Below are 54,973 nucleotides of genomic sequence, written 5' to 3'. Positions count from 1 at the left end.
CGCACAGTGCAAGTACCGGGGCCCGTACCGGGAGGCGGTGATCCGTTCGCTGATCACGCTGAAGGCGCTCACCTTCGCCCCGACCGGCGGCATCGTGGCGGCTCCCACCACCTCGCTGCCCGAGGAGATCGGCGGCGTACGGAACTGGGACTACCGCTACTGCTGGCTGCGGGACTCCACGCTCACCCTCGGCGCCCTCGTCTCGGCCGGCTATCTGGAGGAGGCCGCCGCCTGGAGGGACTGGCTGCTGCGGGCCGTTGCCGGGGACCCGGCCGATCTGCAGATCATGTACGGCCTGGCGGGCGAGCGCCGGCTGCCCGAGTCGGAGCTCCCGTGGCTGAGCGGTTACGAGAACTCCACCCCGGTCCGGATCGGCAACGCAGCGGTCCGCCAGCGCCAACTCGATGTGTACGGCGAGGTCATCGACTCGTTGCGGCTCGCGCGCGAGGCGGGTCTGGACGAGAGGCCGCACGCCTGGAATCTGCAGCTCAGCCTGCTCGGCTTCCTGGAGTCGGCCTGGCGCGAGCCGGACGAGGGCCTGTGGGAGATCCGTGGCCAGCGCCGCCACTTCGTGCACTCCAAGGTGATGGCCTGGGTCGCCGCCGACCGTGCCGTGCGCTCCCTGGAGAAGAACCCTTCGCTGGCCGGCGACGCGGACCGGTGGCGGGCGATGCGGGACGCCGTGCACCGGGAGGTGTGCGAGAAGGGCTTCGACCCGGTACGGAACACCTTCACCCAGTCCTACGGCTCCCGGAATCTGGACGCCGCCACGCTGCTGATCGCCCGGAGCGGTTTCCTGCCGCCGGACGATCCCCGGATGATCGGGACGGTCGACGCGGTCCGGGAGGAGCTGGGCAGCGGCTGCCTGGTCCGCCGCTACAGCACGGACGGCTCCTCGATCGACGGGCTGCCCGGCAGCGAAGGAGCCTTTCTGGCCTGCTCGTTCTGGCTGGCCGACGCCCTGCTCCTGACCGGGCGCGCCGAGGAGGCCGGAGAACTCTTCGAGCAGCTCCTGACACTCCGCAACGATGTGGGTCTGCTCGCCGAGGAGTACGACATCGTCGGGCAGCGGCAGCTCGGCAACTTCCCGCAGGCGTTCAGCCATATCGGACTGGTGGGCACCGCCATGGCGCTGGCCGGGGAGGACACGCTGGAGGGCAGCACGGCAGGATAGGCCCCATGGATCTTGGACTGAAGGACCGTGTGTACATCGTCACCGGAGCGACCCGGGGGCTGGGCAACGCCACCGCTCGGGCGCTGGCCGAGGACGGCGCGAGGGTGATCATCACCGGTCGGGACGAGAAGCGCGCCGAGTCGGCCGCCGCCGACCTGGGGCCGGACGCCGTCGGCGTCGCCGCCGACAACGGCGACCCCGCCTCCGCGCAGCGCCTGGTGGACGGCGCGCACGAACGCTTCGGACGGCTCGACGGCATTCTGATCAGCGTCGGCGGGCCGGCGCCCGGCTTCGTCGCCGACAACACCGACGAGCAGTGGCAGTCTGCCTTCGAGTCGGTGTTCCTGGGCGCGGTGCGCCTGGCCAGGGCCGCGGCGGCCACGCTCGGCGAGGGCGGCGTCATCGGTTTCGTGCTCTCCGGCTCCGTGTACGAGCCGATCGCCGGGCTGACGATCTCCAACGGTCTGCGCCCCGGTCTGGCCGGATTCGCCAAGTCCCTGGCCGACGAGCTCGGCCCCCGGGGCATCCGGGTGGTGGGCGTGCTGCCGGGCCGGATCGGCACGGACCGGATGCGTGAGCTGGATGCGCTCTCGGGCGATGCGGAAGCCTCTCGTGCGGCCAATGAGGCAGGTATTCCGCTGCGGCGCTACGGCACGCCGGATGAGTTCGGCCGGACCGCTGCGTTCCTGCTCTCGCCCGCGGCGTCGTATCTGACGGGCGTCATGCTGCCGATCGACGGCGGCTCCCGGCACGGCTTCTGAACCGGGCCGCTGCGCCGATGACCGGACGGGGCACTCTCCTCGTCCCCGTCCGGTCATCGCGGACAGCCGTCGCGCGGCCGGTCAACTCACCCTTTCCGCACGGTGCTTGACCGCCCTCAACCGCACCTCGGCCGGCAGCTGCGCCAGCCCCGCGGAATCCCGTGCATGGGCCAGCGCCTCGTCGCCGAGGCGGCCGAGCGTCTCCTCCGGCGCCGCGTGCGGCTCCATCAGCAGACGGATCCTGGCGTGCGGTGAACTGCGCCGGCCGGTCAGCACGACCTGGGCTCGGGCCACGCCGTCCAGGTTTCCCGCCTCGTCGGCGAGCGCTCCTTCCAGGGCCCGGCCCCTGAGCAGCGCGCCCTCGCCGTCACCGCTGTCCACCAGCACCTCGGCGAGGCGGGCCCGGCGCGGCTGGGCCAGCAGCCACCACAGGGCGAGGACGACCACGATCGCGAGGGCCGCGATCACCGTCGGCCACCACCAGCCCTCGCCGCGCCAGCGGTCCCGGTCGGCCTCGCTGAGGAGCACATCGCTCCTGCCGTACCAGGGCCACCAGGACGGCACGGCGAGACCGAGCCCGGCGGCGAGCACCGCACCGCCGACGCAGACCAGCACCACCGCGGCCAGGCCGAGCAGTATCCGGTTGACGGTCCTGAGCAACGGGCTCACCCCTTTCTCGTGGGACGGCGGACATGCACGGACAGTCGCGGCGGCCTGGCCAGCCCCAACTCCTTGATGCCGGTCGCGAGCACGGTGTCCAGATCGGCCCGCACGTCGTCGAGCTCGCGGAAGTGCGACACCGCACGCACCACGGCCCTGGTCCGGCTCATCCGGACCCGTACCGACTGCACACCGGAGATCTCGACGGCCCGGTCGCGCAGGGCCAGAGCCGCCGCGGGCCGGTCGAGTCCCGCCCGTACTCCGGGCCGGTCGCGGCGCATCGGCAGCACGGCGCGGAGTCCTGGGGTGACGGCGAGCACCAGCAGCCACAGCCCGATCGCCACGGCGGCCGCGGCGCCGGCCAGCACCCAGACGTCGTCCAGCGGCCGGTGGGCGAGTTCGTCGGCCAGTGTGCGGCGCCATCTCATCGCGGGGCGGTCGGCCCGTACCGCCGCCACGTCGTAGAGCAGCAGACCGGTGGCGCCGAGGACCACCAGGGCGAGGACCGCCGCGGGGATGCGGCGCGCGGACCAGAAGCGGCCCGCCCTGCCGTCGCCGTCCTGCCGGACGGGCACCGGGTCGTACGCCGCGGAGGAGGCGGACTGGTCGAGTCCGAGCAGGTCCCTCTGTTCGACGGGCCGGGCGGTGGGCGGCCGTCCTGTGCCGTGTTCCGGGTCCTGGGGCTCCGTCATCGGACCCTCCCCCGTGCCGCGACACCCGCTCCCGTCGGATACAGGCGCTCGACCCGTACGGCGACCTCGGGCACCTCCATTCCGGCCAACGCCATCACCCGCTCGACGACGTGCCGACGCACCACGCCGCACTGGCGGCCGATGTCGGTGGGGTATCCGAGCTCCAGGCTCACCCGCACCCGGGCGGCGCCCCGGTGCACCGTGACCGTGGCACGCGGCGAGGCGCCCTCCTCCGGCGGTTCGTCGATCGCCTCCTTCGCCGCCTGTGCGGCGATCTTCGCGACCACCCGGTCGGCGATCCTGGTCTCCCCGCGCTCACCGGCGGCCACCCGGCCGCTCAACCCCGTCACCGCCGTCGGTCGCCGCGCTCGCGACCCCGGAAGAAGTCGCCGGGCTCCAGGTCGCCCTCCAGGAAGCGACCCACGACGAAGCCGATCGCCCCCAACGCGGCCACCAGTACAAAGGCCCCGAATCCCCCGAAGTATCCGGCGAATCCGAGTGCCATGCCGGCCACCAGGCCGACCACAGCCATGTTCATCCTGTGCTCCTCAACCGCCTCGCGTCAGAGGCCTACTGGAGACGTGGCTCGGGCTCTTCTTCTTCCTCGTCGGGCAGCTTCACATCGCTGACCGCGATATTGACCTCGACGACTTCGAGGTCCGTCATCCGCTCGACCGCCGCAACGACGTTCTCCCGTACGTCCCGGGCGACATCGCCGATCGACACTCCGTAGTCGACGACGATCTCCAGGTCGAGGGCTGTCTGCGATTCGCCGACCTCCGCCTTGACCCCCCGGGTGACGGACTTGCCTCCGCCCGGAACCCGTTCGCGCACCGCCCCGAACGTACGCGCGAAGCCGCTGCCCATCGCATGGACGCCGACCACGTCACGGGCTGCCATTCCCGCGATCTTCTCCACCACGCCGTCGGCGATGGTCGTGCGGCCACGGGTGGCGGGGTCTCCGCCGCCGCGCTTGATGAGCGGGCTCGATTCCTTGTCGGGGCTGTTGGGACGGTTCCGCTGTGGGGTCTCGGTCATCGTCACTCTTCCCTTCGGGGCAGGTAGGACTCGTTGCCCACATTAGGTGCGCTTTCCCCATCTCGCGCCGTGGATGCGGCAGGCTGGGGAAATGACGACGGCTGACAGCCCGCACGGGGTCGACGGGTGGACGGCGGCGGTTCGGCGACGGCTCGGACCGGGCCGGCTGCTTCCACTGGGCGGCCCGGCGGACGGGGCATGGATCTCGGAGCGGGCCGCGGTGGCGGTGCTGCGTGACGCGGTGGGCGGACCGGTACCCGGTCCGGTGCTCGGGGAGCTCAGGATCCGGGTGGCGGATCCGGACGGGGCCCCGGCCCCGGAGGTGGAACCGCCGCCGAGCGGGCTGCCGCCGGGGCCGCTGTGGATGGAGGCGACCATGTCGGCGATGTCCGACCGGCCGCTGCCCGCGGCGGCGTCCGCGCTGCGCTCGGCGTTGCTGACGGCGGCCGGGCAGCGGCTGGGTCTGGTGGTCGCCGGGGCCGATCTTCGGGTGACGGAACTGCTGGACACCCCGGCCCGGCCGGTGCGGGCGCCCGCACCGGCCGGGGTGCCCACGGCGAGCCCGCAGGGGCCGGCGGGGATCGCGGCCGCGGCTGTTCCCGGTGTCGTGACGCTGACCCGGGTACTGGGCGATGCCGTGCACACCGGGCCCGATCATGTGCGGGTGGAGCTGGCGACCGATCCGGACCATCGGGCGCTCGACGTGGCACGTGCGGTGCGCGGCGCGGTGGCGGCCGCGGTGGACGGGAACCCCTCGGTCGCGGTGCTGGTCACGGCGGTGGTGGGGCGGGACTGATCGCCGGACGGGCGGAGAACCGGGCCCGCCCGGCAACGGCGGTCGTCGGTGCTCAGTCGGTGATGCCCGCCAGGTCGCGCAGTCGCCGGCCCTGCGCGGCGCGTTCGGCGGTGCGCTGCTCCTCGTAGCCACGGGAGACGGCGCCGCTCAGCAGCGCCTTGGTCTCCACGACCGCGTCGCGCGGGGCGGCCAGCAGCGCGCCGGCCAGGTCGCGGGCCGCGGAGTCCAGCTCGTCGCCGGGGACCACGAGGTTGGCCAGTCCGGTGCGCTCGGCCTCCTCGGCGTGCACGAAGCGGCCCGTGGCACAGATCTCGAGCGCGCGGGCGTACCCCACCAGGTGCACCAAGGGGTGGGTGCCGGTGAGGTCGGGGACGAGACCGAGGCTGGTCTCACGCATGGCGAACTGCACGTCCTCGGCGACGATCCGCAGATCGCAGGCGAGAGCGAGCTGGAATCCGGCACCGATCGCATGCCCCTGGACGGCCGCGATCGACACGATGTCGTTGCGGCGCCACCAGGTGAACGCCTCCTGGTACTCGGCGATGGTCGCGTCGAGCTCGGACTCCGGGCCGCGCGCCATGTCGTGGAAGGACGGCTCGCCGTCGAACCCCTCGGGGGTGAACGCCTGCCGGTCGAGACCCGCGGAGAAGGACTGGCCCTCGCCACGGAGCACGACGACCCGCACACTGCCGGGCAGCGCCCGTCCGGCCTCCGTCAACGCCCGCCACAGAGCGGGGGACTGAGCGTTGCGCTTGGCCGGATTGGTGAGGGTCACCGTGGCAACCGCGTCATCGACGGTGAGTCGTACGCCGTCCTGGTCGAGCACAGAGTCGAGCGAGGTCATGGAGCCCCTCCGGTTCAGGTCGGTCAGCAGCTAAGTGACTGAACAGTAACCACCCGATCGACATCACGATCGACCGGGTGGGCACCGCCGAAACCGGTGAGCCCCGGGACGGGCCTGACGGCCCTGCCCCGATCCGCCGAGGGCCGTCAGGCCGTGGCGGCCTTCTTGCCTCGTGTCGCTCCGCCGCGTCCACGCAGCGTGACTCCGGACTCACTGAGCATCCGGTGGACGAATCCATAGGAGCGGCCGGTCTCTTCGGCCAACGCCCGGATGCTCGCACCGGAGTCGTACTTCTTCTTCAGGTCTGCCGCGAGCTTGTCGCGCGCGGCGCCGGTAACCCGGCTGCCCTTCTTCAGAGTCTCGGCCACCCGTGCCTCCTCATGGGAAGTGCGCTCTGGACTCTCATGATCACCCCTCGGGGGCTTCCTGGCCACCCATTCGGCAAGGTCCGTGCCACCGGATTACCGCCTGAGGAACGGGCCTACACGACCGGAATCCCGCATTCCGTGGGGCTGTGGAGAAGGGTGGGGACCAGCCAGGGATGAACCGCCAGGTCAGGGCCACACGGGGATCGCCGGCCCCGAACGGGTGCGCCCGGCAGCCATCTGCCGGGCGCCGCGCCGAGGTACGAGACGTACTCACGCAGATGATGGATCACGCGTAGGCCGAATGATCCATTCGGAGTGGATCAGACGGTGACCGGACGGGGATCAGGCCAGGGCGACCAGGTCCCGGTAGTCCGCACCCCACAGGTCCTCGACCCCGTCCGGCAGCAGGATGATCCGCTCCGGTTGGAGGGCCTCGACCGCCCCCTCGTCGTGCGTGACGAGGACGACGGCGCCCTTGTACGTGCGCAGCGCGCCGAGGATCTCCTCGCGGCTGGCCGGGTCGAGGTTGTTCGTCGGCTCGTCCAGGAGCAACACATTGGCGGAGGAGACCACCAGGGTCGCGAGCGCCAGACGGGTCTTCTCACCGCCGGAGAGGACTCCGGCGGGCTTGTCGACGTCGTCGCCGGAGAAGAGGAACGAGCCCAGCGTCTTGCGGACCTCGACGAGGTCCAGATCCGGCGCGGCGGAGCGCATGTTCTCAAGGACGGTGCGCTCCGGGTCGAGGGTCTCGTGCTCCTGGGCGTAGTAGCCGAGCTTGAGCCCATGGCCCTCGATGACCTCGCCGGTGTCGGGCTTCTCGGCACCGCCGAGCAGCCGGAGCAGCGTGGTCTTGCCCGCGCCGTTGAGGCCGAGGATGACGACCCGGGAGCCCTTGTCGATGGCGAGGTCCACATCGGTGAAGATTTCGAGCGAGCCGTACGACTTGGACAGACCCTCCGCCATCAGGGGGGTCTTGCCGCACGGCGAGGGCTCGGGGAAGCGGAGCTTGGCAACCTTGTCGGAGACCCGGACGGCCTCCAGGCCGGAGAGCAGCCGCTCGGCACGCTTGGCCATGTTCTGCGCGGCGACGGTCTTGGTGGCCTTGGCGCGCATCTTGTCGGCCTGCGAGTTGAGGGCCGCGGCCTTCTTCTCGGCGTTCTGCCGCTCGCGCTTGCGGCGCTTCTCGTCCGCCTCTCGCTGCTGCTGGTAGAGCTTCCAGCCCATGTTGTAGATGTCGATCTGCGAGCGGTTGGCGTCGAGGTAGAAGACCTTGTTGACGACCGTCTCGACGAGCTCGACATCGTGGGAGATCACGATGAAGCCGCCGCGGTAGGTCTTGAGGTAGTCGCGCAGCCAGACGATCGAGTCGGCGTCGAGGTGGTTGGTCGGCTCGTCGAGCAGCAGGATGTCGGCGTCCGAGAACAGGATGCGGGCCAGCTCGACGCGGCGTCGCTGACCGCCGGAGAGCGTGTGGAGCGGCTGTCCGAGCACCCGGTCGGGCAGGCTGAGCGCGGCGGCGATGGTGGCGGCCTCGGCCTCGGCGGCGTAACCGCCCTTGGTGAGGAACTCCGTCTCCAGGCGCTCGTACTTCTTCATCGCCTTCTCACGGGTGGCGCCCTTGCCGTTCGCCATCCGTTCCTCGTTCTCACGCATCTTGCGCAGGATCTCGTCGAGACCGCGGGCGGAGAGGATGCGGTCCCGGGCGAGCACGTCGAGGTCACCGGTGCGCGGGTCCTGCGGGAGATAGCCGACCTCGCCGGAGCGCGTGATGCTGCCGCCCGCGGGGCTGCCCTCGCCCGCCAGGCATTTGGTGAGAGTGGTCTTGCCCGCACCGTTGCGGCCGACGAGGCCGATCCGGTCACCCTTGGAGATACGGAAGGAGGCGGACTCGATGAGGATGCGGGCGCCGGCGCGCAGCTCGATGCCGGAAGCGGTGATCACGGTAAAACTCCAGGGCGGTGTGGACGGCGGACGGGACGATGACTGAGTTCGACTCGACGCCGCTACTCATGCACAGGGAGATTTGCCATGGGGGTCAGTCTACTGGCGGTGTGCAACTGCTTTTCTGCATGAGTCCAGGGCACTTGTCGGGACTGGCTCGGCGCTGCCGCCCCACTCCACCGCGCGACGGCCGGGCCGTTGTCGGTGGCCGATGGAAGACTGGGACCAGATCTGAGACGCGGATCACAGAATTCAGGGAAACGGTTCATGGAGTACGGGAAGAGGTGAGCGCCATGGCAGGCGCACCGACCGGCGTTCCGACGATCTATCCGACGATTCTGTACGACGACGCGAAGGCCGCGATCAAGACGCTGACGGAGGGCCTCGGCTTCACCCAGGAAGCGGTGTACGAGGGTGAGAACGGCCAGGTGCTCCACGCGGAGCTGTCCTGCGGCAACGGCAGGGTGATGCTGGGATCCAAGGGGCGTGAGGGTGTCTTCGCCAAGGCGATGCGGGACGCGGGCCCGGCCGGTGTCTACGTCGTGGTGGACGAGGTCGACGCGCATCACGCCCGTGCCGTGGAGCACGGGGTGGAGATCCTGATGCCGCCCACGGACCAGGACTACGGCTCGCGCGACTACATGGCGCGGGACGCGGAGGGCAATGTGTGGAGCTTCGGGACGTACGCACCGGGGTCGGCCGGCTGACGGCCGGACGGGCCCTGGACCGGGCCCGTCCGGCGCGGACACACCCGCGCTACGCGCCGCCCGTGTGCACCTGGAACGCGGCGCGGCGCATCGCTTTGGCCAGCGCGGGGTCCGGGTGCGCGGCGGCCAGGGCGACCAGGACCTGCACGGTGCGCGGGTGTCCGACAGCCCGTACCTCGTCCAGCAGCGCCGGGACGGTGCCCTGGACGGCCGAGTCGAGATGGCGGACCAGCAGCCCGGACTCCCCGTGGTCGGCGACGGCCGCGGCGGTGTCCACCCAGAGCCAGGTGGCCTCCTCCCGGCTGAGGACGTCCTGGGCGTCCTCGGGGTCGGTTCCCTCGTACTCGGCCAGCCACAGCAGTGCGTAGGGGCGCAGCGAGGGATCGTCGGCGACGGAGCGCACCTCGGGTTCGGCGGGGGCGCCCACGACCCGGAGCGCCTCGAAGGCGAGCCCGCGCAGCAGCGCGTCCTCGCCCCGGGCGACGGCGAGGAGTTCGGCGACGGCGCTGCCGACGGGGCGGGCGGCGAGCCAGGCGCGGTACTCGTCGCGGGCCGGGCCGGGGGTGAGCCGGGCGCAGCCGAGGAGCATGTCGGCGGCGGACTGCTCGATGTTCCCGGCCGGGCTCTGGGCCGCCACGCAGATCTGTTCCAGCTTGACCCAGACCGCCCAGTTGCCGAGCGGGGTGAGGGTGGCGTGCCCGGCGCCCAGGGTGAGCGCACCGACGGCGGCCAGCCCCTCCAGGGCCCAGTCCAGAAGAAGGGCGACCAGGGCGGCGGGGTGTGCCGCGGGGGCGGCTTCGGCCGGTCCGGGCACCGCCTCCGGTCCGTACGGCACCTCGCAGCGTTCCTCGTGGAGTTCCGCGACGCGCTGGCCGAGAAGGTCCAGGAGGGCGGGCACGGTGACCGGGCCGGCCGAGAGCTGGAGGAGGGAGAGCACCTGCGGCACGGCCTCGACGGCCTCGGCGACCGCGGTCGACTCGATGCCGTCGGGCGCGGGATGGACGAGCGACCAGGCGTCGAAGAGCGCCACCCAGCCGCGCAGCACGGCGGAGTCGTCGCGGTCCCAGGCGCGCAGCCGCCAACCGGGACGCGCGGTGCCCCCGTGCAGTTCGACGAGTCCGGCGAGGCGGGCCCGGTCCCAGCCGGAGCGCACCTGGGCCGGGGACAACTCCAGGGCCGTCGCGGCCCGTTCGAGAGCATGGGCGGCCGTCGGCGGAGCGCCGGGGATCACGCCGTCCGCCGCCCAGCGGGCGATCCGTACGGCGTCGGCGAGGGCCGTCCTGGCCTGGCGGGCCAGTTCCGCCCGGGGTGGGGTGCCCTCCGGGGGGCGCGGGGCCGGCCTGGTGCGCCGGGTGGTCACGGCCTTGCGAGCGGTGGCAAGGGGTCGCGGGCGGACAAGTCGCAGCCTGGAGTCGCGCGGAGTACGGGACGTCACGGGGAGCAGTCTTGCCCCTGACGGCCCGAAAGCCCAAACGGAACCTGAATTCGCGGGCGGAGGGGTGCCGGGCCGGCTCCGGCACCAATCGGCCGATCCCTCGCATCAGCTCACATCAGAGGTGTGAGGAAGCGGCGCAGGATCTCCTCGTAGTGGACCGGATCGGCATTCCACATCGCCGCATGCGGAGCCTGCGGTACGGCGTGCAGCGCCACGAGTTCCGGGCGACGGGCGGCGAGATCGCGGGAGGGCTGCCAGGGGGCCAGGGTGTCGTCCGGGCCGTGGAAGATCAGGGTCGGGGCACGCAGCGCCGATGCGAGGGAGCCGTCCAGGAGCCGGGCGCCGTGCAGCCCGGTCTGCCCCTGCGCGGCCCGGACGGCGAGGGGCAGCAACGCGGCGGGGACACCGCGGGCGGTGGCCAGGGCGCGCAGCGTGGCGGCCCAGTCCAGGACCGGGGAGTCGAGGACGAGACCGCCGATCCGGTCGCGCAGCGCGGAGTTGACGGCCGCGTGCAGTGCCATCGAGGCGCCGGTGGACCAGCCGTACAGGACGACCTTCTCGGCCCCGTACCGCACGGCGAAGCGGATCGCCGCGTCCAGGTCGCGCCATTCGGATTCGCCGAGATGGGCGAGGCCGTCGGGGGAACGCGGGGCCCCGGCGTCGCCGCGGTAGGCGAGATCGAGCACGGGCAGACGCAGATCGTTCAGGAACCCCATGACGTTCATGGGGTGTTCCCAGGTGGTCCCGAGTCCGTGCACGGTGATCACCCAGGTGTCGCGGGGGCCGGGCAGGAACCAGGCGGGCAGGGTGCCGAGTTCACCGGGGATCTCGACCTCCTCGTGTTCGAGGCCGAGGGCCGAGGAGGGGTCGCCGCTGTGCAGCTGCGGGGTGATCCGGACCTTGGCGCCGGGTTCCAGGCTGCCCCGGTCGACGCGTTCCAGTCTGCGGACGACGGTGTCGGGGGCGTGGTGGGCGTGTTCGATCACCGGGCCGACCACGGCGTGCAGGTCGTCGCCCACCAGTCCGTACGTACCCGGCCGCAGGGCGGCGAAGGAGCGGGTCAGAGTGATCTGCCCGGCGGCCGTGGCGTGCACGGTGAGTCTGCGGTCGGCGGGGAGCGGTCGTCCGGACGGCGCCCTGAGGGCGGCGTCGCTGGCGTACCGGCCGGCGGCGACCGCTGCCGCACCGACGCCGAGGATCGTGGTGACGGCTGCTGCCGTGACTGTTGCCGGGCGCACGGCTCCAGTGTCGTGGGGTGCTGCGCACCCTGCCAGCGGACGGGGCCGTCCGGTGGCCCGGCGGGGCGGGACAGGCCGCGTCAGCCCGGCTGTCCGTACCCCTTCAGTGCTTCCTGTACATCGCGCAGCTGGGCCGTGGAGAGGAGGTTCGGGGTCCGTCCGGGTACGGAGCTCGCGGCGAGCCAGAGCCGGCAGAGCCATTCCAGCTGGGCGGTCCGGTCGTACGCCTCTTCGAGGGTGGCTCCGTGGGTGACGGTCCCGTGGTTCTGGAGCAGGCAGCCCGTGCGGTCCCGCAGGGCGGCGAGCATGTTCTCGGCCAGCTCCTCGGTTCCGTAGCGCGCGTAGGCCGCGACCCGGACGGTGCCGCCGAGCATGGCGGCGGCGTAGTGGACCGGGGGCACCTCGGGGACCAGGGTGGAGACGGCCGTGGCGTGCACCGCGTGGGTGTGCACGACAGCGGCCGCGTCGCTGTTCCGGTACACCGCGAGATGGAGCGGGAGTTCGCTGGTCGGGGCAAGTTCGCCGAGGACCCGGTTGCCCTCCAGGTCGACGCCGATGGCATCCTCGGGGCCGAGCCTCTCGTACGGCACTCCGCTGGGGGTGACCAGGACCGTCCCGCCGACCCGGGCCGACACGTTTCCCGAGGTTCCCACGACGAGGCCGTCCGCCGCCGTCCTGCAGGCGGTGGCGACGACCGCGTCCCAGGCCCGTCCGATCGCGTCCCGCTGCTGATCGCTCATGCGGAGATCCTGTCAGCCCGGATGCCGGACGGACATGCGATCGGCCACAGAAGTCACAAACCGGTGAAGTTCACAAAAGGGGTGCCGGGGGCCGAAATCAGCCCCCTTGAGGCCCCGCCCCCGGCGCGTGCCGCACCGGGGAGGACGAACAGCGTGACCCGACTCCGCTTCGAGTCACCACAGCGCCCTTCTCAGTTCATCTTCCGTTCACCCAGGTTGCCTACGGTCCACGTGCCAATGACGTCGAACGATTGCCTGGGTAAATGGAACACATCACGCTGCTCCTCGCGATTGTGATCGTGACAGCTCTAGTGTTCGATTTCACGAACGGTTTCCACGACACCGCCAACGCGATGGCGACGACCATCTCGACCGGTGCGCTCAGACCGAAGACAGCGGTGGCCATGTCCGCCGTTCTCAACCTCGTCGGCGCGTTCCTGTCCGTGGAGGTCGCCAAGACGATCTCCGGCGGGATCATCAACGAGGACGGGTTGCGGACAGAAGTCATCTTCGCGGCACTCGTCGGCGCCATTCTCTGGAATCTGCTGACCTGGCTGGTCGGACTGCCGTCCAGCTCCTCGCACGCCCTGTTCGGTGGCCTGATCGGTGCCGCCGTGATGTCCGCGGGCTGGTCGTCGGTCAACGGCGGCACGGTCGTCACCAAGGTGCTGCTCCCCGCCGTCGCCGCCCCGATCGTCGCCGGCCTGGCCGCGCTGCTGGCCACCAGGCTGACGTACCGGATCGGCGGGAAGGTCCGCAACGACGCCCAGGAGAAGGCCACCGCCAAGGGCTACCGCGCCGGTCAGATCGCCTCGGCCGGACTGGTCTCCCTCGCCCACGGCACCAACGACGCGCAGAAGACCATGGGCATCATCACCCTGGCCCTGGTCACCGGCGGCGTCCTGCACCCCGGCGCCAACCCGCCGGTCTGGGTCATCGTCGCCGCCGGTACGGCCATCGCCCTCGGCACCTACCTGGGCGGCTGGCGCATCATCCGCACCATGGGCAGCGGCCTCACCGACCTCAGGCCGCCGCAGGGCTTCGCCGCCCAGACCAGCGCGGCCACGGTCATCCTGGCTTCCTCGCACCTCGGCTTCTCCCTCTCCACCACCCAGTCCTGCTCCGGCGCCGTGATGGGCGCGGGCCTCGGCCGTCAGGGCGGTGTGGTCCGCTGGTCCACCGCCACCCGGATGTTCGTCGCCTGGGGTCTGACCCTGCCGGCCGCGGGTCTGGTCGGCGCGGGCGCGGAACTCCTCACCAAGCAGGGCACCTGGGGTGTCGTCGTCGTCGCGGCGCTGCTGGTCGCGGGCTCCGGATCGATCTGGCTGGTGTCGCGCCGCAAGCCGGTCGGCCACGGCGATGTCGCGCCGGCGGACGGCGTGGCCGAGCCCGCGGGCGTCATCACCACGGCCATCGCCGCCGTCAGCCCGCCGCCCACCGCGGCCCAGGCGACGGCCCAGGACCTCAAGACCACCATTCCGGCCCCGGCCGGAACCCCCCAGGACCCGGCGCGACCCGCCACCGTCTAGGCCAGCCGTCTAAGGATTCAGCATGAACATCGACTGGGCAGCCCTCGGCTCCGTCTTCGGCGTCTCCCTCGTCGTCACCGTCGCGCTGGTGGGTCTCTTCACCCTGGGCATCGTCGGTCTCTCCAAGCAGCCCGAACCGGCGGCGCAGGGCGGCTCCGGCGGCTCACTGCTGCTGGCCCGCGCCGGCGCGTACATCTGCTTCGGGCTGTGCGCGGCGGCGGTCGCGTACGGGATCTATCTGATCGTCGCCTGAGCCCTCCCCCGCGCACTCCCCGACGGGCCGGACACACCTCGTGTGCCCGGCCCGTTCCGGCGTGCCCGGCCCGATGTGTGCCTCAGCACACTGCGCCGTCGCAGGTCAACGGCAAGTTGACGGGCGTTCGCGGAGCGTGGTGGACTGCCGGAGCCAATTACGGCGACAGCAGAGGAAGCCGGTGCGAATCCGGCGCGGTCCCGCCACTGTCACCGGGGAGCAGTCCCCCACACCGGAAGTCACGGCGCGCGCGAGCGGGCTGGAAGGCCGGGGGAACTGCGGATCCGGGAGCCAGGAGACTCTCGTCGCCGGTCACGTCGAACCAGGGCGCGGACCCTGAGTGAGGACATATCGCCATGCCTGGCTGCCGTGCGTCCGCTGCTGTGGCGCTCTCGTCGAGAGCCGCCTGTACGAAGGTCCTTCGAGGCGCGTCGGCCGGTTGAGCCGTGCGTGCCGACCGCATTTTCGCGTACGGCGCCACGGCCGGTCTGATCGGCGACCTGCTGCTCGGTGACCCCCGCAGGGGGCATCCGGTCGCCGTCTTCGGGCGGGCCGCGGCGGGCGTCGAACGCCGTCTGTGGCGCGACCACCGCGGGTGGGGCGCGCTGCACACCCTTGTCCTGGCCGGGGGCGCAGTGGGTGGTGCCGCGCTGATCACTCGTGCCGTGCGCGGCCGTCCCGCCGCCCGTGTCGTGCTGACCGCGGCCGCCACCTGGTCCGTCGTCGGCGGTACGTCCCTGGGGCGTGAGGCCCGGACGATCGGCGACGCCCTGGCGGCCGGTGACATCGAGTCGGCCCGCGAGCGGCTGCCGCATCTGTGCGGACGCGACCCGCACTCCCTCGACGGACCGCAGATCGCCCGCGCCGTGGTGGAGTCCGTGGCCGAGAACACCTCGGACGCGGTGGTCGGCGCCCTGGTGTGGGGCGCGCTGGGCGGGGTGCCGGGGCTCGTCGGTTTCCGGGCCGTCAACACCCTCGACGCCATGGTCGGCCACAAGTCCCCCCGCCACCGGCGCTACGGCTGGGCCTCCGCCCGCCTCGACGACGTCGCGGGCTGGCCCGGTGCCCGGCTCACAGCCCTGCTCGCCGCGGCCGCCGGGGGGCGGCCACGTGGCGCGGTACGGGCCTGGCGGGCCGACGCGGCCGAGCACCCGAGCCCCAACGCGGGCCCGGTGGAGGCCGCGTTCGCGGGCGCGCTCGGCGTGCGGCTCGGCGGGACCCTCGCGTACGGCGGGAGAGTCGAGCACCGTCCCGTCCTCAACGGGGCACAGGGCCGGGCGGTGGAGACCGAGGACATCGAACACGCGGTGCGGCTGTCGCGCCGGGTGAGCGCGCTCGCCCTGGGCGTGTGCGTGGCGGGACGGCTGGGCGCGGGCCTCGCCGCACGACGCATCGCGGGGCGCCGAACCGCGGCAACTGCTGCGGCAGGGACTCGGATCGCAGGACGGAGACATACATGAGCGGCGGACTGCTGGTCGCCGGAACCACCTCGGACGCGGGCAAGAGCGTCGTCACGGCAGGCATCTGCCGCTGGCTGGTGCGCCAGGGCGTGAAGGTGGCGCCGTTCAAGGCGCAGAACATGTCGCTGAACTCGTTCGTCACCCGCGAGGGCGCCGAGATCGGGCGCGCCCAGGCCATGCAGGCCCAGGCCGCGCGGGTGGAGCCGTCCGCGCTGATGAACCCCGTCCTGCTCAAGCCCGGCGGCGACCGTTCCAGCCAGGTCGTCCTGATGGGCCGGCCGGTCGGCGAGATGAGCGCCCGCGGCTACCACGGGGGCCGGCAGGAAACGCTCCTCTCCACGGTCGTGGACTGTCTGGAGCGGCTTCGGGGCACCTATGACGCAGTGATCTGCGAGGGGGCGGGCAGTCCGGCCGAGATCAATCTGCGGCGCACGGACATCGTGAACATGGGCATCGCGCGGGCGGCCCGCTTCCCGGTGGTGGTCGTCGGCGACATCGACCGCGGGGGCGTCTTCGCCTCCTTCTTCGGCACGACGGCGCTGCTCGACGCCGAGGACCAGTCGCTGATCGCGGGCTACCTCGTCAACAAGTTCCGCGGTGACGTCTCGTTGCTGGAACCCGGCCTGGAGATGCTGCGCGGGATCACCGGACGGCGGACGTACGGAGTGCTGCCCTTCGCCCACGGCCTCGGCATCGACGAGGAGGACGGGCTGCGGGTCTCGTTGCGCGGGACCGTGCGCGAGTCGGTCGTCGCGCCGCCGCACGGCGAGGACGTGCTGCGCGTCGCGGTGTGCGCCGTGCCACTGATGTCGAACTTCACCGATGTGGACGCGCTGGCCGCCGAACCGGGCGTCGTCGTGCGGTTCGTGGACCGCGCCGAGGAGCTGGCCGACGCCGACCTCGTCGTCGTGCCGGGCACCCGCGGCACCGTGAAGGCGCTGGCCTGGCTGCGCGAGCGGGGTCTCGCCGACGCCCTGGTCCGGCGCGCCGCCGAGGGCAGACCGGTCCTCGGCATCTGCGGCGGCTTCCAGATCCTCGGCGAACACATCGAGGACGAGGTCGAGTCGCGGGCCGGGCACGTCGACGGCCTCGGCCTGCTGCCCGTACGCGTCCGCTTCGACCGCGAGAAGACCCTCGCCCGCCCCTCGGGCGAGGCGCTCGGCGCCCCCGTCGAGGGGTACGAGATCCACCACGGCGTCGCCGACGTACGCGGCGGCGAACCGTTCCTGGACGGCTGCCGGGCCGGCGCCGTGTGGGGCACCCACTGGCACGGCTCGCTGGAGAGTGACGCATTCCGCCGCCGCTTCCTGACCGAGGTCGCGCGGGCCGCCGGCCGACGCTTCGTCCCGGCTCCCGACACCGCGTTCGCCACGCTGCGCGAGGAACAGCTCGACCGCCTCGGCGACCTCGTCGAAGAACACGCGGACACCGACGCGCTGCTCCGGCTCATCGAGTCGGGCGCGCCCTCAGGACTTCCCTTCATCGCCCCCGGAGCACCTGGAGCACGCGCATGAACGCCCCTACGAGCACCGTGCTGTTGCTGTCGACCGCCGACACGGACCTCCTCGCCGCCCGCGCCAGTGGCGCGCCGTACCGGATCGGCAACCCCACCCGCCTCGACGTCCAGGAGGAACTCCCCGCACTGATCGAGGGCGCCTCCGTCGCCGTCGTCCGCCTCCTGGGCGGCAAGCGCGCCTGGGAGGACGGGCTGGCCGTCCTCAAGGCGTCCGGTGTCCCCACCGTGCTGCTGGGCGGCGAGGCCGTGCCGGACGCGGAGCTGATGGCCGAGTCGTCCGTACCCGCCGGTGTCGTCGCCGAGGCGCTGCGCTACCTCGTGCAGGGCGGCCCCGGAAACCTCGTGGAACTGGCCCGTTTCCTCTCCGACACCGTCCTGCTGACCGGTCACGGCTTCGCCGAGCCGCAGAAGATGCCCGAGTGGGGCCTGCACGGCGGCCGCGAGTTCGTCGAGGGCCGCCCGACCGTCGGCGTGCTCTTCTACCGGGCGCACCAGCTGTCGGGGAACACGTCGTTCGTCGACGTCCTCTGCGACGCGGTCGAGGCACGCGGCGCCAACGCCCTGCCGGTGTACTGCGGTTCGCTGCGCGGCGCGGACGCCGGTCTCTACGAGCTGCTCGGCAGGGCCGACGCCCTGGTCGCCACGGTGCTCGCGGCGGGCGGCACCCGCGCGTCGGACGCCTCCGCCGGGGGCGACGACGAGGCCTGGGACATCGGCGCGCTGGCCGATCTGGACGTCCCGGTGCTGCAGGGCCTGTGTCTGACCTCCTCGCGTGCCGCGTGGGAGGCGTCGGACGCCGCGCTCTCCCCCATGGACGCCGCGATGCAGGTCGCGATCCCCGAGTTCGACGGCCGGCTGATCACCGTTCCGTTCTCCTTCAAGGAGCAGGGCCCCGACGACGTGCCGGTGTACCGCGCCGACCCCGAGCGCGCCGCGCGTGTCGCCGGTATCGCGGTGCGCCACGCCGTCCTCAAGCACAAGGCGAACGCGGAGAAGAAGCTCGCGCTCGTCTTCACCGCCTACCCGACCAAGCACTCCCGCGTCGGCAACGCCGTCGGCCTGGACACGCCCGCGTCGGCGGTACGGGTCCTGGACGCCCTGCGGGAGGCCGGTTACGCGGTCGACGGGTACCCGGACAACGGCGACGAGCTGATCCACCGTCTGATCGAGGCCGGTGGGCACGACGTCGAGTGGCTGACCGAGGATCAGCTCGCGGCCGCCCCCGCGCGGGTGCCGCTCGCCGACTACCGGGCCTGGTTCGACACGCTGGAACCGGGGCTGCGCGACTCGATGCTGGAGCACTGGGGCGAGCCGCCGGGTTCGCTGTACGTGGACGGGGACGAGATCGTCCTCGCCTCGCTGCAGTTCGGGAACGTGGTGGTGCTGATCCAGCCGCCGCGCGGCTTCGGCGAGAACCCGATCGCGATCTACCACGACCCGGACATGCCGCCGTCGCACCACTACATGGCGACGTACCGCTGGCTGGAGGCCGCAACATCGGAGGGGGGCTTCGGCGCGGATGCCGTCGTCCACATGGGCAAGCACGGAACGATGGAGTGGCTGCCGGGCAAGGGCCTCGGTCTGTCCGCCGGCTGCGGCCCCGACGCCGTACTCGGCGAACTGCCGCTGATCTACCCGTTCATCGTCAACGACCCGGGCGAGGGCACCCAGGCCAAGCGACGCGGACACGCCACGGTGGTGGACCATCTGGTGCCGCCGATGGCCCGTGCCGACACCTATGGCGACCTGGCCAAGCTGGAGCAGCTGCTCGACGAGTACGCGCTGGTCAGCGATCTCGACCCGGCCAAGGCTCCCTCGGTGCGGGCGCAGATCTGGACGCTGGTGAAGGCCGCCGAGCTGCACCACGACCTCCATGTCGACGAACAGCCGGGCGACGACGACTTCGACTCGTTCGTCATGCACATCGACGGCTACCTCTGCGAGATCAAGGACGTCCAGATCCGCGACGGCCTGCACGTCCTCGGTGGCGGTCCCGTCGACGAGGCGCGGGTCAACCTGGTGCTGGCCGTGCTGCGCGCCTCCCAGGTGTGGGGCGGCACGGCGAACGCGCTGCCGGGGCTGCGGGCCTCGATCGCCGGGCACTTCGGGCTCAGCGAGAAGGAATTGCTGGCCGAGCCCGGCGCCGCGGTCAAGGTGCCGGTCGAGCTGACCGAGCTGGTCGACGGTCCGGCGCGCACCGGATCCGACGCGATCGATCTGCTGGAGCGGCTGTGCCGCCGGCTCGCGGAGGGCATGGAGGAGCGCGGCTGGGACATCGCCGCCGCGGCGGGGCTGGTACGGGACGTACTGGGCTTCGAACTCCCGGACGCGGTGGCCGTGCTGGGCTTCGCGTGCGAGGAGGTCGTACCGCGGCTGGCGCGGACGACGGACGAGATCGACCACATCCTGCGGGCCCTGGACGGCGGCTTCGTACCGGCCGGCCCGTCCGGATCGCCGACGCGCGGGCTCGTGAATGTGCTGCCGACGGGACGCAACTTCTACTCCGTGGACCCGAAGGCGATTCCGTCGCGGCTCTCGTGGGAGGTCGGTCAGTCGCTCGCCGACTCCTTGATCGCCCGGTATCTCGCCGACACGGGCGACTACCCGAAGTCGGTCGGCCTGACCGTGTGGGGCACCTCCGCCATGCGTACGCAGGGCGACGACATCGCGGAGATCCTGGCGCTGCTCGGCTGCCGGCCGGTGTGGGACGACGCCTCGCGGCGGGTGACCGGGTTCGAGGTCGTGCCGGTGAGCGAGCTGGGGCGCCCGCGCATCGATGTGACGGTGCGGATCTCCGGGTTCTTCCGCGACGCGTTCCCGCATGTGGTGGGGCTGATCGACGACGCGGTGCGGACCGTGGCGGAGCTCGACGAGCCGGCCGACGTCAACTACGTACGGGCACACGCCGACGAGGACACGGCGGTCCACGGCGACCGGCGGCGGGCCACGGCACGCGTCTTCGGGTCCAAGCCGGGGGCGTACGGGGCGGGGCTGCTGCCGCTGATCGACGCGCGGAACTGGCGCAGCGACGCGGACCTGGCCGAGGTGTACGCGGTCTGGGGCGGCTACGCGTACGGGCGCGGGCTCGACGGGCGGGCGGCGCGCGGCGACATGGAGACGGCGTTCCGGCGGATCGCGGTGGCGGCGAAGAACGTCGACACGCGCGAGCACGACCTGGTCGACGCGGACGACTACTTCCAGTACCACGGCGGCATGGTCGCCATGGTGCGGCATCTGACCGGCGAGTCGCCGGAGGCGTACGTCGGCGACAGCGCCACGCCCGACCAGGTGAAGACGCGCACGCTGGGCGAGGAGACCCACCGGGTGTTCCGGGCGCGGGTGGTGAACCCGCGATGGATGGCCGCCATGCGCCGGCACGGCTACAAGGGCGCCTTCGAGATGGCCGCGACCGTGGACTACCTCTTCGGGTACGACGCGACGGCCGGGGTCGTCGACGACTGGATGTACGAGCGGCTTGCGTCGGAGTACGTGTTCTCGCCGGAGAACCGGGAGTTCATGCAGAAGTCCAACCCCTGGGCGCTGCGCGGGATTTCGGAGCGGCTGCTGGAGGCGGCCGAGCGCGGGCTGTGGGCGGAGCCGGACGCCGGGACGCTGGAGCGCCTGCGGGCCACCTATCTGGAACTCGAAGGCGATCTGGAGGGGGACGAGTGAGCGGGGTGCGTGCGTCCGCTGAACGGGGGCTGCGCCCCCGGCCCCCCGCTCCTCGAACGCCGGAGGGGCTGACATCACGCCGTTCACCCAAGGAGGCATCGTGAGTACGCCGTACCCCTTCACCGCCATCGTCGGGCAGGACGATCTCCGTCTCGGGCTGCTGCTCAACGCCGTCTCTCCCGCTGTCGGCGGAGTACTGGTGCGCGGCGAGAAGGGCACCGCCAAGTCCACCGCCGTGCGCGCCCTCGCCGCGCTCATGCCGGAGATTTCCGTCGTCTCCGGCTGCCGGTTCTCGTGCGACCCCTCGTCGCCCGATCCGATGTGTCCGGACGGCCCCCACGAACCCGGACCCGGCGTGTCGCGGAACGCGCGCATGGTCGAGCTTCCCGTCGGCGCGTCCGAGGACCGGCTCGTCGGCGCGCTCGACATCGAGCGGGCGCTCGCCGAGGGCGTGAAGGCGTTCGAGCCGGGGCTGCTCGCCGACGCGCATCGCGGGATCCTGTACGTCGACGAGGTCAATCTCCTCCACGACCACCTCGTGGACCTGCTGCTGGACGCCGCCGCCATGGGCGCCTCGTACGTGGAGCGCGAAGGTGTCTCCGTACGACACGCCGCACGTTTCCTGCTCGTCGGGACGATGAACCCCGAAGAGGGGGAACTGCGACCGCAGTTGCTCGACCGGTTCGGGCTGACCGTCGAGGTCGCCGCGTCCCGCGAGACCGATCAGCGGGTCGAGGTGGTGCGGCGACGCCTGGCTTACGACGACGATCCGGCGAGGTTCGCCGCCATGTGGGCCGACGAGGAGGGCGCGTTGCGCGCCCGGATCGTCGCCGCGCGGGCCCTGCTCCCCGAAGTGCGCCTCGGAGACGGGGCGTTGCGGCAGATCGCGGCCACCTGTGCGGCTTTCGAGGTCGACGGGATGCGCGCGGACATCGTGATGGCCCGGACCGCCACGGCGCTGGCCGCCTGGGCGGGACGTACGGATGTACTGGCCGAGGACGTGCGGCAGGCCGCTCTGCTCGCGCTCCCGCACCGGCGTCGGCGCAATCCCTTCGACGCGCCGGGCCTGGACGAGGACAAGCTCGACGACACGCTGGAGCAGAACAGCGGCGAGGACGACGACCCGGATCCGGACGGCCCCGGTGGCGGCGGCCGCCCTCCGCGGGGCGACGGGCCCGACACGCCGCCGCAGCCCGAGGGCGAGGCCGGCGACACGCCCGCGCAGTCCGTGCCCGAGCAGGGGCAGGGCCAGGGGCAGCAGCATTCCGGGGGCGGTGAGCAGCAGCCCGTACGCGCCGCCGAGCCGTTCCGTACGAAGATGCTGAGCGTGCCCGGTCTGGGCGAGGGTGCGGCGGGGCGGCGGTCCCGGGCGCGCACCGAGCACGGCCGTACGACCGGCGCACGGCGTCCGCAGGGCGCCCTGACCAAGCTGCATCTGGCGGCGACCGTGCAGGCCGCCGCCCCGCATCAGCGGGCACGCGGGCGGTCGGGGCGCGGACTGGTGGTCCGGCGGGACGATCTGCGGCAGGCGACCCGGGAGGGGCGCGAGGGAAATCTCGTGCTGTTCGTGGTGGACGCCTCCGGGTCGATGGCCGCCCGGCAGCGGATGAGCGCCGTGAAGGGTGCGGTCCTTTCGCTGCTGCTGGACGCGTACCAGCGGCGGGACAAGGTCGGGCTCATCACCTTCCGGGGCAAGGCCGCCGAGGTGGTACTGCCTCCGACGTCGTCGGTGGACGCGGCGGCGGCGCGGCTGGAGATGCTGCCGACCGGGGGACGCACCCCCGTGGCGGCCGGGCTGCTGAAGGCGCATGAGGTGTTGCGGGTGGAGCGGCTGCGCGATCCGTCGCGGCGGCCGTTGCTGGTCGTGGTGACCGACGGGCGGGCGACCGGGGGGCCCGAGCCGGTGGCGCTGGCGTCGCGGGCGGCGCGGCTGCACGAGGTCGAGGGCACCGCCTCCGTCGTCGTGGACTGCGAGTCGGGGCCGGTACGGCTCGGTCTCGCGGGAAGCCTCGCGCGCGATCTGGGGGGCACCGCCGTCACGCTCGACGAACTGCGGGCCGAGTCGATCGCCGGGCTCGTCAAGGACGTTCAGGGAACCGGCAGGAGGGCCGCGTAATGCCGCAGGGACAGCCGACCACCGTGCCGGACGACGGGCTCACCACCCGTCAGCGCCGCAACCGCCCGCTGCTGGTGGTGCACACCGGCATCGGGAAGGGCAAGTCGACGGCGGCCTTCGGGCTGGCACTGCGCGCCTGGAATCAGGGGTGGCCGATCGGCGTCTTCCAGTTCGTCAAGTCGGCGAAGTGGAAGGTCGGCGAGGAGAACGCGCTGAAGGTCCTCGGGGCCAGCGGCGAGGGCGGGTCCGTCGCCTGGCACAAGATGGGCGAGGGCTGGTCGTGGGTGCAGCGCGACGAGCAGTTCGACAACGAGGAGGCGGCGCGCGAGGGCTGGGAGCAGGTCAAGCGCGACCTGGCCGCCGAGACGTACCGGCTCTACGTCCTCGACGAGTTCGCGTACCCGATGCACTGGGGCTGGGTCGACACCGACGAGGTGATCGAGGTGCTGCGCGGCCGTCCCGGTACGCAGCATGTGGTCATCACCGGGCGCAACGCACCCGAGAAGCTGGTGGCGGCCGCCGACCTGGTGACCGACATGTCGAAGGTCAAGCACCCGATGGACGCCGGTCAGAAGGGTCAGCGGGGCATCGAATGGTGAGGTGCCCGCGGTGAACGTTCCGCGTCTGGTGATCGCCGCGCCCTCTTCGGGGAGCGGCAAGACCACCGTGGCCACGGGGCTGATGGCGGCCTTCGCGGGGCGGGGTCTTGCCGTGTCCGCGCACAAGGTCGGGCCCGACTACATCGATCCCGGGTACCACACGCTGGCCACGGGACGCCCGGGGCGCAATCTCGACGCGTACATGTGCGGGCCCGAGCTGATCGCCCCGCTGTTCGCGCACGGGGCGCTGGGCTGCGATCTGGCGGTCGTCGAGGGTGTGATGGGGCTGTACGACGGGGCGTCGGGGGAAGGCGAGCTGGCGTCCACCGCCCAGGTCGCGAAGCTGCTGCGGGCGCCCGTGGTGCTGGTCGTCGACGCGTCGTCGCAGTCGCGGTCCGTGGCCGCGCTGGTGCACGGCTTCGCCTCGTGGGACCCGCGGGTGCGGATCGGCGGAGTGATCCTGAACAAGGTCGGATCCCCGCGGCACGAGGCGCTGTTGCGGGACGCGTTGGACGAGTCGGGCGTGCCGGTGCTGGGGGTGCTGCGGCGGACGGAGCGGGTGGCCGTGCCGTCGCGGCATCTGGGGCTGGTGCCGGTGGCCGAGCGACGGGCCGACGCGTCGGCCGCCGTGGCGGCGATGGCGGACCGGGTGCGGGCGGGGTGCGACCTGGACGCGCTCATGGCGTTGGCCCGGTCGGCGCCCGGGGTGCCGGGTGAGGTGTGGGACGCGGCCGGTGCGGTGGCCGGCTGCGGCGGGCCGGTTGCCGGGGCCGGAAGGGTCGCCGTCGCGGCCGGGCCCGCGTTCACGTTCTCCTACGCCGAGCACACCGAGCTGCTCGCCGCCGCCGGGGCCGAGGTCGTGCCGTTCGATCCGTTGCGGGACGAGGCACTGCCCGAGGGCACTCGGGGGCTGGTCGTCGGTGGCGGATTCCCGGAGGTGTACACGTCGGAGCTGTCGGCCAACGGGGCACTGCGCAAGGCCGTTGTCGAGCTGGTGGAGTCCGGGGCGCCGGTGGCTGCCGAGTGTGCGGGACTGCTGTATCTGGCGCGTTCGCTCGACGGGCTGCCGATGTGCGGGGTACTCGATGCCCGGGGGCGGATGTCCGAACGGCTGACGCTCGGCTACCGGGAGGCCGTGGCGGTCTGTGACAGCGTGCTGGCGGCGCCCGGGACGCGGGTGCGCGGGCACGAGTTCCACCGGACCGTGCTGGAGCCGGGCGCCGGGGCCCAACCGGCATGGGGCCTGCATCAGCCGGAGCGCCGTGTGGAGGGGTTCGTGCAGCAGGGCGTGCACGCGAGTTATCTGCATACGCATGGGGCTTCGTCGCCCGCTATGGCCCGCCGATTCGTCGAGAGGTGCAAGGGATGAACCACGGTGACGTGACGCGCAGGCTGGTCGGCGTCGGTGTCGGGCCCGGTGACCCGGAGCTGGTGACCGTCAAGGGCGTGAACGCGCTGCGTGACGCGGCGGTCGTCGTCGTGCCGGTGATGGACACCGGCGAGCGGGGGCGGGCCGAGGCGACGGTGCTGCACTACGTGTCGGCCGACAAGGTCGTGCGGGTGGTGTTCGCGCTGAACGAGCGGACGGACCGGGCGCGCCGGGAAGCGGCGTGGGACGCGGCGGGCGAGCGGGTCGCGGAGCTGCTGCGTACGCACGGTTCGGTGGCGTTCGCGACGATCGGCGACCCCAATGTGTACTCGACGTTCACGTATCTCGCGCACACGATCGGTGAGTTGCTGCCGGGGACGGCCGTGGAGACCGTGCCGGGGATCACCGCCATGCAGGATCTGGCCGCCCGCAGCGGTGCGGTGCTGACGGAGGGGACGGAGCCGTTGACGCTGGTGCCGGTGACCGCCGGGGCCGCGGTCCTCAAGGAGGCTCTCGAAGGTCCGGGCACGGTCGTCGCGTACAAGTTCGGGCGGCTGGCCGCGGAGGTGGCCACGGCGCTGCGGGAGACGGGACGTGCCGAGGACGCGGTGTGGGGTTCGGCGCTCGGGCTGCCCGAGGAGTCGATACGGCCGGCGGCGGAGCTGGACGAGGGGCCGTTGCCGTATCTGTCGACGCTGATCGCGCCCGCGCCGCGCGACGGCGGACGGGGCGGGAAGTTGTGAGGCGCCGGGGTCCGGCACGGTGGTCAGTCCGCGATGCCCACCACCAGCCAGATGAAGCCCACCCCCACCACGGTGCACAGCAGCGTGGAGCGGGCCGGGTGTGCGTGGTGTGCCTCGGGCAGGATCTCGGCGGCGGCGAGGTAGAGCAGTACACCGCCGAAGAAGCCGAGATAGCAGCCGAGCGCTTCCTCCGGAAGGGTGAACAGCAGCGTCGTCGCCGCGCCCACGAGCGGTGCCAGGGCGTCCGCGAACAGCATGAACATCGACTTGCGGCGGGCGTTCCCGTACAGGCTGGTGACCGTGTAGGTGTTGAAGCCGTCGGCGAAGTCGTGCGTGATGACGGCGAGGGCGACGGCGGCTCCCATGCCGGCGCCCACCTGGAAGGCCGCACCGAGCGCGACACCGTCCATCAGGCTGTGGCCGACCATCGCGGCCGCTGCCGTGAGTCCGACCTGCGGGACCCTGCCCTCGCCCGCGCCGTGTGCCGCCTGGCGTACGGCGAGCAGACGCTCCACCAGATGGGCGGCCAGGAAGCCGCCCACGAACAGCAGCAGGGCCGCCGGGACGCCGAAGACCGGATCGCCCGCGGCGCCGATCGCCTCCGGCAGCAGATCCAGGCCGACCACGCCGAGCATCAGTCCGCCGGCGAAGCCGAGCACCAGGTGACGGCGGTCGGTGACGCGTTGGGCGACCCAGCCGCCGGCCAGGGTCATCAGGAACGCGCCGAGCGCGACGAACACCGCCATGCGCTCTTGCTAGCCGATTGACCCCGGTGCGCGCATCTCACCGCGCCCTGCCTCACGTCCCGCCCTTGTGTCCGCTCTTCCCGTTTCCCGTTTCCCGAAAGGACCCCGTTTCATGTCCGAAGCAGTCGACGCAGCCGGCACGGTCGCCGCGCCCACCCACGGCAAGGTGACGTTCGTCGGTGCCGGCCCCGGCGCCGCCGATCTGCTGACCTTCCGGGCGGCGCGGGCCATCGCGGACGCCGACATCGTCATCTGGGCGGCCAGCCTGGTGCAGGCGGAAGTCCTGGAGCATGCCCGGGAGGGCGCGGAGATCCTCGACTCGGCGCAGATGTCGCTGGAGCAGGTCGTCGCCGTCTACGAACGCGCGGCGGCCGAGGGGCTGAAGGTGGCCCGTATCCACTCCGGCGATCCGGCGCTGTGGGGCGGCACCCAGGAACAGGTCGACCGGTGTGCCGGTCTGGGGGTCGCGGTCGAGATCGTGCCGGGGGTGTCGTCGTTCTCCGCCGTCGCGGCGATCGCGCAGCGGGAGCTGACGATTCCGGAGGTCGCGCAGTCCGTGATCCTGACCCGTCTCGGTGGCGGCAAGACGCCGATGCCGCCGGGCGAGGAAGTACGGGAATTCGCGCGCCACGGCACGACGATGGCGCTGTTCCTGTCGGCCGCCCGGTCCGGCCAGCTCACCCAGGAGCTGCTGGAGGGCGGCTATCCGACGTCGACGCCGGTCGTGATCGCGTACCAGGCGACCTGGCCGGAGGAGCTGATACTGCACTGCACGATCGAGACCCTGGAGGAAACGGTCAAGGAGCACAAGCTCTGGAAGCACACCCTCTTCCTGGTCGGCCCGGCGCTTTCGGCTTCGGGGACACGCTCTCACCTCTACCACCCGGGGCACTTCCACGGCTTCCGCAAGGCCGACAAGGCGGCGCGGGCCGAACTGCGCGCCCGGCGGTCCGGCTCGTGAACCCGGTCTTCGGCATGGGGACCGTGCCGATCCGGGTCTTCGGTACGGGGACGGGTCAGCCGCTCGGTTCCGACGCCCAGGACGCGCTGGCCGCGGCCACGTTGGTGGTCGGCGCCCGGCGGCATCTGGAAGCCGCGGGGCTGCCGGAGCAGGTCGAGCGCATCGTGCTCGGCCCGCTCGCGCCGGCGCTGGACCGGATCGCGGAGCATGCGCACGGGGGCGGGGCGCGGGTGATCGTGCTGGCCTCCGGTGACCCCGGCTTCTTCGGGGTCGTACGGGCGCTGGCTGAGCGTTTCGGGGCAAGTGCACTCGATGTGCGGCCGGGTTCGCCCTCCGTCGCGGTCGCGTTCGCCCGGCTCGGGCTGGCCTGGGACGACTCGGTCGTGGTCAGTGCGCACGGCCGTGACCCGCGTACCGCGGTGAACGCGTGTATGGCGCACCCGAAGGTGGCCGTCCTGACCGGGCCCGGCGCCGGGCCCGCGGAGCTGGCGGCCGGGCTGGTGCACGGTGCGAAGGAGCGCACCCTGGTCGTGGCGACGGCGCTCGGCGATCCGGAGCGGGAGCGCATCGAGCGGCTGACCCCTGCCGAGGCGGTGGCCCGCGACTGGCCGGATCCGGTGAGCGTGGTGCTGTGTCTGGACGAGTCCCGGGTGCTCTCCCCGGTACGGACCGTCGCGGGGCCGCCCGCGGGGCCCGGCGGATGGGCGCTGGACGAGACGGAGTTCGAGCACCGCGACTCGATGATCACCAAGTTCGAGGTGCGGGCGCTGGCACTGGCCCGGCTGGGACCGCGCACCGGTGATCTGGTGTGGGACATCGGGGCAGGATCGGGTTCGGTGGCGGTGGAGTGCGCGCGCCTCGGCGCGGCCGCCGTCGCCGTGGAGAAGGCCCCGGACGGGGTCGCGAGGATCAGGGCGAACGCGGCGGCGCACGGGGTGTACGTCCACGCGGTGCACGGCTCCGCTCCCGCCGCGCTCGACGCTCTGCCCGACCCGGACGCGGTGTTCGTCGGGGGCGGCGGGCGTGAGCTGCCCGCCATCGTGACGGCGTGCGCCCGGCGTGCGCGGCGCTCGGTGGTGGTGGCGCTGGCGGCGCTGGACCGGGTGCCCCAGGTGCGGGCGGCGCTGGCCGGTGCCGGGCTCGTGCCCGAGGGCGTACTGCTGCAGTCCTCCCGGCTGCGGCCGCTGCCGGGCGAGGTGACGCGGCTCGCCGCTGCCAACCCGGTCCTTCTGCTGTGGGGCACCCGCCCCGCGGTTCGTGCAAGTGAAGGAGTAACCCAGTGATCGGCCTGATCTCCGCCACGGCGGCGGGCACCGTCGCCCGCGACCGGCTGGCCGCGGCCTGGCCCGGCCGCACCGTGGTCTACGAGGGACCGGTGCGCGAGGCCGTGCAGCGGGCGTTCGCCGAGTGCGAGCAGCTGGTGTGTTTCCTGGCGACGGGGGCCGTGGTGCGGCTGCTGGCGCCGCTGCTGTCGGACAAGGCCTCGGACCCGGGTGTCGTCTGCGTCGACGAGGCGGGACGCCATGCGGTGGCGCTGCTCGGCGGGCACGGCGGCGGGGCGAACGCGCTGGCCGGGGCGGTCGGTGAGGTACTGGGCGCGGCGCCGGTCGTGACGACGGCGACGGACGCGGCGGGGGTGCCGGGGCTGGACATGCTGGGCCTGCCCGTGGAGGGCGATGTGGCGGGGGTGTCGCGCGCGATGCTCGACGGGGCTCCGGTGGAGCTGCGCGCGGACGCGGTGCGGCCGTTGCCACCGCTGCCGCCGAACGTGTCCCCCGGTGCCGAGGGCCCCGCGATCCTGCGTGTCACCGACCGGATCGTCGAACCCGGTTCCCTGGCTGCCGTGTTGCGGCCCGCTTCGCTCGCCGTCGGGGTCGGTGCGTCCAGGGGCGCGCCGGTCGAGGAGGTCGTCGGGCTGATCCGCGACGCCCTGGACGAGGCCGGGCTTTCGCCGCTGAGCATCGCGGAGTTGGTGACGGTCGACGCGAAGGCGGACGAGCCGGGGATCGTCGCGGCGGCGGCGCGGTTCGGCGTGCCGCTGCGGACGTACGCCGCCGAACAGCTGGCCCGCATCGAGGTGCCCAACCCGTCGGGCGCGCCGCTCGCCGCCGTCGGGACGCCGTCCGTCGCGGAGGCCGCCGCACTCGCGGCGGGGGGCGAACTCCTCGTACCGAAGCGGAAGTCGGCACCGGAGGGGCGGGCGGCGATGGCCACCTGCGCGGTGGTGCGCCGGGCCCCGCGCGGGCGCCTGGCCGTCGTCGGTCTCGGCCCCGGCGCGCGTGATCTGCTGACGCCGCGCGCCCGTGAGGAGCTGCGGCGGGCCTCGGTGCTGGTCGGGCTCGACCAGTACGTCGACCAGATCCGGGACCTGCTGCGGCCCGGCACCACGGTCCTGGAGTCGGGGCTGGGCGCCGAGGAGGAGCGGGCCCGCACCGCAGTCGCCGAGGCGCGCAAGGGGCATGCGGTGGCACTGATCGGCAGCGGTGACGCGGGCGTGTACGCGATGGCGTCGCCCGCGCTCGCCGAGGCCGGCGCCGACATCGACGTGGTGGGTGTGCCGGGTGTGACGGCCGCGCTGGCGGCCGCCGCGATCCTCGGCGCCCCGCTGGGCCACGACCATGTGTCGATCAGCCTCTCCGATCTGCACACGCCGTGGGAGGTCATCGAGCGCCGGGTACGGGCCGCGGCCGAGGCCGACATCATCGTGACGTTCTACAACCCGCGCAGCCGGGGCCGTGACTGGCAGCTCCCGAAGGCCCTGTCGATCCTGTCCGAGCACCGGGAGGCGGCCACTCCGGTCGGTGTCGTACGCAATGCCTCGCGCCCCGACGAGAGCAGCCGGGTGACCTCACTGGCGGCTCTGGACCCGGCGGCGGTGGACATGATGACGGTCGTCACGGTCGGCAACACGGCCACCCGGGAGATCGCCGGCCGCATGGTGACGCCGCGCGGCTACCGCTGGCAGTCGGCCACCGCGGCCCCCGCACAGGAGGGAGCCGAGTGAACCGGCCCTGGGAGAGAACCGTCCACCCCATCGAGCAGGAGTCGTACCGGCGGCTGCGCGCCCGCCTGGACACCTCCCACTTCCCCCCGCTGACCCGGGCCGTCGTGGAGCGGGTCATCCACTCCGCGGCGGATCCGGCGTACGCGACGGACCTGGTCTGCGACGAGGCGTCGCTCGTCGTCGCGCACGCGGCGCTGCACGCCGGCGCTCCGGTCGTCACCGACGTGGAGATGGTCGCGGCGGGCATCACCCGCCGCGAGACCGTGTGCCGTCTGAAGGAGGCCAGGTCCGCTCCCGGGCTGACCCGTTCGGCACACGCGATCCGGCTCGCGTACGAGCAGGTCGGGCCCGGCGCGATCTGGGTGATCGGCAACGCGCCGACCGCACTGGAGGAACTGCTCGTCCTCGACACCGCGCCCGCGCTCGTCATCGGGCTGCCGGTCGGCTTCGTCGGCGCGACCGAGTCGAAGGCGGCACTGCGCGAGAGCGGCCTGCCCGCCGTGAGCAACGTGTCCGAGAAGGGTGGCTCGGCGGTCGCCGCCGCCGCCCTGAACGCCCTGCTGTACCACCCCGTACCCCCCACGAACACCGAGGAGAACCTGTGACCACCGCGTCCACCCGGCCCGCACTGCTCATCGCCGGACACGGCACCAGGGACGAGGGCGGGGCCGCGGCGTTCCGTGACTTCGTGACCGAGCTGGGCGAGCGCCACCCCGAACTGTCCGTCGCGGGCGGCTTCATCGAGCTGTCCCCGCCGCCGCTCGGCGACGCCGTGACCGAGCTGGTCGAGCGCGGTGTGAAGCGCTTCGCCGCCGTGCCGCTGATGCTGGTGTCGGCCGGGCACGCCAAGGGGGACATTCCGGCGGCGCTGGCCCGTGAGAAGGAGCGCCACCCCGGCATCTCCTACACCTACGGCCGCCCGCTCGGCCCGCACCCGGCGCTGCTGAAGGTACTGGAGCGCCGGGTCGACGCGGTGCTCGGCGACACCGACCGGTCCGAGGTGACGGTGCTGCTGGTCGGGCGCGGTTCGACCGACCCGGACGCCAACGCCGAGGTGTACAAGGCGGCGCGGCTGTTCTGGGAGGGCCGTGGCTACGCGGGGGTGGAGACGGCGTTCGTCTCGCTCGCGGCCCCGGACGTACCGTCCGGTCTCGACCGTTGCGTGAAGCTGGGTGCCGGGCGCATAGTCGTTCTGCCGTACTTCCTCTTCACCGGCATCCTGCCGGACCGGGTGCGTCATCAGACCGAGGAGTGGGCCGCCGCCCACCCGGAGCCCGATGTCCGCTCGGCCGAAGTCATCGGTGCGGCCGAGGAATTGTACGACCTGGTCATGGAGCGCTACCGGGAGGCCGTCGAGGGCGATCTGCGGATGAACTGCGACTCATGCGTGTACCGGATCGCGCTGCCGGGCTTCGAGGACAAGGTGGGGCTGCCGCAGCAGCCGCACTTCCACCCCGACGACGACGGCCATCATCACCACCACCCCCATGGCGGTCATGCACACTCCCACTGAAAGTCCCGACGCGACCAGCGCGGGCACGCACGATCTGCGGCACCACGGTGACGCGGAAGTACGGGGACGGGGACGGGATCTGACCGATCTCGCCGTCAACGTACGGGCGGATACGCCACCGGCCTGGCTGAGGGCGCGGATAGCCGCATCGCTGGGCACGCTCGCCGCCTACCCGGACGGGCGCCCGGCGCGGGCGGCGGTCGCGGCCCGGCACGGGCTTGCGACCGAGCGCGTGCTCCTGACGGCGGGGGCGGCGGAGGCGTTCGTGCTGATCGCACGGGCGTTGCCGGCCCGCCGTCCGGTCGTGGTCCATCCGCAGTTCACCGAGCCGGAGTCGGCGCTGCGCGCGGCCGGGCACGAGGTGCGGCGGGTACTGCTGCCGGCTGAGGACGGCTTCCGGCTGGATCCGGCGGCCGTGCCCGAGGACGCGGATCTGGTGGTGGTCGGCAATCCGACCAACCCCACGTCGGTCCTGCATCCGGCGGCCGTGCTGGAGCAACTGGCGCGTCCCGGGCGGACGCTGGTCGTCGACGAGGCGTTCATGGACGCGGTGCCGGGCGAGCGCGAGGCGCTGTGCGGGCGTACGGACGTCCCCGGGCTCGTGGTGCTGCGCAGCCTCACCAAGACCTGGGGGCTCGCGGGGCTGCGGATCGGTTACGTACTGGCCGCCCCGGAGACGATCCGCGCGCTGGCGCAGGCGCAGCCGTTGTGGCCGGTGTCGGCCCCGGCGCTGGCTGCGGCCGAGGCGTGCGTGGAGCCGCGGGCCCTGGCCGAGGCGGCTGCCGCGGCGGAGCGGATCGCGGTGGACCGGACCCATCTGGTCGCGGGGCTCCGGGAGTTCACCGAAGTGCGGGTGATGGAGCCGGCCGAGGCGCCGTTCGTGCTGGTGCGAGTCGAAGGGGCCGACGAGGTGCGGGAGCGGTTGCGGGCGCTGGGGTTCGCGGCGCGGCGTGGAGATACGTTTCCGGGGCTCGGTCCGCAGTGGCTGCGGCTGGCGGTTCGCGACCGTGCGACGACCAATCGCTTCCTGCAGGCGTTCGACCAGGCGCTGCAGACGCTGACCGCGGTCACGCGCTGAGCTGACGGCTCGCGGGGAGCGGCGTTCCGTCACGCGAACGCCGCTCCCCGCCCCCTGGCCCACGGCCACCCCCTCGGGCCCCGGGCCCCGAGCCGAGCGGCTCAGTCCTGGGCGCGCCGCCTGGTCACGACCATCGCCCCGGCGCCCACCGCCAGCAGCAGGGCCGCACCACCCGCGATGTACGGGGTCGCCGAACTTCCGCCCGTCTCCGCGAGGTTGGAGTCGACGTCGGGGGCATGGCCGGTGCCGGTCTGGGGCTTCACATCGCCGCCTGTGCTGCCGCCGCCGGAGGTGTTCGCGCCACTGGTCCCGCCGTCGCCGGAGCCACCACTGGTGGTACCGCCATTGCCGGAGCCGCCGTCACTGGAGCCACCACCGGTCGAACCGCCGTTGCCGGAGCCGCCGTTGTCACCGCCGCCCGGCTCCCCCTTCGGCGTCTCGCAGGTCGCCTCGGCGAGCGTGACCTCGCCCTGCACATCGGCGACATTGAGCTTGAGCGGATTGACGGAGACCTTCAGCTGGAGCGCTGCCGCGGCGGCGGTGCGCGAGGTGGTGTGCGTCTTCGACAGGTCGAGGGTCACCTCTCCGACGCCCGGCACCTTCACCTGCGTGGTACCGCCCGCGGTGAGGCTGACCCGCTTGCCGAGGATCGTCACGTGCCCGAGCACGTTCGATTCGGCGACCGGCTTCCTGCCCACCTCGCAGACCGCCTTGGAGGTGACCTGCTCGACCTCGATCAGCGAGAGCAGCGGCAGTCCGGGCACATGGACGCGGGCCTTCGCCACATTGCTGTACCCCTCGGCCTTGTGCTTGCCGACGGTGGCCCTCGCGGTGGCCACATCGGCGCTCAGGACGCTGAACGGCCGTCCGTCGTCCACCTCGTCGAGCCGGACGCTCAGCGCGGTCCGGTCGGCGCTGGCGGGCGCCTGCACCTCGTTGAGCGTGGCCTTGAGCGGCACATCGATCGTCTTGTTCAGGAGCGAGACGTCGAGTGCGGTACGGAGCACGACCGCGCTCGCCTTCCCGTCGCCGGTGGTCGTGGTGGTCGCGGCGGTGGCGTGCGCCGGGGCCGCTGCCAGCAGGGCGACGGGAGCGACGGCGACCGCCAGGGCGGCCAGGCGGAAGGTATTGCTGTTCAAGATGGTGGAACCCCCACATGAGACATGGAGCCACCGGCGCCGTCCAATGGGGGACATCGCGGGCACCGGTGGCCTCGACCCCGAAAGCTTTACGCACGGAGGGTGAACTGGCAGACACCTGACGTGAGTTCACCCCAAAGGGGGGTTTTCGCGTTTGTATTCGAATATCTCGGTACGTTCGTTCCTCGCAGTCACCCGATCCGCTGAGCGTGGAGGGCTCGGAGGCCGACTGCGCCGGAGTGCGCGCGAACATGGCCCAACGACCCGGCAGGGGCGCGGTAACCGCCTGTCAACGCGACGCCCCGGCCCGCAGCCGCCCCGCGATCCACCGCTCAGCCGATCACCCGCCCGTTCAGTACCACCCGTCGCGGCGCCGCCAGCACCCGTACATCCGCCCGCGGATCCTCGTCGTACACCACCAGGTCCGCCGGGGCGCCCTCCTCCAGCACCGGCCGCCCGAGCCACCGACGCGCGCCCCAGGTGGTCGCGGACAGCGCGTCCAGGGCCGGGATGCCCGCCTTCACCAGCTCGGCGACCTCGTCCGCCACCAGCCCGTGGGCGAGCACCCCGCCCGCGTCGGTTCCGACGAAGACCGGAATCCCGGCGTCGTACGCGGCGCGCACGGTGTCGTAGCGCCGCTCGTGCAGCCGCCGCATATGGGCCGACCAGCGGGGGAACTTGGCGTCGCCGTTCGCCGCGAGCGAGGGGAACGTGGCGATGTTCACCAGGGTCGGGACGATCGCGACACCGCGTTCGGCGAAGAGCGGAATGGTCTCCTCGGTGAGCCCGGTGGCGTGCTCGATGCAGTCGATCCCGGCCTCGACGAGATCGCGCAGCGAGTCCTCGGCGAAGCAGTGCGCGGTGACCCGGGCGCCGAGCCGGTGCGCCTCGGCGATGGCCGCCTCGACCGCCTCACGCGGCCAGAGGGCGGTCAGGTCACCCACCTCCCGGTCGATCCAGTCGCCGACCAGCTTCACCCAGCCGTCGCCCCGGCGCGCCTCCTGCGCGACGTACGCGACCAGTTCGTCGGGCTCGATCTCGTGGGCGTAGTTCCGGGTGTACCTGCGGGGCCTGGCGATGTGACGGCCGGCCCTGACGATCTTCGGCAGGTCCTCCCGGTCGTCGATCCACCGGGTGTCGGCCGGCGAACCCGCGTCCCGCAGCAGCAGCGCGCCCGCCTCCCGGTCGGCCAGGGCCTGCTTCTCGCTGGTGGCCGCGTCGACGGCGCCCTGGTGGTCGAGCCCGACGTGGCAGTGCGCGTCGACCAGGCCCGGCAGCGCCCAGCCGGTGACGGTCACCGCGTCGTCCGCGCCGGCCGGCCTCCCGTACGAGATCCGTCCGTCGACGGCCCAGAGCTCGTCCCGGACGTCCTCGGGACCGACGAGCACCCGCCCCTTCACGTGCAGCACCCGCGGTGCCGTGTGATCACTCATGAGCAGCACTGTACGAGGCGGCGTCCGGCCCCCTGGGTACGCTTCGACGGAAACCCCGTCCGTACGCGGCACCCGCGCCGCGCCGACCCGATCCGAAGAGAGCACCACCGTGACGCACCCCTTCCTCGACCTCGCCCCGCTCACCGCCGCGCACTTCGCGGCCATCGAGAAGCGGGTGGCCGGCCTCCTCGCCACCGAGCAGGACGTCGTCATCATGCAGGGCGAGGCGCTGCTCCCCCTCGAAGGCTGCATCCGGGGCGGCGCCCGGCCCGGCTCGACCGCGCTGAACATCGTCACCGGCCCGTACGGGCAGACCTTCGGGAACTGGCTGCGGGACTGCGGTGCCAATGTGGTCGATCTGGCGGTTCCGTTCCACACGGCGGTCACCGCCGACCAGGTCGCGCGGGCGCTGGCCGAGCACCCGGAGATCGACTTCGTCTCCCTGGTGCACGCCGAGGCGGCGACGGGCAACACCAATCCGGTCGGCGAGATCGGTGAGGTGGTCCGTTCGCACGGGGCCCTGTTCATGCTGGACGCCGTCGCCTCGGTGGGCGCCGAGCCGCTGCTGCCGGACGTGTGGGGCGTCGACCTCTGCGTGATCGGCGCGCAGAAGGCGATGGGCGGTCCGGCCGGGGTCTCGGCGGTGTCGGTGAGCGAACGGGCCTGGGAGCGGATCGCCGCCAACCCCGTGGCCCCGCGCCGCTCGTACCTCTCGCTCCTGGACTGGAAGGAGCGCTGGATCGACGGCGGCCGCAAGGCGCTGCTGCACGCCCCCGCCCAGCTGGAGATGCTGGCCCTGGAAGCCTGTGTGGAGCGGATCGAGGCCGAGGGCCTGGACGCGCTGATGGCCCGGCACGCCTCGGCCGCCGCGGCGACCCGGGCCGGCGCGGTGGCTCTCGGCGGCGGACTGTCGCCGTATGTGCACGAGGCGAAGGAGGCGGCCCCGGTCGCGACCACGCTGCGCGCCCCCGCGGGGGTCGACGCCGCGGAGCTGGTCGCGCGGGCGCTCGCGGCCGACCCGTCGCTGCCGCTGATCGCGGGTGGCGGGGCGCTGTCCAAGGAGATGATCCGGGTCAATCACTACGGTGGGGATGCGACGCGGGGCGCGGTGCGGTCCTCGCTCGCGGCTCTGGGGGCGGCGCTGGCCGATGCGGGCCGGCAGGTCGACTTCGAAGCTGCCCGCAAAGCAGTTTCGGAAACCTGGCCGAGCGAGTAAATCCACTCCTGGGCTCAATATTCCACAAATGCGGGGAGCTGCTTTATTCAGAGCAGCTCCCCGCATTCTTCTGCCCGCTTTCCCGATCCCTAAACACCCGAGTTTTCCGGCGTCCGACCTGGAACCGATCCACGCAATTCCGTTGCGCCATCCGAGAGTTACGACCTTGTGACCGACTCCACAACGCGACCGTTATGCCGGATAAATAGCCACCAAAACGGTAGAAAGCGCAGCCGGATCGCACCGGCGCACGCGCCCGCGTGATAACACGACGGATCGCCCAGCCCAACCCCTTGCGTCGATGCAATTTGAGAATTTGCTGGGTAAATTCAATTCGCATGACCGCCGCACCAGCAGATTTTGCACGTGCCCGAAGCGAATTTCTCACCATCGACACCCCACGAGTGGAGGACGGGGCCGCGATCTGGCGCATCGCCCGCGACTCCGAGGTCCTGGACCTCAACTCCTCGTACAGCTACCTGCTGTGGTGCCGCGACTTCGCGGAGACCTCCGTGGTCGCCCGCGACGAGACCGGCGAACCCATCGCCTTCGTGACGGGGTACCTCCGGCCGGACCGCCCCGAGACGCTCGTCGTCTGGCAGGTGGCCGTCGACCAGGACCGTCGCGGGACCGGACTGGCGGGAAAGCTGCTGGACGCACTGACCTCACGGGTCGCCGCCGCACAGGGACTGGCCTGGGTCGAGACGACCGTCACCCCGGACAACACCGCGTCGGACCGGCTGTTCACCTCCTACGCGCAGCGCCACGACGTCGCCCTGGAACGCGAAGTGCTCTTCGAGGGCGAACTGTTCCCCGAGGGAACGCATCTGCCGGAAGTGCTGTACCGCATCGGCCCGTTCCACACCTGAGCGCGTCCGCCCGCTCCGGCCGCTCCGTTCCCGAGCACCCCCGCACCGTCGTCCGTCACACCCCCCTCAAGCAGGAGATTCCCTGTGACCATCACCCCGCCCGCACTGAGTGTCTTCGAGACCCTGGAGTCGGAGGTACGGAGCTACTGCCGCGGCTGGCCCGCGGTGTTCGACCGTGCGCAGGGCTCCCGTCTGACCGACGAGGACGGCCACAGCTACCTGGACTTCTTCGCCGGCGCGGGCTCGCTCAACTACGGCCACAACAACCCCGTGCTGAAACGCGCGCTGATCGACTACATCGAGCGCGACGGCATCACCCACGGCCTCGACATGGCCACCACCGCCAAGCGCGCCTTCCTGGAGTCCTTCCAGAACAACGTGCTGCGCCCGCGCGACCTCCCGTACAAGGTGATGTTCCCCGGCCCGACCGGCACCAACGCCGTCGAAGCGGCGCTGAAGCTGGCCCGCAAGGTGAAGGGGCGCGAGTCGATCGTCTCGTTCACCAACGCCTTCCACGGCATGTCGCTGGGCTCGCTGGCCGTCACCGGCAACGCCTTCAAACGGGCCGGGGCGGGTATCCCGCTGGTGCACGGCACCCCGATGCCCTTCGACAACTACCTCGACGGCAGGGTGCCCGACTTCCTCTGGTTCGAACGGCTCCTGGAGGACCAGGGGTCCGGTCTCAACAAGCCCGCTGCCGTGATCGTCGAGACGGTGCAGGGCGAGGGCGGCATCAATGTGGCGCGCCCCGAGTGGCTGCGGGCGCTCGCCGATCTGTGCCACCGCCGGGACATGCTCCTGATCGTCGACGACATCCAGATGGGCTGCGGGCGCACGGGGGCGTTCTTCTCGTTCGAGGAGGCCGGTGTCACCCCCGACATCGTCACCCTGTCGAAGTCCATCAGCGGCTACGGACTGCCCATGTCGCTCTGCCTGTTCAAGCCGGAGCTGGACATCTGGGGACCGGGCGAGCACAACGGCACCTTCCGCGGCAACAACCCGGCGTTCGTCACGGCCGCCGCCGCGCTGGACGCCTACTGGGCGGACGGGCAGATGGAGAAGCAGACCCTGACCAGGGGCGAGCAGATCGAGCAGGCGCTGCTCGCGATCTGCGACGAACACGCCCGGCTGGGTGCGCGGTTCCGGGGCCGCGGCCTGGTCTGGGGCGTGGAGTTCACCGACACGTCGCGCGCCGCCGCCATCTGCGCCCGCGCCTTCGAGCTGGGTCTCCTGGTCGAGACCTCCGGTCCGCGGAGCGAGGTCGTGAAGCTGCTGCCGCCGCTGACCACCACTCCCGAGGAGCTGGACGAGGGCCTGCGGACCCTGGCCCGCGCGGTCCGCGAGACCACCTGACCACCTGTCCGGGCCCTCCCGTCCCGGACGGGTACGAACCACGAGCACCGCCACAGAGAGAAAGGCACCGACCCACCGTGATCGTCCGATCGTTCAGTGACATCGAGAACACCGACCGGCATGTGAAGGCCGCTTCCGGAACCTGGGAGAGCAAGCGCATCGTGCTCGCCCAGGAGAAGGTGGGCTTCTCGCTCCACGAGACCACGATGTACGCGGGCACCGAGACGTCGATGTGGTACGCGAACCACATCGAGGCCGTCCTGTGCGTCGAGGGCGAGGCCGAGCTCACCAATGACGAGACCGGCGAGAAGCACTGGATCACCCCCGGCACGATGTACCTGCTGGACGGCCATGAGCACCACACCATGCGGCCGAAGACCGACTTCCGCTGCGTCTGCGTCTTCAACCCTCCGGTCACCGGGCGGGAGGAGCACGACGAGAACGGTGTCTACCCGCTGCTGACCGAGGAGGGCTGAACCATGACCACCGATGTACGCGCCGATCTGTACCCCACACGCGGTGCGGCCGAGATGACCACTCCCCGCCAGGACCCGGTCATCTGGTCCGCGCCCGGCGCCCCGGGGCCGGTCTCCGTCAAGGACCTGCAGGGCTTCGAACGCGACGGGTTCCTCACCGTCGACGAACTGATCACGCCGGACGAGGTCGCCGTCTACCACGCGGAACTGGACCGGCTGATCGCCGATCCGGCGGTGCTGGCCGACGGACGCTCGATCGTGGAGCCGAAGTCGCAGAAGGTGCGGTCGGTCTTCGAGGTCCACCGGATCAGCGAGGTCTTCGCCCGGCTGGTCGGCGACGAGCGCGTGGTGGGCCGGGCCCGGCAGATCCTCGGCTCGGACGTGTACGTCCACCAGTCCCGGATCAACGTCAAGCCCGGCTTCGGTGCTTCGGGCTTCTACTGGCACTCGGACTTCGAGACCTGGCACGCCGAGGACGGTCTGCCGAACATGCGGGCGGTGTCCGTGTCGATCGCGCTGACCGAGAACCACGACACCAACGGCGGGCTGATGATCATGCCCGGTTCGCACAAGTCGTTCCTCGGCTGTGCGGGCGAGACACCGAAGGACAACTACAAGAAGTCCCTGAAGATGCAGGACGCCGGCACCCCGTCCGACGAGGCGCTGACGAAGCTGGCGGACCGGCACGGCATCAAGCTCTTCACGGGCAGGGCGGGTTCGGCGACCTGGTTCGACTGCAACTGCATGCACGGCTCGGGGGACAACATCACCCCCTACCCGCGCAGCAATGTCTTCATCGTCTTCAACAGCGTGGACAACGCCGCCGAGGAGCCGTTCGCGGCACCGGCGCGGCGCCCGGAGTTCATCGGGGCGCGGGACTTCACGCCGGTGAGGTGACGTACCGGGGAAACCTGGCCGGACAAGGGGGTGGGGCGGCATCCGTCGCCCCACCCCCTTCTTCGCGTGGGTGGACCGCGCTCGAAGTCGGTGGACCGGGACAGCCGTCAGCGGCGACAGTGGGTCCCATGACCTCACTGGTACGTCACATCACGATCGACTGCGCCGACGCCTACGCGCTCGGCGGTTTCTGGGCCGAGGTGCTCGGCACCGCGCTCTGCGACGATGACGCCCCCGGCGATCCCGAGGCGCTCGTCGAAGCCCCCGGCGCCGCGCTGCTGTTCATCTCGGTGCCGGAGCCCAAGGGCACCAAGAACCGTCTGCACCTGGACATACAGCCGCAGGACCGCACCCGCGACGAGGAGGTGGAGCGGCTGCTGGGCCTGGGCGCCACCCTCGTGGCCGACCACCGCAAGCCCGACGGTCGGGGCTGGGCGACGCTGGCCGACCCGGAGGGCAACGAGTTCTGCGTGGAGTGCAGCGCGGCGGAGCGGGCGTCGCTGACCGGAACCCGGCTGCCGGTCACCGCGGACGACGTGACCACCGCGGTCCGTCTCGCGGTCGACGCGCTCCGGGAGTCCCCGGTGGACGACTGGCTGGTCCCGGCCGGGTCGTTGGAGTGGAACTGCTGGGAGGCCGCGGAGCACCTGAGCGACGACCTCTTCTCCTACGCCACCCAGCTGGGCCCGCGACGGCCGGCGCTGGACACGTACGTGCCGTACCGCTGGGGCGCCACTCGCGAGGGCGGCCCGGCGAACGCGGTCTTCGCGGACCCGTCGGCCGGACCGGCCGGACTGCTCCGGACGCTGGAGGCGAGCGGCGCGCTGCTCGCGGCGATGGTACGGACGGCCTCACCGGAGGTCCGCTCGTACCACTCCTACGGGGTGTCCGACCCGGAGGGCTTCGCCGCCATGGGCATCGTGGAGACCCTGGTGCACACGCAGGACCTCGCCGCGAGCCTGGACATCGCCTGGGCACCGCCCGCCGGCCTCTGCGACCGGGTACTGGCCCGGCTGTTCCCGGACGCGCCGAAGGACGCCGACCGGTGGGCCGTCCTGCTCTGGGCCACCGGCCGCGGCGAACTGCCCGGCCATCCCCGGGTCACGTCGTGGAAGTGGCACAGCGCGCCGCTGGACGAGCCCGGCCAGGAGTGACGGGAGCCCGGGGCGGCCCGACCCGGTCGAAGGGCGCTGGTGCGCCTCCCGGCCTCAGGACCGATCGGCGTCCAGGGCCGGGTAGTCGATGTACCCCTTCGCGTCCCCGCCGAAGAAGGTCGACGGGTCCGGGGTGTTGAACGGGCCGCCGGCCTTCAGTCGGGCGGGCAGGTCCGGGTTGGCGATGAACAGGGCACCGTACGAGATGATGTCGGCGATCCCGTCGTCGATCACCGAGTGGTCGTCCGGCCCGGTCGGCCCGTCCGTCAGCGCGTTGAGAACGAACGTGCCGGAGAACTGCTTGCGCAGCGCGAGGGTCAGCTCGCGGATCTCCGCCGCCTCCAGGACGTGCAGATAGGCGAGGCCGAGCGGCTCGATCTCCCGCACCAGCGCGGTGTAGACGGAGTCCAGCACGGGCTCGTCGATGTCGTTGTACGTGTTTCCGGGCGAGATGCGCAGCCCGGTCCGCTCCGCGCCGATCTCGGCGGCGACGGCCTTGACCACCTCGACGGCGAACCGGATGCGGGCCTCCTCGGAGCCGCCCCACTCGTCGTCGCGCAGGTTGGTGTTGGGCGAGAGGAACTGGTGGATGAGGTAGCCGTTGGCGCCGTGCAGCTCGACCCCGTCGAAGCCGGCGTCGATCGCGTTGTGGGCGGCCGTCGCGTAGTCGGCGATGGTCTGCCGCACTTCGTCGCCGGTCAGTTCGCGCGGGGTGGTGAAGTCCTCCAGTCCCGCGCCGGTGTAGAGCTGACCGGCGGGCTTGACCGCGGAGGCGCTGACCGGGGTGAGTCCGTCCGGCAGCAGGACCGGGTGGCCGATCCGGCCCGCATGCATGAGCTGGGCGAAGATCCGGCCGCCCGCCGCGTGCACCGCGTCGGTGACCTTGCGCCAGGACGCGATCTGCTCCGCGCTGTGCAGTCCCGGGGTGTCGGGGTAGCCCTGCCCCACCACCGACGGCTGGATGCCCTCCGTGATGATCAGGCCCGCCGACGCGCGCTGGGCGTAGTACTCGACGACGAGATCCGTGGCGGTACCGCCCTCGCCGGCCCGGCTGCGGGTCATCGGAGCCATCGCTATGCGGTTGGTGAGCCGGGTGCCGGACAGGTCGATCGGGTCGAAAGCGGTGGTCATGAGAGCTCCCAGAGATTTATATGGTCGGCCAACTATTTTCCCCGTGTGTCACTGTAGCCCATTAATTGGCCGACCAAGGTAAAGTTGGCAGAAAGCGCCCGGATCCGCGCTTCCGGCCCGCCCCGCCCCGCCGGGAGCGCCGGCCCGGCACCAATCCGAGGAGTCCCGATGAAGGCCGATCCCGCCTGTACCGACCTGCCGAGCGCCGCCCTCGGCGGCCCTGTCAGCCATGCCGTCTCACGGGTCGCCCGGCTGCACCGGATCGCCGCGGGCAAGCTGCTCAAGGGGCTCGGGCTCTACCCCGGCCAGGAGTTCTTGATGATGTACCTGTGGGACGCGGGTGCGGTGCGCCAGTCCGAGCTGATCAAGGCCGTGGACCTCGACCCGTCCACCGTCACCAAGATGCTCCAACGCCTCGAACAGACCGGGCACGTCCGGCGCTCCCCCGACCCGGACGACCGACGGGCCGTCATGGTCGAGGCCACCGACGACAGCTGTGCGCTGCACACCGCCGTCGAGCGGGCCTGGACGAATCTGGAGGAGCACACCCTCGCCGGACTGGACGCGGCCGAGCGCGAGGAGTTGGCGCGGCTGCTCGGCAAGGTCGAGGCGAACCTCTGCCAGGAGACCGCGGACTGCCCCGAGCGCCGCTGATCCCCCGGCATCCGGGCGGGCTCAGCCCGCAAGCACGTCCAGGGCCCGGTCCACATCCGCCTCCGTGTTGTACAGGTGGAAGGCCGCGCGCAGACTGCCCGCCCGGTCCGAGACCACCACTCCGGCCCGCGCCAGCTCCGGCGCCCGCCCGCCGAGTCCGGGCACGGCGACGATCGCCGACTCCCCCGGCACCGCCTCGTGCCCGATTCCGGCCAGCCCCGCCCGCATGCGGGCCGCGAGACCGGTGGCGTGGGCACGGACTGCGTCGATCCCGACCTCGCCCAGCAGCGCGAGGGAACGCTCGGCACCGTGGTACGAGAGGAAGGCGGGCGGCTCGTCGTAGCGGCGGGCGCTCGGGGCGAGCCGCCCGACCGGGCCGTACGTGCTGTTCCAGGGGTCGTCGGAGGCGACCCACGCGGCGAAGACGGTCGGCAGGCTGCGCTGGGCCTCCTCGGTGACGGTGAGGAACGACGCGCCCCGCGGGCAGAGCAGGAACTTGAAGCCGCCGGTGACCGTGTAGTCGTACGCCCCGGCGTCCAGCGGAAGCCAGCCGGCCGACTGGGTGGCGTCGAGCAGTGTCCGGGCGCTGTGGGTGGCGGCCGCTTCGCGTACCGCGTCCAGATCGGCGATCCGGCCGTCGGCGGACTGCACGGAGGAGAAGGCGACCAGCGCGGTATCGGGCCGTACCGCCTCGGCCAGCCCGTCCAGCGGGACATAGCGCATCCTGAGATCGCCGCGCACCGCGAACGGACTGACGACGGAGCTGAACTCCCCCTCGGGCGCCACGACTTCGGCTCCCGGCGGCAGCGAGGCCGCGATCAGTCCGGCGTGCACGGAGACCGAGCTGCCGGTGGCGACCCGGTCGGCGTCGACTCCGGCGAGGCGGGCGAACCCGGCACGGGCGGCGTCCACCGCCTCGAAGTCACCGGAACCGTTCCTGCGCCCCGTGGCGAGCGCCCCGGCGAGCGCCCCGATCGCCGCCACCGTGCGCCGGGGCAGCAGCCCGCAGCTGGAGGTGTTGAGGTAGGTGGTCTCCGGTGCGAACTCGTCGTCCACCGCACGGCTGAGCGAAGTAGTCTCCATGAGCCCAGCCTGGAGCCCCCTTGATTCATCGTCAATTACCACGAATCAAGGGTTGCACCCAAGTAATGCTTATGCATGCGGCTCAGGACGGGCCGTCGGACGTCGCCCATCGGCGTACGGGCCGTGCGGGCACCGCCACCGCCCGCCCACGGTGCCGTGCGGGCAACCGCAACCGCCCGCTTGTCGGCCCGCTCGGGCGCCGCCGTCCCCGGCTCGGGCGCCATTGCCATCCGCCGGCGGGACCGCTCAGGCGCCGCTTCCCGTCTGCGGGACCTCACAGGCGCCGTCGGCGTCGCAGGCTGCGGCGTCGCCGCCGATCACGGTCAGCGGCCGGTCCTTCCACGCCTGTTCGAGCGCCTGGGCGAAGACCTCGGCGGGCTGGCCGCCGGAGATCCCGTACCGCCGGTCGAACACGAAGAACGGCACCGCGTTCGCCCCCAGCTCGGACGCCTCACGCTCATCGGCCCGCACCTCGGCGGCGTACGCCTCCGGGTCGGCGAGAACGGCGCGTGCCTCGTCGGCGTCGAGCCCGGCCTCGACGGCCAGCTCGACCAGCACGTCACCCTCGTAGACGGAACGCTCCTCGGCGAAGTTCGCCCGGTAGGCGAGGCCCAGCAGCTCGTCCTGACGGCCACGGGCCTTGGCGAGGTGGAGCAGCCGGTGGATGTCGAAGGTGTTGCCGTGGTCACGGCCCTCGGTGAGGTAGCCGAGCCCTTCGGCCTGCGCGTTGGCCGCGACGTTCGCCTCCATGGCCTGCGCCTCTTCACGGGTGCGCCCGTACTTCTGCGCCAGCATGTCGATCACCTGCGCGGTGTCGCCCTTGGCGCGCCCGGGGTCGAGCTCGAAGGACCGGTGCACGACCTCGACCTCGTCGCGGTGGGCGAACCCCGCCAGGCCCTTCTCGAAGCGGGCCTTGCCTATGTAGCACCAGGGGCAGGCGATGTCGCTCCAGATCTCGACGCGCATGTCTCTTCTTCTCTCCGTGTTCTCGTCACTACGGCCGGGGCAGCACTGAGCCACCCTCCGCTCCCGATGCACAACGCGGGAGCGGACTCCCTCATTCCCCGCCTGCGTGCGGTGGCTCCCCCGCCGGGGTGCTCCGGTCGTCGAGCTCGACGACCGGGCGGTCGGCGACCACGGCCACGATGACCAGCGGTGCGTCGCCGTCGCTCTGGTTGCGGCGGCTGCCCGTCCCAGCAGGTGGCTTCCACATCGATGACGTTCAGCAGGGCGGATCCGTGGCGCATGGGGCCGAGGGTAGGGATGCGCGCCCGGTTCTGCGATCCTGCCGCGATGCCCGGAGCATGTCAGATCGGCACACAGCGAGCTATGGACCAGGGCAGAGACGATCGCAGCCTGTGTCCGCGTCTGCTGTCCCAACTTGGCCACGATGTTGGATGTGTGCCTTCACCGTGCGTTCGGCGATCCCCAGTTCCCGAGCGGTGGCACGATGATGATCGGCACCGGCGTGCTGCTGCTGACCGGCGCCTGGGACCTCCTGGTGCAACAGGCGCAGACATGGTCCAGCGGCTTCTCCGTTGGAATCTGACCGGTTTCCCAGCCGAGCGTTTTGCGTGGGCGGCGGTTGAGCTGGTCGGCGACGGCGGCCAGGTGCTGAGGGCTGTGGACGGACAGGTTCGTGCCCCTGGGGAAGCACTGCCGAAGCAGGCGGTGCTGCTGGTGGAGACACGGCTGTACCCCGGGCCAGAGCGCTGATCCGAGGTACAGGGGGCTGGGTTGAAAAGCTGATCACCGGTGGTGAAACGGGCCTAGCCGTAGGCTAAGGGCCATCGGGGTGCCGCGCGGAGATCTCGGCCCAGACCGTCTTCCCGGACGGCGGGTACGCACGCACGCCCCAGTCCTCGGCGAGAGCGTCGACGATGATCAGCCCCCGGCCTCCTTCAACCGCTTCCCGGCGCTCGGCGGGGAGAAGCCGTTCGCCGCGCGGGTCGGTGACCTCGATCCGCAACTGCCCGGCCGGGAGGAGTGCGAGCCCGAGACGGAACCCCCGCCCGTCCAGCCGCCCGTGCGTGATCGCGTTCGCCGCCAGCTCGGCGACGACCAGCGCGGCCGCGTCGGTGCGCTCGCCGTCACGCGGCCATCCCCACGCCGCCAGTTGTTCCACGGCAAGCAGACGGGCGAGTCGGGCACCCCGGCGGGTGGCACTGAACAGCTGGGTGAACTGCGGCGCGCAGGGCGCCGGTTGCGGAATTTCGATCTCTACGGATTCGCTCGTCACGGCACTCAGCGTGGCTGAGCGACCGTACGCTGACCAGCGACGACAGCGGTACGTAGCGTGCGTGTACCGGTACTTACGGCGACCGGTACCGGTTGTCCCCCGTACCGGGGCGACGAACGCGGTCGGCCCCATGGAACGAAGGCGGGCAGCGATGGAGCTGGACGGTGCGATCGGTGACAACGACGACTCGGAGGAGGCCGCGGACCTGTTTCACGTGATCGGCAGCCAGCTCCGGCTGCTGCGCGAGCGGGCCGGGCTCACCCAGCGCGAGCTGGGCGACCGCCTCGGGTACAGCGAGGACCTGATCCGTTCGCTGGAACGGGGACGTAGGACTCCGCAGCCCGAATTCCTGGACGCGGCGGACGACTTGCTGGCGGCGGGCGGCCTGCTGCGGGCGGCGAAGAAGGAGGTGGCACGGGCGAAGGCGCGGGCCCGGGTGAAGCATCCGGCGTGGTTCACGGACTACGCGAAGCTGGAACGTCAGGCCGTCGAGGTGCACGAGTACGGCAGCCACGTCGTACCGGGCCTGCTCCAGACCGAGGCGCACGCACGGGCTCTCTTCGCCATGCGCAAGCCATTGTTGGACGAAGCAACGATCGAGCAGCGGATGACTGCGAGGCTCGCCCGCCAGGAGCTGTTGACCCGATGGCCTGCACCCATCGTGACCTGCATCATCGAGGAATCGGTCCTCCGCAGGCCGATTGGCGGTGCCGCAGTGCACAAGGCACAGCTGGAGCAGTTGATCGATCTCGGACAACTGAGAAGCCTGGAGCTCCAAGTCATGCCGACCATGCGTGAAGAGCACGCGGGCATGGGTGGTCCATTCATCCTGTTGACGCCGAACGGCCGCCCCCAGGTGGCATATCTGGAGGTCCAGAACATCAGCAGGCTGATCACCGATCCGGATGGAGTCCGTATCCTGGCCGCACGTTACGGCAGCATCAGAGCGCAGGCACCCACACCGTCCGAGTCCCTGACCGTCATCAAGGAGTTGCTGAGAGAAGCATGAATATCGAAGCCTCTACAGGCATCACAGAGCCCCTCACATGGATCAAGAGCAGCTACAGCTCCAACGAAGGGGGTGCGTGCGTCGAGGTAGCAGCCGCCGGACAGACGGTCCGCATCCGCGACTCCAAAGACACGACCCTCCCCCACCTGAAACTCGACCGCACCGGCTGGGCACACTTCGTGCGATACGCGGCCGGGGCCTGAACGTCGGGACCGCCCGGTGCCGGTCGCACGACGCCGGGCGTTCATCCGCGGGCCGTCGCCCGCCGACAGGAAAACCGGTGGTGGCCGGGCCCGTCCGTGGTGAAGATCGCGGCATGACCATCTTCCTGGAGACCGACCGGCTCATGCTGCGCGAGTTCACGGCGGCCGACACCGACCACCTGGTCGCGCTGGACAACGACCCCGAGGTCATGCGCTTCATCAACGGCGGCCGCCCCACCAGCCGTGAGGCCATCCAAGAGCGGACCCTGCCGCGGCTCCTGCTCGACCACCCCTGCTGGGGGGCCCGCGGCTACTGGGCCGCGCAGGACAGAGCCACCGGCACCTTCCTGGGCTGGTTCGAGTTCCGGCCGCTGCGGCAGGACAGCCCCGCTGTCGTCGAGCTCGGCTACCGGCTGAACCGGACGGCATGGGGGCGGGGCTGTGCCACCGAGGGATCCCGGGCCCTGATCCACAAGGGGTTCACGGAACTGGGGGTCGAGCGGGTCACGGCCAACACCATGGCCGTCAACGCCCGCTCCCGCCGCGTCATGGAGAAGTCGGGCCTGTCCTTCGTCCGGAACTTCACCGGGGACTGGCCGGACGCGATCGAGGGTTCCGAGCACGGCGAGGTCGAATACGAACTCACCCGGACCGCGTGGGAGAAGTCTCGCTAGTGCTGTGGCCGGAAAGGTTTGCCGGGAAGCTCGCGGCGTCCGGTGCACCGCAGCCATGGCCTGCACTTCCTGGCCCTGAGCGATGAAAACGGCCGCCTGATCCGGATCTCCGCCGCCCGGCCCGGACGCACCCACGACAACACCGCCGCCCGCCACGACCGCATCCTGGCCCATCTGCGCACCGCCGGTCTCGGGGCGTTGGCCGACCTCGGCTTCCGCGGCCTGGACAACGACATCCGCGACCCCGTGATCGTCACCGGCCATGCCGCCAGCCGCACCCACAAACTCACCGCCGGCCAGAAAGAAGCCAACCGTGTCCTCGCCGTCGGACGCGCACTGGTCGAGCATGGCTTCGCCCATCTCAAGAACTGGCGGATCCTCACCGAACTCCGTACCGATCCCGCCCGCGCCACCCACCTCCTGCACGCCCTGCTCGTCCTGACGAACCTCGAAGTCAACCGCTGACAGCCGCTCTGCTTCGCAGGCCGCCGCCCTCGACTTGATAGGCAAGCTATCACTTGCCTATTCTGTGGTCGTGGCCGACGACCTTTTCAAAGCCCTTGCCGACCCCACCCGCCGCACCATCCTCGACGAGCTCACGGAGAAGTCCGGACAGACACTGTTCGAGATCTGCTCGCGACTGAGCATGAAGCACCAGCTTGGCATCTCGCGTCAGGCGGTCTCCCAGCACCTCGCCCTGCTGGAGGCCGCCGGGCTCGTCGAGACCAGACGGGAGGGCCGCTACAAGTTCCACGACCTGAACACAGCCCCGCTGCGGCAGATAGCCGAGCGATGGCCCATGCCCGACCCATCTGGACCAGAGAAGAGCACTCCATGAAGATCCATCTGACCAGCGTCTTCGTCGACGACCAGGCCAAAGCCGAGCACTTCTACACCGAGATCCTCGGCTTCGTGAAGAAGCACGACGTCCCGCTGGGCGGCGAGGCCCGGTGGCTGACCGTCGTCGCGCCCGACGAGCCCGGCGGCACCGAGCTCCTCCTGGAGCCCGCCGACCACCCGGCCGTCAAGCCCTACCGCGACGCGCTCGTCAAGGACGGCATCCCGCTCGCCCAGTTCGCGGTCAACGACGTAGGGGCGGAGTACGAGCGCCTGCGCGGCCTCGGCGTCCGCTTCACCCAGGAGCCCCTGGAGGCGGGCCCCGTCACCACCGCCGTCTTCGACGACACCTGCGGCAACCTGATCCAGATCGCCACACCACCGCAGTAAGCCGTCGGCCTCGGCCGAGTGGCCGAGGCCGCGGTCCTGTCCTACTTGGGGGTCCAAAGGCCCAGGTCGTTCACCCGGAGCCCGCCGCCCGCTGCAGCGCCTTCGGGGAACCCAACATGCCGTGCGGCAGATAACCGGACCGGACGCCCAGCTCCCACCCGTGCACCTGGACGGCGAGGGCGGCCAGGGCAAGGGCGCCGAGCGGCAGAAGGGTCCTGGGGGCGGGATCGGGGCCCGCGCTCTCCCGGTGCTCGATGAGCCGGGCCACGAGCGCCTGCTCGAAGGCGTGCTGATCGTCGTCGAGGAGCACACGAAGGAGGCGCTGGTCCGGTGTCATGGGGCCGGCCGCGTCGAGTTGCCGGGCCGCCTCGGCGCGCCCGTCGGCGTCCGGCTTGCACAAGGTCACCGTGGGCCAGTCCCGGGGCAGGTGCCCGCGCGACTCGGTCAGGTAGCCGCACAGTGCGTCCATCGCCGCGAGGTCCGCCGGATCCGACGTCGAGGTCGGCTTCGCGTACGGCCCTCCCTCCCGGATCTCGGGAGCGTAGTCGTCCCGCAGCAGCAGGCCGATCACCCGCTGCCAGTCCCACACCAGGCCGCTGACCAGACACAGCTCGAACGTTTCGATCCATGTCCTGGCCGTAGGGGCGTGCTCGACAATGTCGCCGAAGGCGATGTCCTCGCTGCTGAGCCCCTCGTCGATGAGCGGGAAGACGATCTCCTGGTCACCGTCGGGGAAGCAGCCGATGCTCAGCACGCCCAGGGAGCACTCCGCCGCGGTCCGCAGCGCCGTGTGCGCCTGCTCGTCGAGCACCGGTTCCGCAACGGTGCGGGCGGCTATGTGGTCGAGGAGTTCGTCACGCATCTCCTGCAGCTTCTCCGGGGACGCGTCGTCGTAGCGCATCCCGTGCCACCGCCCCCGGGTCCGTCGGCGGATGTCGTCGAGCGCCTGCTCCATCCGCTCTCCGCCGACCTCATGGCGCGTCACTTCTTGCACAGCTGCCGTCCTCCCGTGATCTTTCCGGCTGGACGCGGCACGCTACCAGCGGGCTCGGACATCGCCCTGTTCCGGCCACGGGATCCGAGCGCCGGCAGGGGCATCAAGCCACTGGGAGAGGTCAGGCGTAACTGAGGATCAGCAATGCCGTCATGAACTGCGCCACGATGTGCAGGAGCAGCAGCCAGGCGCGTGCGTGGACGAACGGCAGCCACCTTCTCGGCCACGCGACCGCCGCGATGCCGAGCACGATCGCCGCCACGAAACCCCCGGGGATCCAGCTCTGGGGGACGTGGGCGCAGTCCACGCCGGATGTCACACAGCCGGACGCCCGGGTTGTGCTCAGCACGAAGAGGCCGGCACCGATCAGCACGGGCACGTGCAGGCACAGGGCGAACCAGGTGGCCGTGCGGATATTGCGGTCCGTGCGTTCATGGTCGGCAAATTCGGTGTCGGCCGTGCGGACCTTGGCGCAGGCGGGTGTGGTGTTCATGCGGACCACCCAACCCTCCGCGGACGCCGGAGGGTTGGGGGGCGGTACTCGCTTTCACTGAGTACGTGCGCTCACTCATCCGATGGTTCGACGGATGTTCGAGGGGACTCAGCTCCCGTCGCGCAGATCCTCAAGTCCCGTCGCACGGAACGCGATCCGGTCGAATGACGCCTCGCAGCCCTCGCCCGTCGGCGACTGGACCAGGAAGCCGACCGACGCCTCTGCCGCGCGCTGCGGCTCGCCGAGGGCGAAGACGCGGACAAAGGTCCACTTCTCGCCGTCGGCCGAGGCGTGGAAGGCGAACGCGTCGCCGGTGCGACTGAGGCGCAGCCAGCAGCTGTTGCCGTCCACAACGAAGGAGTTGACGTCGTCGGAGTGACCGCGGGTGACGACCGTGCAGACGGTGGGCAGGTCCGGGGAGAGCTCCAGGCAGATCTTGGCCCACTCCCGTTCCCCGACGTGGAGGTAGAGGACCCCCGCGTCGAAGGCCGCGGCGAAGTCGACCCTGACCCGGGCGAGCAACTGGAAGTCGCCCCGTGGTGCGGTGCCGAGGAGGCGGGGTGCGTCGCTCACGGAATCCAGGGCCTCGCCGCCGGGTGGTACGAACCGGTCCTGGCGGGCTCCGGCCCGGCCGGTCAGTATGCCGTTCTCGTACGTCCAGTCGCCTTCGGGACCGAACGGGCGCAGCTCAAAGGGGAGTTCGGAAAGGTGCGGGGTCATGCGCGACGGCCGTTCACTCGACGGGGCAGGTTCAGGGGGTTGTTCTCGCGGAGCTCCGGAGGGAGCAGGGCCTCGGGGGTGTTCTGGTAGGTGACCGGGCGCAGCCAGCGTTCGACGGCGGTGGCGCCGACCGAGGTGGACGTGGAGGTGGTGGCCGGGTAGGGGCCGCCGTGGTGCTGGGCGGGGGCGACGGCGACGCCGGTCGGCCAGCCGTTGACGAGGACCCGGCCGGCCAGGGGCGTGAGGGCCGCGAGAAGTCCGGGAGCGTCGGCGTCGGCGTCGTCCGTGGCGATCTGGAGGGTGGCGGTGAGGTTGCCGGGGAGGCGGGAGAGGACGGCGGTGATCTCGTCCTCGGATTCGTAGCGGGCGACGACCGTGACCGGCCCGAAGCACTCCTCCAGAAGCACGTCGTGCGGGCCCGGTGCGGCGAGGAGGCGCGCCGGCACGGTGAGGAATCCGGCCGAGACAGTGTGGTCGCCGCCCGAGCCGGGGGTGACCGGGGCCTCCACACCGGGGAGTTCGGCCCGCTCCCGTACCCCCGCGACGAAGGCGTCACGCATCCGGTGGTCGAGCAGCACCGCTGCCTCGGTGTCGCTGACGGCATCGGTCAGCGACTTCAGCAGCCGGTCGCCCCTCTCGCCCGCCGGGGCCAGGACGAAGCCGGGCTTGGTGCAGAACTGGCCCGCCCCCATGGTCATCGAGCCGGCGAGCCCGGCGCCGATCTGCTCGCCGCGTTCGGCGGCTGCCGCCTCGGTGACGACGACGGGGTTGAGGGAGCCCAGCTCACCGTGGAAGGGGATCGGTGCCGGGCGGGCCGCCGCCGCGTCGAACAGGGCACGGCCGCCGCGTACGGAGCCGGTGAAACCGGCGGCGGCGACGATCGGGTGCTTGATCAGTTCGACGCCTGCCTCGAAGCCGTGCACCAGGATCAGCACGTCCTCGGGCAGGCCGACCTGCGCCGCCGCCCGGCGCAGGAGGGAGGCGCACAGTTCGGAGGTGGCGGGGTGGTCGGGGTGCGCCTTGACGACGACCGGACAGCCGGCCGCCAGTGCGCTGGCGGTGTCGCCGCCGGGGACGGAGAAGGCGAGCGGGAAGTTGCTGGCCGCGTACACGGCGACGACGCCGAGCGGGATCTTGTAGCGGCGCAGGTCGGGCCAGGGCGGGGTGCGGGTGGCGTCCTCGTGGTCGATGTGGATGTCGAGGAAGGCGCCCTCGTCGACGACCTCCGCGAAGGCCCTCAACTGGGCTGCGGTGCGGGCGAGTTCGCCGGTGAGCCGGGCCGGTCCGAGCGCGGTCTCCGCGTCGGCGGCCTCGATGACGTGCTCCCCGGCCCCGGTGAGCAGATCGGCCGCGGCGCGCAGGAACGCGGCGCGCTGGGCGCGGTCGGCGAGCGATTCGCGTACCGCGTGGGAGGCCCGGACCGCGCGGTCGACCTCCTCGGCTGTAGCCTCCACCGCAACCTGCTCGCGCGGGTTCCCGGTGCGAGGGTCGACGCTCCAGACTGGTGCTGCTGCCACCGTGATTCCTTCCGCTCCGCTGCCACACATCAGAAGTTGTTCGGTATTCTGAACAGAGTTCCCGATCGTGAATATGGGGCGACTCTATTTCCGGGCGTTCAGTGTTGGCAAGAAGTCACTGAGGTCAAGAATTCGCAGGGTTTCGTAAGTGGGCTGGAAGGGGCGTAGGGCGATGTCGGCTGCCGAGTCTGGTGGGGCACAGGTCAAATCCGCCGTGCGGACGGTGGAACTGCTCGAATACTTCGCCGGACGGCCCGGCATGCATTCGCTCGCGGCGGTGCAGGAGGCCGTCGGCTACCCGAAGTCGAGCCTCTACATGCTGCTGCGCACGCTGGTCGAGCTGGGCTGGGTGGAGACCGACGCGACGGGCACACGGTACGGGATCGGCGTACGCGCCCTGCTGGTCGGCACCTCGTACATCGACGGCGACGAGGTCGTCGCGGCCTCCCGCCCGACCCTGGACCGGCTCTCCGACGACACGACGGAGACCATCCACCTGGCCCGCCTCGACGGCACGAACGTGGTGTACCTCGCCACCCGGCAGTCCCAGCACTATCTGCGTCCCTTCACCCGCGTCGGCCGCCGGCTGCCCGCCCACTCCACCTCGCTCGGCAAGGCGCTCCTGGCCACCCACAGCGACGAGCAGGTCCGCAAGATGCTCCCGGAGACCCTGCCCGCGCTGACCGAACACACCATCACCGACCGCGAGAAGCTCATCGAGGAGCTGCACCTCATCCGCGAGCAGGGATACGCGGTGGACCGCGAGGAGAACACCCTCGGTCTGCGCTGCTTCGGCGTGGCCATCCCGTACCGCACCCCCGCCCGCGACGCCATCAGCTGCTCGGTGCCGGTGGCCCGGCTCACGCCCGCGCACGAGCAGATGGTGAAGGACGCGCTGTTCGACGCGCGGGACCGGCTGACGCTGGCCACCCGGAGGCTCTGAATCATGCGAGTGACGCTCCGCGAGGTGTGCGACGGGGATCTGCCGCTGTTCTTCGCCTTCATGTCCGACCCGGAGTCGGTCAGTACGGCGGCCTTCACCAGCGAGGACCCCACCGACCGGCATGCGTTCGACGCCCACTGGCGCAGGATCCTGGCCGACGGGTCCGTCGTGATACGGACGGTGGTCGCGGACGGCGTCGTGGTCGGCAACGCCGGGGTGTACGGACCGCCGGGCGACCGCCAGGTCACCTACTGGATCGACCGGGCGCACTGGGGCCGCGGGCTAGCGACGGCCGCGCTGCGCGCGCTGCTCGACGCGGTACCGGACCGCCCGCTGCACGCACGGGCCGCGGCCGACAACACCGGTTCGCGCCGAGTGCTGGAGAAGTGCGGGTTCGCCGTCACGGGAAAGGACCGGGGCTTCGCACACGCCCGCGGCGAACTGACGGACGAACTGCTCTTCACGCTGGGCTGACAGCCGGGGGGGGGGGGCGGGCCCCCCCCCCCGCGGGGGCGGGGGGGGGGGGGGGCGGCGGCGCGGCGGGGGGGGGGGGGGCGGGGGGGGGGTGGGGAACCCCAACCACCCCCCCCCCCCCC

Annotated in this window: 57 protein-coding genes, 2 pseudogenes and 1 riboswitch (1 of these 60 only partly in view); of the genes and pseudogenes, 35 read left to right on the top strand and 24 right to left on the bottom strand. The window is 71.8% G+C overall.

Annotated features, from left to right (window positions below; genetic code table 11):
* Nucleotides 1–1,174 carry the 3' portion of a glycoside hydrolase family 15 protein gene (locus tag ACF1B9_RS03410; protein WP_391739795.1) on the top strand. Its footprint begins 626 nt before the window's first position, so the window shows 1,174 of its 1,800 coding nt (coding positions 627–1,800); the start codon falls outside the window, past its left edge; it ends in the stop codon at nt 1,172–1,174.
* Nucleotides 1,175–1,179: 5 nt separating this feature from the next.
* Nucleotides 1,180–1,935 carry an SDR family oxidoreductase gene (locus tag ACF1B9_RS03405; RefSeq protein WP_391739796.1) on the top strand — a complete coding sequence of 252 codons (756 nt, stop codon included), beginning with the start codon at nt 1,180–1,182 and terminating at the stop codon, nt 1,933–1,935.
* An 81-nt stretch (nt 1,936–2,016) separates the two neighbouring features.
* On the opposite strand, the gene amaP is transcribed toward ACF1B9_RS03405, so the two are convergent.
* From amaP to ACF1B9_RS03380, 5 genes are read right to left on the bottom strand one after another with little or no spacing between them, the layout of a single operon-like run.
* Complete coding sequence (amaP, locus tag ACF1B9_RS03400) at nt 2,017–2,595, bottom strand: alkaline shock response membrane anchor protein AmaP (RefSeq protein WP_391740089.1); 579 nt, start codon at nt 2,593–2,595, stop codon at nt 2,017–2,019.
* Nucleotides 2,596–2,600: 5 nt separating this feature from the next.
* Nucleotides 2,601–3,287, bottom strand: coding sequence for a DUF6286 domain-containing protein (locus ACF1B9_RS03395; protein ID WP_391739797.1), 687 nt, complete (start codon nt 3,285–3,287; stop codon nt 2,601–2,603).
* The gene (locus ACF1B9_RS03390; protein WP_391739798.1) at nt 3,284–3,637 is read right to left on the bottom strand and encodes a hypothetical protein; all 354 of its coding nucleotides are present in this window, start codon (nt 3,635–3,637) and stop codon (nt 3,284–3,286) included. The genes ACF1B9_RS03395 and ACF1B9_RS03390 overlap by 4 nt, the downstream gene beginning before the upstream one ends.
* Complete coding sequence (locus ACF1B9_RS03385) at nt 3,634–3,825, bottom strand: hypothetical protein (RefSeq protein ID WP_391739799.1); 192 nt, start codon at nt 3,823–3,825, stop codon at nt 3,634–3,636. The genes ACF1B9_RS03390 and ACF1B9_RS03385 overlap by 4 nt, the downstream gene beginning before the upstream one ends.
* Before the next feature lie 32 nt (nt 3,826–3,857).
* The gene (locus ACF1B9_RS03380; protein WP_391739800.1) at nt 3,858–4,325 is read right to left on the bottom strand and encodes an Asp23/Gls24 family envelope stress response protein; all 468 of its coding nucleotides are present in this window, start codon (nt 4,323–4,325) and stop codon (nt 3,858–3,860) included.
* Between the two features lie 91 nt (nt 4,326–4,416).
* Here ACF1B9_RS03380 and ACF1B9_RS03375 point away from each other — a divergent pair, with 91 nt between their 5' ends.
* Nucleotides 4,417–5,121 carry a hypothetical protein gene (locus ACF1B9_RS03375; RefSeq protein ID WP_391739801.1) on the top strand — a complete coding sequence of 235 codons (705 nt, stop codon included), beginning with the start codon at nt 4,417–4,419 and terminating at the stop codon, nt 5,119–5,121.
* 52 nt (nt 5,122–5,173) lie between these two features.
* Here the strand turns inward: ACF1B9_RS03375 and ACF1B9_RS03370 are convergent, their stop codons facing one another.
* From ACF1B9_RS03370 to ACF1B9_RS03360, 3 genes are all read right to left on the bottom strand, one after another.
* Nucleotides 5,174–5,965, bottom strand: coding sequence for an enoyl-CoA hydratase/isomerase family protein (locus ACF1B9_RS03370; RefSeq protein WP_391739802.1), 792 nt, complete (start codon nt 5,963–5,965; stop codon nt 5,174–5,176).
* 146 nt (nt 5,966–6,111) lie between these two features.
* Nucleotides 6,112–6,333: a helix-turn-helix domain-containing protein gene (locus tag ACF1B9_RS03365; protein WP_018518904.1), complete on the bottom strand. Its 222-nt coding sequence runs from the start codon at nt 6,331–6,333 to the stop codon at nt 6,112–6,114.
* 342 nt (nt 6,334–6,675) lie between these two features.
* Nucleotides 6,676–8,274: an ABC-F family ATP-binding cassette domain-containing protein gene (locus ACF1B9_RS03360; protein WP_391739803.1), complete on the bottom strand. Its 1,599-nt coding sequence runs from the start codon at nt 8,272–8,274 to the stop codon at nt 6,676–6,678.
* A gap of 293 nt (nt 8,275–8,567) precedes the next feature.
* Between ACF1B9_RS03360 and ACF1B9_RS03355 the strand changes: the two genes are divergently transcribed.
* The gene (locus tag ACF1B9_RS03355) at nt 8,568–8,981 is read left to right on the top strand and encodes a VOC family protein (protein WP_391739804.1); all 414 of its coding nucleotides are present in this window, start codon (nt 8,568–8,570) and stop codon (nt 8,979–8,981) included.
* 49 nt (nt 8,982–9,030) lie between these two features.
* On the opposite strand, the gene ACF1B9_RS03350 is transcribed toward ACF1B9_RS03355, so the two are convergent.
* From ACF1B9_RS03350 to ACF1B9_RS03340, 3 genes are all read right to left on the bottom strand, one after another.
* Entirely contained in the window at nt 9,031–10,341 is a 1,311-nt protein-coding gene (locus ACF1B9_RS03350) for a hypothetical protein (RefSeq protein ID WP_391740091.1), read from the bottom strand.
* Between the two features lie 185 nt (nt 10,342–10,526).
* Nucleotides 10,527–11,654: an alpha/beta hydrolase gene (locus ACF1B9_RS03345; protein WP_391739805.1), complete on the bottom strand. Its 1,128-nt coding sequence runs from the start codon at nt 11,652–11,654 to the stop codon at nt 10,527–10,529.
* 80 nt (nt 11,655–11,734) lie between these two features.
* A complete protein-coding gene (locus ACF1B9_RS03340) occupies nt 11,735–12,394 on the bottom strand; it encodes a class II aldolase/adducin family protein (RefSeq protein ID WP_391739806.1) in 660 nt (219 codons plus the stop codon).
* A gap of 263 nt (nt 12,395–12,657) precedes the next feature.
* On the opposite strand from ACF1B9_RS03340, the gene ACF1B9_RS03335 reads away from it, so the two are divergent.
* The 9 genes from ACF1B9_RS03335 (at nt 12,658) to cobI (ending at nt 25,651) form a co-directional block, all read left to right on the top strand.
* The gene (locus ACF1B9_RS03335) at nt 12,658–13,923 is read left to right on the top strand and encodes an anion permease (protein WP_391739807.1); all 1,266 of its coding nucleotides are present in this window, start codon (nt 12,658–12,660) and stop codon (nt 13,921–13,923) included.
* Between the two features lie 22 nt (nt 13,924–13,945).
* Nucleotides 13,946–14,176: a hypothetical protein gene (locus tag ACF1B9_RS03330; protein WP_376275408.1), complete on the top strand. Its 231-nt coding sequence runs from the start codon at nt 13,946–13,948 to the stop codon at nt 14,174–14,176.
* Nucleotides 14,177–14,346: 170 nt separating this feature from the next.
* Nucleotides 14,347–14,478: riboswitch (cobalamin riboswitch) on the top strand.
* Nucleotides 14,479–14,622: 144 nt separating this feature from the next.
* Nucleotides 14,623–15,636 carry a cobalamin biosynthesis protein gene (locus tag ACF1B9_RS03325; RefSeq protein WP_391739808.1) on the top strand — a complete coding sequence of 338 codons (1,014 nt, stop codon included), beginning with the start codon at nt 14,623–14,625 and terminating at the stop codon, nt 15,634–15,636.
* A complete protein-coding gene (locus ACF1B9_RS03320; protein WP_391739809.1) occupies nt 15,633–17,150 on the top strand; it encodes a cobyric acid synthase in 1,518 nt (505 codons plus the stop codon). Before ACF1B9_RS03325 ends, ACF1B9_RS03320 begins: the two co-directional genes overlap by 4 nt.
* Entirely contained in the window at nt 17,147–20,824 is a 3,678-nt protein-coding gene (cobN, locus tag ACF1B9_RS03315; RefSeq protein ID WP_391739810.1) for a cobaltochelatase subunit CobN, read from the top strand. The genes ACF1B9_RS03320 and cobN overlap by 4 nt, the downstream gene beginning before the upstream one ends.
* A 100-nt stretch (nt 20,825–20,924) precedes the next feature.
* A complete protein-coding gene (locus ACF1B9_RS03310; protein ID WP_391739811.1) occupies nt 20,925–22,940 on the top strand; it encodes a putative cobaltochelatase in 2,016 nt (671 codons plus the stop codon).
* Nucleotides 22,940–23,539, top strand: coding sequence for a cob(I)yrinic acid a,c-diamide adenosyltransferase (cobO, locus tag ACF1B9_RS03305; protein WP_391739812.1), 600 nt, complete (start codon nt 22,940–22,942; stop codon nt 23,537–23,539). Before ACF1B9_RS03310 ends, cobO begins: the two co-directional genes overlap by 1 nt.
* A gap of 10 nt (nt 23,540–23,549) precedes the next feature.
* A complete protein-coding gene (locus ACF1B9_RS03300; RefSeq protein WP_391739813.1) occupies nt 23,550–24,908 on the top strand; it encodes a cobyrinate a,c-diamide synthase in 1,359 nt (452 codons plus the stop codon).
* Nucleotides 24,905–25,651 carry a precorrin-2 C(20)-methyltransferase gene (gene cobI / locus ACF1B9_RS03295; RefSeq protein ID WP_391739814.1) on the top strand — a complete coding sequence of 249 codons (747 nt, stop codon included), beginning with the start codon at nt 24,905–24,907 and terminating at the stop codon, nt 25,649–25,651. The genes ACF1B9_RS03300 and cobI overlap by 4 nt, the downstream gene beginning before the upstream one ends.
* Nucleotides 25,652–25,674: 23 nt before the next feature.
* Here the strand turns inward: cobI and ACF1B9_RS03290 are convergent, their stop codons facing one another.
* Nucleotides 25,675–26,397 carry a ZIP family metal transporter gene (locus ACF1B9_RS03290; protein ID WP_391739815.1) on the bottom strand — a complete coding sequence of 241 codons (723 nt, stop codon included), beginning with the start codon at nt 26,395–26,397 and terminating at the stop codon, nt 25,675–25,677.
* Between the two features lie 112 nt (nt 26,398–26,509).
* On the opposite strand from ACF1B9_RS03290, the gene cobM reads away from it, so the two are divergent.
* From cobM to cobC, 6 genes are read left to right on the top strand one after another with little or no spacing between them, the layout of a single operon-like run.
* Nucleotides 26,510–27,358: a precorrin-4 C(11)-methyltransferase gene (cobM, locus tag ACF1B9_RS03285; RefSeq protein WP_391739816.1), complete on the top strand. Its 849-nt coding sequence runs from the start codon at nt 26,510–26,512 to the stop codon at nt 27,356–27,358.
* Between the two features lie 14 nt (nt 27,359–27,372).
* Nucleotides 27,373–28,641, top strand: a complete 1,269-nt coding sequence (cbiE, locus tag ACF1B9_RS03280) for a precorrin-6y C5,15-methyltransferase (decarboxylating) subunit CbiE (protein WP_391739817.1) — start codon at nt 27,373–27,375, stop codon at nt 28,639–28,641.
* A complete protein-coding gene (cobJ, locus tag ACF1B9_RS03275; protein WP_391739818.1) occupies nt 28,638–30,362 on the top strand; it encodes a precorrin-3B C(17)-methyltransferase in 1,725 nt (574 codons plus the stop codon). The genes cbiE and cobJ overlap by 4 nt, the downstream gene beginning before the upstream one ends.
* Nucleotides 30,359–30,967, top strand: a complete 609-nt coding sequence (locus ACF1B9_RS03270; RefSeq protein ID WP_391739819.1) for a precorrin-8X methylmutase — start codon at nt 30,359–30,361, stop codon at nt 30,965–30,967. Before cobJ ends, ACF1B9_RS03270 begins: the two co-directional genes overlap by 4 nt.
* The gene (locus ACF1B9_RS03265; RefSeq protein WP_391739820.1) at nt 30,964–31,875 is read left to right on the top strand and encodes a sirohydrochlorin chelatase; all 912 of its coding nucleotides are present in this window, start codon (nt 30,964–30,966) and stop codon (nt 31,873–31,875) included. Before ACF1B9_RS03270 ends, ACF1B9_RS03265 begins: the two co-directional genes overlap by 4 nt.
* Nucleotides 31,859–32,953 (top strand): Rv2231c family pyridoxal phosphate-dependent protein CobC, encoded by a 1,095-nt coding sequence (cobC, locus tag ACF1B9_RS03260; protein WP_391739821.1) that lies wholly within the window; start codon nt 31,859–31,861, stop codon nt 32,951–32,953. Before ACF1B9_RS03265 ends, cobC begins: the two co-directional genes overlap by 17 nt.
* Nucleotides 32,954–33,054: 101 nt before the next feature.
* Here the strand turns inward: cobC and ACF1B9_RS03255 are convergent, their stop codons facing one another.
* Both ACF1B9_RS03255 and ACF1B9_RS03250 read right to left on the bottom strand, forming a co-directional pair.
* Nucleotides 33,055–34,092: an SCO1860 family LAETG-anchored protein gene (locus tag ACF1B9_RS03255; RefSeq protein WP_391739822.1), complete on the bottom strand. Its 1,038-nt coding sequence runs from the start codon at nt 34,090–34,092 to the stop codon at nt 33,055–33,057.
* Nucleotides 34,093–34,424: 332 nt separating this feature from the next.
* The gene (locus ACF1B9_RS03250) at nt 34,425–35,501 is read right to left on the bottom strand and encodes an amidohydrolase family protein (RefSeq protein ID WP_391740092.1); all 1,077 of its coding nucleotides are present in this window, start codon (nt 35,499–35,501) and stop codon (nt 34,425–34,427) included.
* Nucleotides 35,502–35,634: 133 nt separating this feature from the next.
* Between ACF1B9_RS03250 and ACF1B9_RS03245 the strand changes: the two genes are divergently transcribed.
* The 6 genes from ACF1B9_RS03245 to ACF1B9_RS03220 all read left to right on the top strand — a co-directional run bounded on the left by ACF1B9_RS03245 (nt 35,635) and on the right by ACF1B9_RS03220 (nt 41,490).
* The gene (locus ACF1B9_RS03245; RefSeq protein WP_391739823.1) at nt 35,635–36,741 is read left to right on the top strand and encodes a pyridoxal-phosphate-dependent aminotransferase family protein; all 1,107 of its coding nucleotides are present in this window, start codon (nt 35,635–35,637) and stop codon (nt 36,739–36,741) included.
* Nucleotides 36,742–37,079: 338 nt separating this feature from the next.
* Entirely contained in the window at nt 37,080–37,610 is a 531-nt protein-coding gene (gene ectA, locus ACF1B9_RS03240) for a diaminobutyrate acetyltransferase (protein WP_391739824.1), read from the top strand.
* A gap of 84 nt (nt 37,611–37,694) precedes the next feature.
* The gene (gene ectB, locus ACF1B9_RS03235) at nt 37,695–38,963 is read left to right on the top strand and encodes a diaminobutyrate--2-oxoglutarate transaminase (RefSeq protein ID WP_391739825.1); all 1,269 of its coding nucleotides are present in this window, start codon (nt 37,695–37,697) and stop codon (nt 38,961–38,963) included.
* Between the two features lie 77 nt (nt 38,964–39,040).
* Nucleotides 39,041–39,439: an ectoine synthase gene (locus tag ACF1B9_RS03230; protein ID WP_351078947.1), complete on the top strand. Its 399-nt coding sequence runs from the start codon at nt 39,041–39,043 to the stop codon at nt 39,437–39,439.
* A gap of 3 nt (nt 39,440–39,442) precedes the next feature.
* Nucleotides 39,443–40,336 carry an ectoine hydroxylase gene (thpD, locus tag ACF1B9_RS03225; RefSeq protein WP_391739826.1) on the top strand — a complete coding sequence of 298 codons (894 nt, stop codon included), beginning with the start codon at nt 39,443–39,445 and terminating at the stop codon, nt 40,334–40,336.
* 128 nt (nt 40,337–40,464) lie between these two features.
* Nucleotides 40,465–41,490 (top strand): VOC family protein, encoded by a 1,026-nt coding sequence (locus ACF1B9_RS03220; protein WP_391739827.1) that lies wholly within the window; start codon nt 40,465–40,467, stop codon nt 41,488–41,490.
* A 54-nt stretch (nt 41,491–41,544) separates the two neighbouring features.
* Here the strand turns inward: ACF1B9_RS03220 and ACF1B9_RS03215 are convergent, their stop codons facing one another.
* A complete protein-coding gene (locus ACF1B9_RS03215; RefSeq protein ID WP_391739828.1) occupies nt 41,545–42,621 on the bottom strand; it encodes an alkene reductase in 1,077 nt (358 codons plus the stop codon).
* 168 nt (nt 42,622–42,789) lie between these two features.
* Between ACF1B9_RS03215 and ACF1B9_RS03210 the strand changes: the two genes are divergently transcribed.
* Nucleotides 42,790–43,275 (top strand): MarR family winged helix-turn-helix transcriptional regulator, encoded by a 486-nt coding sequence (locus ACF1B9_RS03210; RefSeq protein WP_391739829.1) that lies wholly within the window; start codon nt 42,790–42,792, stop codon nt 43,273–43,275.
* A gap of 21 nt (nt 43,276–43,296) precedes the next feature.
* Here ACF1B9_RS03210 and ACF1B9_RS03205 read toward each other — a convergent pair whose 3' ends face one another.
* From ACF1B9_RS03205 to ACF1B9_RS03195, 3 genes are all read right to left on the bottom strand, one after another.
* The gene (locus ACF1B9_RS03205) at nt 43,297–44,358 is read right to left on the bottom strand and encodes an aminotransferase class V-fold PLP-dependent enzyme (protein WP_391739830.1); all 1,062 of its coding nucleotides are present in this window, start codon (nt 44,356–44,358) and stop codon (nt 43,297–43,299) included.
* Between the two features lie 246 nt (nt 44,359–44,604).
* Nucleotides 44,605–45,324, bottom strand: coding sequence for a DsbA family oxidoreductase (locus ACF1B9_RS03200; RefSeq protein ID WP_391739831.1), 720 nt, complete (start codon nt 45,322–45,324; stop codon nt 44,605–44,607).
* Nucleotides 45,325–45,415: 91 nt separating this feature from the next.
* Nucleotides 45,416–45,571, bottom strand: coding sequence for a hypothetical protein (locus tag ACF1B9_RS03195; protein ID WP_391739832.1), 156 nt, complete (start codon nt 45,569–45,571; stop codon nt 45,416–45,418).
* A gap of 228 nt (nt 45,572–45,799) precedes the next feature.
* On the opposite strand from ACF1B9_RS03195, the pseudogene ACF1B9_RS03190 reads away from it, so the two are divergent.
* Nucleotides 45,800–45,907, top strand: a pseudogene (locus tag ACF1B9_RS03190) (cytochrome c biogenesis protein CcdA); the annotation flags it as partial.
* Between the two features lie 2 nt (nt 45,908–45,909).
* Here the strand turns inward: ACF1B9_RS03190 and ACF1B9_RS03185 are convergent.
* A pseudogene (locus tag ACF1B9_RS03185) lies at nt 45,910–46,026 on the bottom strand (IS30 family transposase); the annotation flags it as partial.
* Nucleotides 46,027–46,138: 112 nt separating this feature from the next.
* Complete coding sequence (locus ACF1B9_RS03180; protein WP_391739833.1) at nt 46,139–46,597, bottom strand: ATP-binding protein; 459 nt, start codon at nt 46,595–46,597, stop codon at nt 46,139–46,141.
* Between the two features lie 151 nt (nt 46,598–46,748).
* Between ACF1B9_RS03180 and ACF1B9_RS03175 the strand changes: the two genes are divergently transcribed.
* The 6 genes from ACF1B9_RS03175 (at nt 46,749) to ACF1B9_RS03150 (ending at nt 49,710) form a co-directional block, all read left to right on the top strand.
* The gene (locus ACF1B9_RS03175) at nt 46,749–47,606 is read left to right on the top strand and encodes a Scr1 family TA system antitoxin-like transcriptional regulator (protein ID WP_391739834.1); all 858 of its coding nucleotides are present in this window, start codon (nt 46,749–46,751) and stop codon (nt 47,604–47,606) included.
* Entirely contained in the window at nt 47,603–47,809 is a 207-nt protein-coding gene (locus ACF1B9_RS03170) for a DUF397 domain-containing protein (RefSeq protein WP_391739835.1), read from the top strand. The genes ACF1B9_RS03175 and ACF1B9_RS03170 overlap by 4 nt, the downstream gene beginning before the upstream one ends.
* 113 nt (nt 47,810–47,922) lie before the next feature.
* Entirely contained in the window at nt 47,923–48,483 is a 561-nt protein-coding gene (locus ACF1B9_RS03165) for a GNAT family N-acetyltransferase (RefSeq protein ID WP_391739836.1), read from the top strand.
* Nucleotides 48,484–48,525: 42 nt separating this feature from the next.
* Complete coding sequence (locus ACF1B9_RS03160; protein ID WP_391739837.1) at nt 48,526–48,948, top strand: transposase family protein; 423 nt, start codon at nt 48,526–48,528, stop codon at nt 48,946–48,948.
* 70 nt (nt 48,949–49,018) lie between these two features.
* A complete protein-coding gene (locus tag ACF1B9_RS03155) occupies nt 49,019–49,321 on the top strand; it encodes an ArsR/SmtB family transcription factor (protein ID WP_391739838.1) in 303 nt (100 codons plus the stop codon).
* The gene (locus ACF1B9_RS03150; protein WP_391739839.1) at nt 49,318–49,710 is read left to right on the top strand and encodes a VOC family protein; all 393 of its coding nucleotides are present in this window, start codon (nt 49,318–49,320) and stop codon (nt 49,708–49,710) included. The genes ACF1B9_RS03155 and ACF1B9_RS03150 overlap by 4 nt, the downstream gene beginning before the upstream one ends.
* A 70-nt stretch (nt 49,711–49,780) precedes the next feature.
* On the opposite strand, the gene ACF1B9_RS03145 is transcribed toward ACF1B9_RS03150, so the two are convergent.
* The 4 genes from ACF1B9_RS03145 to ACF1B9_RS03130 form a co-directional block, all read right to left on the bottom strand.
* Complete coding sequence (locus ACF1B9_RS03145) at nt 49,781–50,704, bottom strand: immunity 49 family protein (protein WP_391739840.1); 924 nt, start codon at nt 50,702–50,704, stop codon at nt 49,781–49,783.
* Between the two features lie 121 nt (nt 50,705–50,825).
* A complete protein-coding gene (locus ACF1B9_RS03140; RefSeq protein WP_391739841.1) occupies nt 50,826–51,197 on the bottom strand; it encodes a hypothetical protein in 372 nt (123 codons plus the stop codon).
* 108 nt (nt 51,198–51,305) lie between these two features.
* Nucleotides 51,306–51,917: a DUF1349 domain-containing protein gene (locus ACF1B9_RS03135; protein WP_391739842.1), complete on the bottom strand. Its 612-nt coding sequence runs from the start codon at nt 51,915–51,917 to the stop codon at nt 51,306–51,308.
* A complete protein-coding gene (locus ACF1B9_RS03130) occupies nt 51,914–53,434 on the bottom strand; it encodes an aldehyde dehydrogenase (NADP(+)) (RefSeq protein ID WP_391739843.1) in 1,521 nt (506 codons plus the stop codon). The genes ACF1B9_RS03135 and ACF1B9_RS03130 overlap by 4 nt, the downstream gene beginning before the upstream one ends.
* Before the next feature lie 172 nt (nt 53,435–53,606).
* Between ACF1B9_RS03130 and ACF1B9_RS03125 the strand changes: the two genes are divergently transcribed.
* Nucleotides 53,607–54,377 carry an IclR family transcriptional regulator gene (locus ACF1B9_RS03125; protein WP_351078905.1) on the top strand — a complete coding sequence of 257 codons (771 nt, stop codon included), beginning with the start codon at nt 53,607–53,609 and terminating at the stop codon, nt 54,375–54,377.
* A gap of 3 nt (nt 54,378–54,380) precedes the next feature.
* Nucleotides 54,381–54,851 (top strand): GNAT family N-acetyltransferase, encoded by a 471-nt coding sequence (locus ACF1B9_RS03120; protein WP_391739844.1) that lies wholly within the window; start codon nt 54,381–54,383, stop codon nt 54,849–54,851.
* Nucleotides 54,852–54,973 lie beyond the last annotated feature (122 nt).

Origin of the sequence: Streptomyces sp. NPDC014727, assembly GCF_043083485.1 — a bacterium.
Lineage (GTDB): Bacteria > Actinomycetota > Actinomycetes > Streptomycetales > Streptomycetaceae > Streptomyces.
Note: the sequence above shows the minus strand (reverse complement) of the source record. Positions and strands in the feature narration are given on the sequence as shown.

Coding starts and splice junctions, on each gene's coding strand:
- ACF1B9_RS03335 (WP_391739807.1), top strand. CDS start 12,658: ATGGAACACATCACGCTGCTCCTCGCGATTGTGATCGTGACAGCTCTA.
- cobN (WP_391739810.1), top strand. CDS start 17,147: ATGAACGCCCCTACGAGCACCGTGCTGTTGCTGTCGACCGCCGACACG.
- ACF1B9_RS03330 (WP_376275408.1), top strand. CDS start 13,946: ATGAACATCGACTGGGCAGCCCTCGGCTCCGTCTTCGGCGTCTCCCTC.
- ACF1B9_RS03125 (WP_351078905.1), top strand. CDS start 53,607: ATGTCGGCTGCCGAGTCTGGTGGGGCACAGGTCAAATCCGCCGTGCGG.
- ACF1B9_RS03135 (WP_391739842.1), bottom strand. CDS start 51,917: ATGACCCCGCACCTTTCCGAACTCCCCTTTGAGCTGCGCCCGTTCGGT.
- cobO (WP_391739812.1), top strand. CDS start 22,940: ATGCCGCAGGGACAGCCGACCACCGTGCCGGACGACGGGCTCACCACC.
- ACF1B9_RS03200 (WP_391739831.1), bottom strand. CDS start 45,324: ATGCGCGTCGAGATCTGGAGCGACATCGCCTGCCCCTGGTGCTACATA.
- ACF1B9_RS03150 (WP_391739839.1), top strand. CDS start 49,318: ATGAAGATCCATCTGACCAGCGTCTTCGTCGACGACCAGGCCAAAGCC.
- ACF1B9_RS03210 (WP_391739829.1), top strand. CDS start 42,790: ATGAAGGCCGATCCCGCCTGTACCGACCTGCCGAGCGCCGCCCTCGGC.
- ACF1B9_RS03405 (WP_391739796.1), top strand. CDS start 1,180: ATGGATCTTGGACTGAAGGACCGTGTGTACATCGTCACCGGAGCGACC.
- thpD (WP_391739826.1), top strand. CDS start 39,443: ATGACCACCGATGTACGCGCCGATCTGTACCCCACACGCGGTGCGGCC.
- cbiE (WP_391739817.1), top strand. CDS start 27,373: ATGGGGACCGTGCCGATCCGGGTCTTCGGTACGGGGACGGGTCAGCCG.
- ACF1B9_RS03205 (WP_391739830.1), bottom strand. CDS start 44,358: ATGGAGACTACTTCGCTCAGCCGTGCGGTGGACGACGAGTTCGCACCG.
- ACF1B9_RS03140 (WP_391739841.1), bottom strand. CDS start 51,197: ATGAACACCACACCCGCCTGCGCCAAGGTCCGCACGGCCGACACCGAA.
- ACF1B9_RS03380 (WP_391739800.1), bottom strand. CDS start 4,325: ATGACCGAGACCCCACAGCGGAACCGTCCCAACAGCCCCGACAAGGAA.
- ACF1B9_RS03370 (WP_391739802.1), bottom strand. CDS start 5,965: ATGACCTCGCTCGACTCTGTGCTCGACCAGGACGGCGTACGACTCACC.
- ACF1B9_RS03320 (WP_391739809.1), top strand. CDS start 15,633: ATGAGCGGCGGACTGCTGGTCGCCGGAACCACCTCGGACGCGGGCAAG.
- cobM (WP_391739816.1), top strand. CDS start 26,510: ATGTCCGAAGCAGTCGACGCAGCCGGCACGGTCGCCGCGCCCACCCAC.
- ACF1B9_RS03120 (WP_391739844.1), top strand. CDS start 54,381: ATGCGAGTGACGCTCCGCGAGGTGTGCGACGGGGATCTGCCGCTGTTC.
- ACF1B9_RS03375 (WP_391739801.1), top strand. CDS start 4,417: ATGACGACGGCTGACAGCCCGCACGGGGTCGACGGGTGGACGGCGGCG.
- ectA (WP_391739824.1), top strand. CDS start 37,080: ATGACCGCCGCACCAGCAGATTTTGCACGTGCCCGAAGCGAATTTCTC.
- ACF1B9_RS03355 (WP_391739804.1), top strand. CDS start 8,568: ATGGCAGGCGCACCGACCGGCGTTCCGACGATCTATCCGACGATTCTG.
- ACF1B9_RS03175 (WP_391739834.1), top strand. CDS start 46,749: ATGGAGCTGGACGGTGCGATCGGTGACAACGACGACTCGGAGGAGGCC.
- ACF1B9_RS03385 (WP_391739799.1), bottom strand. CDS start 3,825: ATGAACATGGCTGTGGTCGGCCTGGTGGCCGGCATGGCACTCGGATTC.
- ACF1B9_RS03165 (WP_391739836.1), top strand. CDS start 47,923: ATGACCATCTTCCTGGAGACCGACCGGCTCATGCTGCGCGAGTTCACG.
- ACF1B9_RS03395 (WP_391739797.1), bottom strand. CDS start 3,287: ATGACGGAGCCCCAGGACCCGGAACACGGCACAGGACGGCCGCCCACC.
- cobI (WP_391739814.1), top strand. CDS start 24,905: ATGAACCACGGTGACGTGACGCGCAGGCTGGTCGGCGTCGGTGTCGGG.
- ACF1B9_RS03215 (WP_391739828.1), bottom strand. CDS start 42,621: ATGACCACCGCTTTCGACCCGATCGACCTGTCCGGCACCCGGCTCACC.
- ACF1B9_RS03220 (WP_391739827.1), top strand. CDS start 40,465: ATGACCTCACTGGTACGTCACATCACGATCGACTGCGCCGACGCCTAC.
- ACF1B9_RS03195 (WP_391739832.1), bottom strand. CDS start 45,571: ATGTGGAAGCCACCTGCTGGGACGGGCAGCCGCCGCAACCAGAGCGAC.
- cobC (WP_391739821.1), top strand. CDS start 31,859: ATGCACACTCCCACTGAAAGTCCCGACGCGACCAGCGCGGGCACGCAC.
- ACF1B9_RS03170 (WP_391739835.1), top strand. CDS start 47,603: ATGAATATCGAAGCCTCTACAGGCATCACAGAGCCCCTCACATGGATC.
- ACF1B9_RS03290 (WP_391739815.1), bottom strand. CDS start 26,397: ATGGCGGTGTTCGTCGCGCTCGGCGCGTTCCTGATGACCCTGGCCGGC.
- ACF1B9_RS03340 (WP_391739806.1), bottom strand. CDS start 12,394: ATGAGCGATCAGCAGCGGGACGCGATCGGACGGGCCTGGGACGCGGTC.